At 70.6% G+C, this 55,397-nt stretch carries 55 protein-coding genes and 2 pseudogenes (1 of these 57 cut by a window edge); 32 read left to right on the top strand and 25 right to left on the bottom strand.

Annotated elements, in window-relative coordinates:
• From ACIOJD_RS19415 to msrB, 4 genes are all read left to right on the top strand, one after another.
• Positions 1–180, top strand: the final stretch of a protein-coding gene (locus tag ACIOJD_RS19415) for a pyrimidine reductase family protein (RefSeq protein WP_401914964.1). Its footprint begins 705 nt before the window's first position; only the last 180 of its 885 coding nucleotides appear in the window; its start codon lies off the left edge, out of view; it ends in the stop codon at positions 178–180.
• 129 nt (positions 181–309) lie between these two features.
• Positions 310–780 carry an indole-3-glycerol phosphate synthase gene (locus ACIOJD_RS19410; RefSeq protein ID WP_401914962.1) on the top strand — a complete coding sequence of 157 codons (471 nt, stop codon included), beginning with the start codon at positions 310–312 and terminating at the stop codon, positions 778–780.
• A gap of 117 nt (positions 781–897) precedes the next feature.
• On the top strand, positions 898–2,343 hold the full coding sequence (gene murC / locus ACIOJD_RS19405) for a UDP-N-acetylmuramate--L-alanine ligase (protein WP_401914960.1): 1,446 nt from the start codon (positions 898–900) through the stop codon (positions 2,341–2,343).
• A 50-nt stretch (positions 2,344–2,393) separates the two neighbouring features.
• Positions 2,394–2,801 (top strand): peptide-methionine (R)-S-oxide reductase MsrB, encoded by a 408-nt coding sequence (gene msrB, locus ACIOJD_RS19400; RefSeq protein WP_401883997.1) that lies wholly within the window; start codon positions 2,394–2,396, stop codon positions 2,799–2,801.
• Between the two features lie 94 nt (positions 2,802–2,895).
• On the opposite strand, the gene ACIOJD_RS19395 is transcribed toward msrB, so the two are convergent.
• Positions 2,896–5,556 carry a GTPase-associated protein 1-related protein gene (locus ACIOJD_RS19395; protein ID WP_401914957.1) on the bottom strand — a complete coding sequence of 887 codons (2,661 nt, stop codon included), beginning with the start codon at positions 5,554–5,556 and terminating at the stop codon, positions 2,896–2,898.
• Positions 5,557–6,241: 685 nt separating this feature from the next.
• On the opposite strand from ACIOJD_RS19395, the gene ACIOJD_RS19390 reads away from it, so the two are divergent.
• Positions 6,242–6,874, top strand: a complete 633-nt coding sequence (locus tag ACIOJD_RS19390; protein WP_401914954.1) for an N-acetylmuramoyl-L-alanine amidase — start codon at positions 6,242–6,244, stop codon at positions 6,872–6,874.
• A gap of 37 nt (positions 6,875–6,911) precedes the next feature.
• Here the strand turns inward: ACIOJD_RS19390 and ACIOJD_RS19385 are convergent, their stop codons facing one another.
• Entirely contained in the window at positions 6,912–7,355 is a 444-nt protein-coding gene (locus ACIOJD_RS19385) for a VOC family protein (RefSeq protein ID WP_401914951.1), read from the bottom strand.
• 204 nt (positions 7,356–7,559) lie between these two features.
• Here ACIOJD_RS19385 and ACIOJD_RS19380 point away from each other — a divergent pair, with 204 nt between their 5' ends.
• Positions 7,560–8,519 (top strand): hypothetical protein, encoded by a 960-nt coding sequence (locus ACIOJD_RS19380; protein ID WP_401914950.1) that lies wholly within the window; start codon positions 7,560–7,562, stop codon positions 8,517–8,519.
• A gap of 93 nt (positions 8,520–8,612) precedes the next feature.
• On the top strand, positions 8,613–9,779 hold the full coding sequence (locus tag ACIOJD_RS19375) for a M24 family metallopeptidase (protein ID WP_401914948.1): 1,167 nt from the start codon (positions 8,613–8,615) through the stop codon (positions 9,777–9,779).
• A gap of 41 nt (positions 9,780–9,820) precedes the next feature.
• On the opposite strand, the gene treZ is transcribed toward ACIOJD_RS19375, so the two are convergent.
• Together treZ and ACIOJD_RS19365 are read right to left on the bottom strand one after the other, a co-directional pair.
• Positions 9,821–11,668, bottom strand: coding sequence for a malto-oligosyltrehalose trehalohydrolase (gene treZ / locus ACIOJD_RS19370; RefSeq protein ID WP_401914947.1), 1,848 nt, complete (start codon positions 11,666–11,668; stop codon positions 9,821–9,823).
• Positions 11,669–11,951: 283 nt separating this feature from the next.
• Entirely contained in the window at positions 11,952–13,016 is a 1,065-nt protein-coding gene (locus tag ACIOJD_RS19365; RefSeq protein WP_401914944.1) for a lytic polysaccharide monooxygenase, read from the bottom strand.
• Between the two features lie 273 nt (positions 13,017–13,289).
• Here ACIOJD_RS19365 and ACIOJD_RS19360 point away from each other — a divergent pair, with 273 nt between their 5' ends.
• Complete coding sequence (locus tag ACIOJD_RS19360; protein WP_401914943.1) at positions 13,290–13,847, top strand: DUF1707 and FHA domain-containing protein; 558 nt, start codon at positions 13,290–13,292, stop codon at positions 13,845–13,847.
• A 44-nt stretch (positions 13,848–13,891) separates the two neighbouring features.
• On the opposite strand, the gene treY is transcribed toward ACIOJD_RS19360, so the two are convergent.
• From treY to glgX, 3 genes are all read right to left on the bottom strand, one after another.
• On the bottom strand, positions 13,892–16,264 hold the full coding sequence (treY, locus tag ACIOJD_RS19355; RefSeq protein ID WP_401914940.1) for a malto-oligosyltrehalose synthase: 2,373 nt from the start codon (positions 16,262–16,264) through the stop codon (positions 13,892–13,894).
• Positions 16,265–16,434: 170 nt separating this feature from the next.
• Positions 16,435–17,214 (bottom strand): GNAT family N-acetyltransferase, encoded by a 780-nt coding sequence (locus ACIOJD_RS19350; protein WP_401914938.1) that lies wholly within the window; start codon positions 17,212–17,214, stop codon positions 16,435–16,437.
• A gap of 101 nt (positions 17,215–17,315) precedes the next feature.
• Complete coding sequence (glgX, locus tag ACIOJD_RS19345; protein ID WP_401914935.1) at positions 17,316–19,436, bottom strand: glycogen debranching protein GlgX; 2,121 nt, start codon at positions 19,434–19,436, stop codon at positions 17,316–17,318.
• Positions 19,437–19,819: 383 nt separating this feature from the next.
• Here glgX and ACIOJD_RS19340 point away from each other — a divergent pair, with 383 nt between their 5' ends.
• The gene (locus ACIOJD_RS19340) at positions 19,820–21,052 is read left to right on the top strand and encodes an SAV2148 family HEPN domain-containing protein (protein ID WP_401914932.1); all 1,233 of its coding nucleotides are present in this window, start codon (positions 19,820–19,822) and stop codon (positions 21,050–21,052) included.
• Between the two features lie 146 nt (positions 21,053–21,198).
• Positions 21,199–21,906 carry a 3'-5' exonuclease gene (locus tag ACIOJD_RS19335; RefSeq protein WP_401915546.1) on the top strand — a complete coding sequence of 236 codons (708 nt, stop codon included), beginning with the start codon at positions 21,199–21,201 and terminating at the stop codon, positions 21,904–21,906.
• A gap of 73 nt (positions 21,907–21,979) precedes the next feature.
• On the opposite strand, the gene ACIOJD_RS19330 is transcribed toward ACIOJD_RS19335, so the two are convergent.
• Positions 21,980–22,843 (bottom strand): phosphotransferase enzyme family protein, encoded by an 864-nt coding sequence (locus ACIOJD_RS19330; protein WP_401914930.1) that lies wholly within the window; start codon positions 22,841–22,843, stop codon positions 21,980–21,982.
• Positions 22,844–22,996: 153 nt separating this feature from the next.
• Here ACIOJD_RS19330 and ACIOJD_RS19325 point away from each other — a divergent pair, with 153 nt between their 5' ends.
• From ACIOJD_RS19325 to ACIOJD_RS19305, 5 genes and pseudogenes are all read left to right on the top strand, one after another.
• The gene (locus ACIOJD_RS19325) at positions 22,997–24,004 is read left to right on the top strand and encodes a carbohydrate ABC transporter permease (RefSeq protein WP_401914927.1); all 1,008 of its coding nucleotides are present in this window, start codon (positions 22,997–22,999) and stop codon (positions 24,002–24,004) included.
• Positions 24,001–24,840: a carbohydrate ABC transporter permease gene (locus ACIOJD_RS19320; protein WP_401914924.1), complete on the top strand. Its 840-nt coding sequence runs from the start codon at positions 24,001–24,003 to the stop codon at positions 24,838–24,840. The genes ACIOJD_RS19325 and ACIOJD_RS19320 overlap by 4 nt, the downstream gene beginning before the upstream one ends.
• Positions 24,841–24,875: 35 nt before the next feature.
• Complete coding sequence (locus ACIOJD_RS19315; protein WP_401914922.1) at positions 24,876–26,165, top strand: ABC transporter substrate-binding protein; 1,290 nt, start codon at positions 24,876–24,878, stop codon at positions 26,163–26,165.
• 88 nt (positions 26,166–26,253) lie between these two features.
• Positions 26,254–27,498, top strand: a pseudogene (mgt, locus tag ACIOJD_RS19310) (macrolide-inactivating glycosyltransferase); the annotation flags it as partial.
• A 510-nt stretch (positions 27,499–28,008) separates the two neighbouring features.
• Positions 28,009–28,575: a DUF1697 domain-containing protein gene (locus ACIOJD_RS19305; protein ID WP_401914919.1), complete on the top strand. Its 567-nt coding sequence runs from the start codon at positions 28,009–28,011 to the stop codon at positions 28,573–28,575.
• A gap of 147 nt (positions 28,576–28,722) precedes the next feature.
• On the opposite strand, the gene ACIOJD_RS19300 is transcribed toward ACIOJD_RS19305, so the two are convergent.
• Positions 28,723–29,508 carry a GvpL/GvpF family gas vesicle protein gene (locus ACIOJD_RS19300; RefSeq protein WP_401914916.1) on the bottom strand — a complete coding sequence of 262 codons (786 nt, stop codon included), beginning with the start codon at positions 29,506–29,508 and terminating at the stop codon, positions 28,723–28,725.
• Between the two features lie 331 nt (positions 29,509–29,839).
• Between ACIOJD_RS19300 and ACIOJD_RS19295 the strand changes: the two genes are divergently transcribed.
• The 14 genes and pseudogenes from ACIOJD_RS19295 (at position 29,840) to ACIOJD_RS19230 (ending at position 37,754) form a co-directional block, all read left to right on the top strand.
• Entirely contained in the window at positions 29,840–30,241 is a 402-nt protein-coding gene (locus ACIOJD_RS19295) for a hypothetical protein (protein WP_401914913.1), read from the top strand.
• Between the two features lie 82 nt (positions 30,242–30,323).
• Complete coding sequence (locus ACIOJD_RS19290; protein ID WP_401883954.1) at positions 30,324–30,443, top strand: LPFR motif small protein; 120 nt, start codon at positions 30,324–30,326, stop codon at positions 30,441–30,443.
• Positions 30,444–30,490: 47 nt separating this feature from the next.
• Positions 30,491–30,964 (top strand): Asp23/Gls24 family envelope stress response protein, encoded by a 474-nt coding sequence (locus ACIOJD_RS19285; protein WP_401914910.1) that lies wholly within the window; start codon positions 30,491–30,493, stop codon positions 30,962–30,964.
• Positions 30,965–31,194: 230 nt separating this feature from the next.
• A complete protein-coding gene (locus ACIOJD_RS19280; protein WP_401914908.1) occupies positions 31,195–31,608 on the top strand; it encodes a gas vesicle protein in 414 nt (137 codons plus the stop codon).
• Between the two features lie 87 nt (positions 31,609–31,695).
• Positions 31,696–32,145, top strand: coding sequence for a gas vesicle structural protein GvpA (locus tag ACIOJD_RS19275; RefSeq protein ID WP_401914905.1), 450 nt, complete (start codon positions 31,696–31,698; stop codon positions 32,143–32,145).
• A 2-nt stretch (positions 32,146–32,147) separates the two neighbouring features.
• Positions 32,148–32,861 (top strand): GvpL/GvpF family gas vesicle protein, encoded by a 714-nt coding sequence (locus ACIOJD_RS19270; protein ID WP_401914902.1) that lies wholly within the window; start codon positions 32,148–32,150, stop codon positions 32,859–32,861.
• Between the two features lie 133 nt (positions 32,862–32,994).
• Positions 32,995–33,246, top strand: coding sequence for a gas vesicle protein GvpG (locus ACIOJD_RS19265; RefSeq protein ID WP_401914899.1), 252 nt, complete (start codon positions 32,995–32,997; stop codon positions 33,244–33,246).
• 66 nt (positions 33,247–33,312) lie between these two features.
• Entirely contained in the window at positions 33,313–33,843 is a 531-nt protein-coding gene (locus tag ACIOJD_RS19260; protein ID WP_401914896.1) for a hypothetical protein, read from the top strand.
• A complete protein-coding gene (locus tag ACIOJD_RS19255) occupies positions 33,836–34,999 on the top strand; it encodes an SRPBCC family protein (protein WP_401914895.1) in 1,164 nt (387 codons plus the stop codon). The genes ACIOJD_RS19260 and ACIOJD_RS19255 overlap by 8 nt, the downstream gene beginning before the upstream one ends.
• Positions 35,000–35,103: 104 nt before the next feature.
• Positions 35,104–35,487, top strand: a pseudogene (locus ACIOJD_RS19250) (gas vesicle protein); the annotation flags it as partial.
• A gap of 170 nt (positions 35,488–35,657) precedes the next feature.
• Positions 35,658–36,584, top strand: coding sequence for a GvpL/GvpF family gas vesicle protein (locus tag ACIOJD_RS19245; RefSeq protein ID WP_401914893.1), 927 nt, complete (start codon positions 35,658–35,660; stop codon positions 36,582–36,584).
• Complete coding sequence (locus ACIOJD_RS19240; RefSeq protein ID WP_401914890.1) at positions 36,574–36,792, top strand: gas vesicle protein; 219 nt, start codon at positions 36,574–36,576, stop codon at positions 36,790–36,792. Before ACIOJD_RS19245 ends, ACIOJD_RS19240 begins: the two co-directional genes overlap by 11 nt.
• Before the next feature lie 13 nt (positions 36,793–36,805).
• Positions 36,806–37,213 carry a gas vesicle protein K gene (locus ACIOJD_RS19235; RefSeq protein WP_401914887.1) on the top strand — a complete coding sequence of 136 codons (408 nt, stop codon included), beginning with the start codon at positions 36,806–36,808 and terminating at the stop codon, positions 37,211–37,213.
• Positions 37,214–37,265: 52 nt separating this feature from the next.
• Positions 37,266–37,754 carry a hypothetical protein gene (locus ACIOJD_RS19230; protein ID WP_401914884.1) on the top strand — a complete coding sequence of 163 codons (489 nt, stop codon included), beginning with the start codon at positions 37,266–37,268 and terminating at the stop codon, positions 37,752–37,754.
• Between the two features lie 136 nt (positions 37,755–37,890).
• Here the strand turns inward: ACIOJD_RS19230 and ACIOJD_RS19225 are convergent, their stop codons facing one another.
• The 12 genes from ACIOJD_RS19225 to ACIOJD_RS19170 form a co-directional block, all read right to left on the bottom strand.
• Positions 37,891–38,217, bottom strand: a complete 327-nt coding sequence (locus ACIOJD_RS19225) for a DUF3140 domain-containing protein (protein ID WP_401914881.1) — start codon at positions 38,215–38,217, stop codon at positions 37,891–37,893.
• Positions 38,218–38,444: 227 nt separating this feature from the next.
• The gene (locus tag ACIOJD_RS19220) at positions 38,445–39,263 is read right to left on the bottom strand and encodes a sirohydrochlorin chelatase (RefSeq protein ID WP_401915545.1); all 819 of its coding nucleotides are present in this window, start codon (positions 39,261–39,263) and stop codon (positions 38,445–38,447) included.
• A gap of 27 nt (positions 39,264–39,290) precedes the next feature.
• A complete protein-coding gene (locus tag ACIOJD_RS19215; RefSeq protein WP_401915543.1) occupies positions 39,291–40,139 on the bottom strand; it encodes an ABC transporter permease in 849 nt (282 codons plus the stop codon).
• 142 nt (positions 40,140–40,281) lie between these two features.
• Positions 40,282–41,070 (bottom strand): ABC transporter ATP-binding protein, encoded by a 789-nt coding sequence (locus ACIOJD_RS19210; protein WP_401914879.1) that lies wholly within the window; start codon positions 41,068–41,070, stop codon positions 40,282–40,284.
• Positions 41,071–41,179: 109 nt separating this feature from the next.
• Entirely contained in the window at positions 41,180–42,295 is a 1,116-nt protein-coding gene (locus ACIOJD_RS19205) for an aliphatic sulfonate ABC transporter substrate-binding protein (RefSeq protein ID WP_401914876.1), read from the bottom strand.
• Positions 42,296–42,546: 251 nt separating this feature from the next.
• Positions 42,547–43,911, bottom strand: coding sequence for a sulfate adenylyltransferase subunit 1 (locus tag ACIOJD_RS19200; RefSeq protein ID WP_401914873.1), 1,365 nt, complete (start codon positions 43,909–43,911; stop codon positions 42,547–42,549).
• A 2-nt stretch (positions 43,912–43,913) separates the two neighbouring features.
• Positions 43,914–44,852 (bottom strand): sulfate adenylyltransferase subunit CysD, encoded by a 939-nt coding sequence (gene cysD, locus ACIOJD_RS19195; RefSeq protein WP_401883921.1) that lies wholly within the window; start codon positions 44,850–44,852, stop codon positions 43,914–43,916.
• Positions 44,849–45,466 carry an adenylyl-sulfate kinase gene (gene cysC / locus ACIOJD_RS19190; protein WP_401914870.1) on the bottom strand — a complete coding sequence of 206 codons (618 nt, stop codon included), beginning with the start codon at positions 45,464–45,466 and terminating at the stop codon, positions 44,849–44,851. The genes cysD and cysC overlap by 4 nt, the downstream gene beginning before the upstream one ends.
• Positions 45,448–46,149 (bottom strand): phosphoadenylyl-sulfate reductase, encoded by a 702-nt coding sequence (locus ACIOJD_RS19185; RefSeq protein ID WP_401914867.1) that lies wholly within the window; start codon positions 46,147–46,149, stop codon positions 45,448–45,450. The genes cysC and ACIOJD_RS19185 overlap by 19 nt, the downstream gene beginning before the upstream one ends.
• Positions 46,146–46,322, bottom strand: a complete 177-nt coding sequence (locus ACIOJD_RS19180) for a hypothetical protein (RefSeq protein ID WP_401914864.1) — start codon at positions 46,320–46,322, stop codon at positions 46,146–46,148. The genes ACIOJD_RS19185 and ACIOJD_RS19180 overlap by 4 nt, the downstream gene beginning before the upstream one ends.
• Complete coding sequence (locus ACIOJD_RS19175) at positions 46,319–48,016, bottom strand: nitrite/sulfite reductase (RefSeq protein ID WP_401914861.1); 1,698 nt, start codon at positions 48,014–48,016, stop codon at positions 46,319–46,321. Before ACIOJD_RS19175 ends, ACIOJD_RS19180 begins: the two co-directional genes overlap by 4 nt.
• A gap of 118 nt (positions 48,017–48,134) precedes the next feature.
• Entirely contained in the window at positions 48,135–48,218 is an 84-nt protein-coding gene (locus ACIOJD_RS19170) for a putative leader peptide (RefSeq protein WP_309471194.1), read from the bottom strand.
• 306 nt (positions 48,219–48,524) lie between these two features.
• On the opposite strand from ACIOJD_RS19170, the gene ACIOJD_RS19165 reads away from it, so the two are divergent.
• A complete protein-coding gene (locus tag ACIOJD_RS19165; protein ID WP_401914859.1) occupies positions 48,525–49,133 on the top strand; it encodes a TetR/AcrR family transcriptional regulator in 609 nt (202 codons plus the stop codon).
• Positions 49,134–49,322: 189 nt separating this feature from the next.
• Here the strand turns inward: ACIOJD_RS19165 and ACIOJD_RS19160 are convergent, their stop codons facing one another.
• The 3 genes from ACIOJD_RS19160 to ACIOJD_RS19150 all read right to left on the bottom strand — a co-directional run bounded on the left by ACIOJD_RS19160 (position 49,323) and on the right by ACIOJD_RS19150 (position 52,719).
• A complete protein-coding gene (locus ACIOJD_RS19160) occupies positions 49,323–50,087 on the bottom strand; it encodes an SDR family NAD(P)-dependent oxidoreductase (protein ID WP_401914856.1) in 765 nt (254 codons plus the stop codon).
• A 269-nt stretch (positions 50,088–50,356) separates the two neighbouring features.
• Entirely contained in the window at positions 50,357–50,917 is a 561-nt protein-coding gene (locus tag ACIOJD_RS19155; RefSeq protein ID WP_401914854.1) for a GNAT family N-acetyltransferase, read from the bottom strand.
• Between the two features lie 149 nt (positions 50,918–51,066).
• Positions 51,067–52,719, bottom strand: a complete 1,653-nt coding sequence (locus ACIOJD_RS19150) for an acyl-CoA dehydrogenase family protein (RefSeq protein WP_401914852.1) — start codon at positions 52,717–52,719, stop codon at positions 51,067–51,069.
• Positions 52,720–52,736: 17 nt separating this feature from the next.
• Between ACIOJD_RS19150 and ACIOJD_RS19145 the strand changes: the two genes are divergently transcribed.
• Both ACIOJD_RS19145 and ACIOJD_RS19140 read left to right on the top strand, forming a co-directional pair.
• Positions 52,737–53,984 (top strand): YihY/virulence factor BrkB family protein, encoded by a 1,248-nt coding sequence (locus tag ACIOJD_RS19145; RefSeq protein ID WP_401914849.1) that lies wholly within the window; start codon positions 52,737–52,739, stop codon positions 53,982–53,984.
• An 88-nt stretch (positions 53,985–54,072) separates the two neighbouring features.
• The gene (locus tag ACIOJD_RS19140) at positions 54,073–54,828 is read left to right on the top strand and encodes a helix-turn-helix domain-containing protein (RefSeq protein ID WP_401914848.1); all 756 of its coding nucleotides are present in this window, start codon (positions 54,073–54,075) and stop codon (positions 54,826–54,828) included.
• Here ACIOJD_RS19140 and ACIOJD_RS19135 read toward each other — a convergent pair.
• Positions 54,768–55,190, bottom strand: a complete 423-nt coding sequence (locus ACIOJD_RS19135) for a VOC family protein (RefSeq protein ID WP_401914845.1) — start codon at positions 55,188–55,190, stop codon at positions 54,768–54,770. The genes ACIOJD_RS19140 and ACIOJD_RS19135 overlap by 61 nt on opposite strands.
• Between the last annotated feature and the right edge of the window lie 207 nt (positions 55,191–55,397).

The following is a 55,397-nucleotide window of genomic DNA, read 5'->3' as shown; positions in this document are numbered from 1 at the left end:
GGACAGTTCGTGGCGGCGGGCGTGCTCGACGAGCTGTGCCTGACCATGTCTCCCACACTCGCTTCCGGGTACGCGCAGCGCATCGTGGGCGGGCCGGCTCTCGCCGTACCCGAACGGTTTGCCCTGGCATCGATGCTGGAGGAGGACGGCTTTCTTTTCACCCGATACCGTCACATCTGACAATCGGTGGAATTTGTCGTTCCGGTTAGCTTCCGCTGGGCAGACTTATCTCGCAGACCCCGTGCGGGCACGGGGAAGGATGGTTTCCGCAGTGGGCCGAGCGGTCCATGAAGACGAAGGGCGCCCGTCGTGTTCACAAGCGTATTGATGATCGAAAAGCCGCTGACGCCCGAGGACGTGGAGTTCGTCACCACCCTTCACGGTGATGAGACGGTGTCCTTCGTCGTGCTCATGCAGCCCCGCGGCGACCAGGCGGACATCCTGCTGCGCGCCATCGACGACGTCGCGATCGGCGAGCTGAGGGACGCCACCAGGGAGGGCGACGAGCCGGAGGGCCTCCAGGCGAGACAGCCGGCCGAACTGGCGCTCGAACACTCGCTGGCCGCGTTGCGCGCCCACGGGTCCGAGGCCACGGGCCATGTCGTCGAGGAACACCCGCTGGACCATCTGAAGGCGGTCGTCGACGAGTGGGGGGCCGATGAGGTGATCGTGCTGACCGAGCCCCACTACGTGGAGGAGTTCTTCCACCGGGACTGGGCGTCCCGGGCGCGTCACAAGGTCGGCGTACCGGTGCTCAAACTCTTCGCGCACAACGAATAGTCTGGGGCGGCGCGTATACGACGCGTACGAGACACGACGCGTTCGAGACGCGTACAACTCGCGCAGTGCCCCCGCTCGTACCCGGGGCCGCGCCCGCCGCATCTTGGAGAGACACGTATGGCACCGGCACCCGGTATCCCCGCAGCCCTGGAACGGCCGCACTTCATCGGTATCGGCGGCGCCGGAATGTCGGGTATCGCCAAGATCCTCGCCCAGCGCGGGGCCAAGGTCGCGGGCAGTGACGCGAAGGAGTCGGAGACGGCGCAGGCGCTGAGGGCGCTGGGGGCCACCGTGCACATCGGTCACGCCGCGGGGCATCTCGCGGACGACGCGTCGTGCGTGGTCGTCTCCAGCGCCATCCGGGCCGACAACCCCGAGCTGGCGCGGGCCGCGGAACTGTCCGTGCCGGTGGTGCACCGCTCCGACGCGCTGGCCTCGCTGATGGGGGGCCTGCGGTCGATCGCCGTCGCGGGCACCCATGGCAAGACGACCACGACGTCCATGCTGGCCGTCGCCCTCACCGAGCTGGGCCTGGACCCCTCGTACGCGATCGGCGGGGACCTCGCCGGACCCGGCACGAACGCCCGGCACGGCGAGGGGGAGATCTTCGTCGCCGAGGCGGACGAGAGCGACCGCAGCTTCCAGAAGTACGACCCCGAGGTCGCGATCGTCCTCAACGTCGAGCTGGACCACCACGCCAACTACGCCTCGATGGACGAGATCTACGAGTCCTTCGAGACCTTCACCGGCAAGATCGTCCCCGGCGGCACGCTGGTGATCGCCGCCGACCAGCCGGGCGCCGTCGAGCTGGCCTCGCGGGTGCGCGAGCTGTCCAGGAGCGAGGGCACGCGCGAAGGCTCGTCTCCGCTCAAGATCGTCACGTACGGCGAGGCCGAGACCGCCGACGTCCGTGTCCACAAGGTCACCGCGCGCGGCCTGACCAGCGAGGTCACGGTCATCCTGAACGGGAAGTACCTCACCTTCACCGTCTCCGTCCCCGGCCGCCACTACGCCCACAACGCGGTGGCCGCACTCGCCGCGGGTGTCGCCCTCGGTATCCCGGCCCACAACCTGGCCTCTGCCCTCGGCAAGTACACCGGGGTCAAGCGCCGCCTCCAGCTCAAGGGCGAGGCCGCGGGTGTGCAGGTCATCGACTCGTACGCGCACCACCCCACCGAGATGACCGCCGACCTGGAGGCGATGCGCGCCGCGGCGGCGCCCGGCTCCCGGCTGCTGGTCGTCTTCCAGCCGCACCTCTTCTCCCGTACGCAGGAACTGGCCGTAGAGATGGGCCAGGCCCTCGCCCTCGCCGACGCGTCGCTCGTCCTCGACATCTATCCGGCCCGCGAGGACCCGATCCCCGGTGTCACCAGCGCCCTGATCACCGGCGCGGCCGAGAAGGCCGGGGCCACGGTCACGGCCGTACACGACAACGGCGCGGTCCCCGGGGCCGTCGCGGGAATGGCGGGACCCGGCGATCTTGTTCTCACCATGGGCGCGGGCGACGTCACGGACCTCGGTCCGGAGATCCTGGCCCGCCTGAACGACGGAGCCCGTGACTGAGCACCCGTGGCTCGCTGGGTGACCGCCTGTGACCGACTGAGGGAGAGCGCATGTCGTACGACATAGAGAAGCCGGACGAGCAGTGGCGCGCGGAGCTGTCCGAGGCGGAGTACCAGGTGCTCCGCAAGGCCGGCACCGAGCCCGCCTTCGTCGGCGAGTACACGGACACGAAGACGACCGGCGTCTACTCCTGCCGCGCGTGCGGCGCCGATCTCTTCCGGTCCGACACGAAATTCGAATCGCACTGCGGCTGGCCGTCCTTCTACGACCCGAAGGACACGGACGCGGTGGAGCTGATCGAGGACCGCTCCCACGGCATGGTCCGCGTCGAGGTGCGCTGCGCGCGCTGCGGCTCGCACCTGGGCCATGTCTTCGAGGGCGAGGGCTACCCGACCCCGACGGACCAGCGGTACTGCATCAACAGCATCTCGCTGCGGCTGGCGCCGGACGAGAGCTGAGCCGCCCGCGTCGGTGACCGGCGCCGATCACCGACGACGGGGTTCGGCGCCGAGGTCACGAGCGGTGGCCGGTGGCGACCGGCGGTGATCGCGCTCAGGCGCGGTGGCCGTCCGGTCGCGGCTGTTCCGTGGTGTCGGCGCCCGCCCCTCCCGAGGCGGGGAACCCTTCCGCGGCGGGGAATCCCTGCGTGGCATCCGCTCCTTCCGGGGCGGGCAGCGGCTGTTCCACGACGGCGGCGGCGCGGCCCCGGCCTCGGCCGCCGAAGCGCAGGCCGAGCCGGCTCAGGGCACCCGGCCGGTTCCAGGCACGGAATTCGTCGGCCTTGCGGCTCCCCGTACGCTCCAGGCACCGTTCGACGGCGGCGATGTCCTCGGCGGGCAGCGTGCGCACCACGGGACGCAGCACCTTGTCGAGCAGGGTCGTACGGGTCCGGTCCCAGGTCTCGTTCGCTCCGGGGAGCGCGGTCCAGGTGGTGAAGCAGTCGGCCAGGAACGCGGGCACGGTACGCAACCGGTCCCGTATTCCGTCCTCGTGGGCGACGGCGAGATAGGCCGCGGTGAGGTCCGGGTCGCCGCTGTGCACCAGGGCGTACAGCTCCCCCTCCGGCCGCTGCTCGGAGAGCAGATGGCGCGCGACCGTCCCGAACACCTGGGCCAGTACGCCCGGTTCCACCGGTTCCGCCCCGGCGCGCAGTGCCAGCGCGCGGTCCGTCCAGCCGGCCGCGGCCCGGCCGTCCCGCAGGTCCCCGGCGAATTCGAGGAGCAGCAGGGCTCCCCGTACACGCGGTTCCAGTTCGCCGGGAAAGCTGCGCAGCAGATCATGGGCGAGATCAGGGGAGTCGGGGCTGTCGCCCGGTCCTTCGAGCGCGGCGTGTACGAGAGCGGGCCAGGTGTCCGCCGTGCGGTGGGCGTCCGATCCGGTGTCCGCGAGCATCGTCCTGGCCTCGCCAGGAGTGGGAGTGGCGCCGTCCCACACGAGCCGGACCGCGGTACGCAGTACGAGCGGATCGGCGAACGGGGAGACGCCGCAGGCGCGCAGCAGGGAGCGCAGGGCGGCGACGCGATCGGCGTCGGGCGATGACGAATCGGCTGCCCGAGCGCACATCCGCAGATGCGGCAGGGACTGAACTCCCGTGACGGAAAGGGCCGTTCGGCCGAGCAGCCGGACAGCGGCGGGCGGGTCGCCGGCGGCGAGAGCGTCGAGCTCGCCGAGCAGCAGGGTGCGCAGATCGAAGTGTTCGTCCAGCGCGGCCCGTACAGCCGGGGTGCAGGCCGCCTCCGGATCGGAGATGAGGGCGCGGGACAGGCGGCGGGTGAGGCCGGGCAGCAGGTCCGTACAGTCCACGCCGAGCTGCTCGGCCAGGCGCAGCAGCTCCACGGGCCGGGAGGTGTCCGATTTGGTGTCCGGCTCGGGATCCGGCTCGGGGTCCGCCCCGTCCGTCCTGTCCGCCGCGTCGGCAGTGCCGGTGAATCCCTCGATGCCCACGCGGAGTTCGGGGGCCAGCTCGGCGGCGAGGCGCTGCCTGAGGTCGTCGGGGAGCGAGGAGAGGCGCAGATCGGACAGTCCGGGTCCGGAACCCGGAGCCCGGACGGCCTCGGTCAGTACGAGGACCCCGAGCGGAGCGGTCGTGGTCGCCGGAGCCCTCCCGTCGAGCGCCGTGAACAGGTGTGCCAGAGCTGCGGTTTCGGCCGGAGTCCGGTCCTCGGCGGCGCTGATCAGGGCGTCGACGACTCGGTGCAGTCGTTCCCCGTCCAGCGTGTTCGCGTGCTCCGACACCCAAATGGCCGCCGCCGTACGGCCGTTCGTACCCGGGGATATGCCCGAACACAGTGCGGCGACGGCGAGCGGGCCGGGGGCGAAACGGCCGCCCGGCAGTGTGGCCGCCTCCGCGAACAGTTCGGGAGCCCTGCCCAGCCAGACATGTACGGCGATCTCGGCCCAGGCGTCGGCGACCGGTGCTGTCGGTGGGGCAGGTGTGGCGGGCGCGAACGGCGGGGCGGGCAAACCGACGGTGCAGTCGAGTACGCGGTAGCGGTGCTCCTGGCCGGTCAGCCCCCGCGCGTCCGCCGGCGGCACCCCGATGATCTGCTGCCGGGCGAGCCGCGGGTGGCGCGTATAGGTGGTGAAGGTCAGCCGGTGGGCGTCCTCGGGCGGCAGTACGGTACTGGCCAGCGCGATCCACCGTGCCACGTCGGCGCTGTCCCGCTCGACCAGGACGAGCTGCGGCGCGGCCGGCTCCCCGGCCGACGGGCGCAGGGCGGCGAAGAACCCCGCGAGCCAGGGCGAACGGGAAGCGGCGAACGCGACCAGCTCACGCCGGTCGAAGCTCCGTGACTCCGGCGGCCGCCGAAGCGGCGTGGGCGCACCGCCGACCGGGGTGCCGACCGCCCACTGCGGTGAGTCCCAGGAGCTGATGGGAGGGGGCCCGGCGGACAGCGCCGCGTCCGCCGGCAGATGCACGGCGTGGGCGTGGAAGGTGGCCCGGTCCTGGCCGGGTTCGGTTCCCGTGCAGACCGTCCTGGCCAGCAGACGGCTGCCGTCGGCGAGGACGCTGTGGCTGAACGCCCCGGGGAACGCGGAGAGTTCGGCGGGTGTCGGATGCGGCGGCGCGTCGTGCGGTGGTTCGTAGGCGAGGAGCTGCTCGGCCTCCTGGAGCAGCGCGTCGGGCACGCCGGGACTGACCGCCGTGAACCGGGGTCCCGTTCCGTCGGATCCCGGCGGGGCGGAGGCGAAGTGCAGTTGTGCCAGGCTCACGCGCCGACTCCTTTCGCCATCGACGCTGTCGGCGTCGCGACCGCCGCTGATCCGTGTGCGCCGAAGCCGGGTCCGCGACCGCCGTGGTCGCTGCCGCGCGTCCCGGTGGCCGTCACCGGAGAACGGTGGCGCGCTCGCGCGGCCGGGGCGCGGCCGGGACCGCGGGGGCGGATGACGGTCGTCATGTCAGCGAACCACCAGGTGTAGCGGGGGAGGGCTCTTCGAGACGCGCGCAGGCTCCCCTGCCGCCGGGGAGGGGAACCGCGCACAGCGTACGGGGGTCGGCGGCCGGTCGCCTCGATCTCGCGCCCGACGGTACCGGCGCCATGTATCGCGGCACCACCCGCCCCCACGTCCCTTTGCCGGGGCTTGTCCCGGGGCTTGTCCCGGGGCCGAGTGGGGCCGGGCTCGGGGCAAACCGCGTGGCGTTCCACCGTGGTGGAGCGGGTGAGCGGTAGGACAGGGGCCTGTACGGGTTCAACGTGCCCTGACCGGGGCGTGTTTCACCTGTGAGAGGTCCGGACGGAGAGGCGTTTTCTTTCGTCCCTCCGCGATTGTTCGCCTGCACTTCTTGGCATGGCCCTGTCGGAAATTCAGTATGGGGCGGGACGCGCCACGCGCGTCCCGCCCCGTTCCGCCCGGCTCGGCCCCGTCCCGCCCCGGCTACGTATTTCGGGAGACTCCCATGGAGACCCACGGCCCCACCCCGCTCCGGCGCACATCCCGGCGCGCGTTGCTCCGATCCGGTGCGTCTCTCGGCGCCGCCGCCCTCGGACTCGCCGCCGTACCCCCCGCCCCCACCGCCGCCCACGCCACAGACCGCCGGAGTGCCGCCGTCAACTACCCGCCCACGCACTGGATCCCGGCCAGCACCGCCAACTACACGGTGGCCTCCCGCCCGACGCAGTACAAGGTCGATTTCGTGGTCATCCACGTGACGCAGGAGACCTTCCCGGACGCGCGGGACATCTTCCAGAACCCGGCCAAGAAGGTCTCCTCGCACTACATGGTGGCCTCGGCGGACGGGTACATCGGCCAGTTCGTACGGGAGAAGGACGTCGCCTGGCACGCGGGCAACTGGAACTACAACACCCGCAGCATCGGCATCGAGCACGAGGGCTGGGTGGACCGGCCGGAGTACTTCACGGACGCGATGTACGCGGCGTCCGCACGCCTCACCGCAGCCGTCTGCGACAGGTATGGCATCCCCAGGACGCGCGAGCGGATCATCGCGCACAGTGAGGTGCCCGGCGCCACGCACACCGACCCCGGCCCGCTCTGGGACTGGGACCGCTACATCGCTCTGGTCAACAGCTGAGCGCGGACCACGCCCCTTCCCCGCGCCCCGCGCTTTTCTACGCGCCCCGCGCGGGCTGGAGCAGGTCCCAGCGATTGCCGTAGAGGTCCTCGAAGACCGCGACCGAGCCGTACGGCTCATGACGGGGCTCCTCCAGGAAGCGGACGCCCGCGGCCCGCATGCGCGCGTGGTCGCGGGCGAAGTCCTCGGTGTGGAGGAAGAAGCCGACCCGGCCGCCGGTCTGCGCGCCGACGCTCGCGCGCTGTGCGTCGTCCGCGGCACGTGCCAGCAGGAGACCGGTGGACCCCGCCGGGGGCTCCGCCGCCGACCGGGCCGTCCCCTCCGCCGGTGCCCCGGCTCCGGGCGGACGGACGACGACCCAGCGGGAGCCGTCGCCACGGTCCGTGTCCTCGACCAGGTCGAAACCGAGGGCGTCCCGGTAGAAGGCGATGGCCTTGTCGTAGTCGTCGACAACAAGGGTGGCCAGGGCGATGTACGGCATGCGGGGCACGTTATACGTATGACTATCGTCCGGGCAAGGCGGGGTCTCGCTCTCATTTCCCGGGAACCGCGCTCACCTCGTTGTCACACTCGGCGACTAACATCGGAGATTGCACGGTTGAGGCGGCGGGTCCCACGGACTCGGCGGACGGACAGCGACGACACGGCGGCGAGCGCGCGCGAAGACACAGGCGGAGGCGATGGCGTGAGGTTGTTCCGGCGAGGCCCGAAGCGCGACGGACGCGACATGCCCCGGGACCCCGCGTTCTCCTTCTTCTCGGTCGACGAGGCCGCGCGTTTCCGTGCCCAGGTCCGCGAGGCCTTCGCCGAGCGCGGCCTGGAGGTCACTCTCTACGCGGACATGGCCACCGACAGCGCCGGCCGCCAGTTCGGTCTCGGCAATCTCGCCGCCGTCTGTCACAACGACGACCGCGGCCCGCGCGTCTGGGGCGAACTGGCCCGCAGGCACGCCGGGATGGTGCTGCGCACCATGGACGGCCCCTCCGCCCTCGACACCCTGTCGCCCGAGCAGATCCGCGCCCAGCTCTATCCCCGGGTGATCAGTCAGTACAGCCTCGACCCGCAGACCTTCGGCTATGCGCGGTCCGTCGCCCCCGGGCTGTACGAAGTGCTCGCCCTCGACCTCCCCGAGAGCGTCATGATGCTCACCGACGAGGCGCTGGAGCCGCTCGGCGAGGTCCAGCAACTGCGTGACCAGGCGCTGGGCAATCTCCGCGAGCTGCCGGTCGAAGTGCGGGAGACCGTCAAGAACACCGGAGGGATACGTTTCGAAGTGGTGCTGGGCGACTCGTTCTACACCGCCAGCCGGGTCCTCGCGCTGGACACCGTCGTGCGGCAGGTCACCGGGCAGCGGATACCGCCGGACGGAGCGCTCGTCGCCATGCCTTTCCGGCATCAGCTCGCCTTCCACGTCATCCGGGACACGACCGTGATCCCGTCGCTGAACGCCATGGCGTCCTTCGCCGCCTCCGGGTACGAGGACACCCCGGGGGCCATCAGTCCCTACGTCTACTGGTGGCGCGGCGGCACGCTCACCCAGCTCAGCGACGAGGACGAGGACGGCGAGGGGCTGCGGATCGTCGTCGGCGGCGAGTTCCAGGAACTGCTGGAGCGACTGGTCGAACAGGGCTCCCCGGGCAGCTGACGCCCGAGTACGCAATACGCTCCACACGAGTTGAGCGTTCCACGCGTTCGATTCGGTACGAGGCACGCCGCCGAAAGCCGACAGGGAGGCCCCATGCCCACCGCACCCCCGCCCTTCACCGCGGACGACTACCGTGCCCGGATGGCCCGTGCCGCCCGGTCGGCCGCCGATGCCGGGCTGGCGGGAGTGCTCGTCGCGCCGGGCCCCGATCTCGTATATCTCACCGGTTACCGGCCGACCGCCGACACCGAACGCCTCACGATGCTCGTCGTCCCCGCGAGCCGGGCTCCGGACCAGGACCGGGCCGAGGCCCCGGAGCAGGCCCCGGGCCCCGTGCTGGTGGTGCCGACGCTGGAGGCACCGGACGCCGCGCGGGCCGCCGGGGCCGCGGCGCTCACCCTGTGCGACTGGACCGACGGCAAGGATCCGTATGCCATGACGGCTCCGCTGCTCGATCCCGCCGGGCGCTTCGGCGTCAGCGACAACGCCTGGGCGATGCACCTGCTCGCCCTGCAACAGGCCCTGCCCGCCACCTCGTACGTGGCCCTGACCGAGGCCCTCCCCATGCTGCGCGCCGTCAAGGACGCGCGGGAGCTGGCCAGGGTCGAGGCGGCCGGCGCCGCCGCCGACGCCACGTACGAAGAGATCCTGAAGGTCCGCTTCGCCGGGCGCAGGGAGACGGACGTGGCCGCCGACCTCGCCGTGCTCCTCCTCCGACACGGCCACTCCCAGGTGGACTTCACCGTCGTCGGCTCGGGTCCCAACGGCGCCGATCCGCACCACGAGGCCGGCGAACGTGTCATCGAGCGGGGCGACATGGTCGTCCTCGACTTCGGCGGCCTCAAGGACGGCTACGGCTCCGACACCACCCGTACCGTCCATGTCGGCGAACCCGGCGCCGAGGAGCGGCGCGTCCACGAGGTCGTACGAGCGGCCCAGCAGGCCGGGTTCGAGGCCGTACGGCCGGGAGCCGCCTGCCAGGAGGTCGACCGGGCGGCCCGCGCGGTCGTCGAAGCGGCCGGATACGGCGAGTACTTCATCCACCGCACCGGCCACGGCATCGGTGTCACCACCCACGAGCCGCCCTACATGATCGAAGGCGAGGACCGGCCGATGGTGCCGGGCATGTGTTTCTCCGTCGAGCCCGGCATCTACCTCCCGGGGCGGTTCGGAGTCCGGATCGAGGACATCGTCACGGTCACGGAGACAGGCGGCCGTCGCCTCAACAACACGCCCCACGGACTGGCGATCGTCGAATAGTCCACCGCCGGTCCGCCCTCACCGCTGGGGCGGGCCGGCCGTCAGCCCTCGGCCAGTACGGCACAGGACTCCGGCGGCAAGCGCAGCACACCGTCCTCGCCCGGCGGATCGACCCGCTCCCAGGCGGCGAGCACCCGGCTCCCGGGGCTCAGCGGGATCTCCCCGGTCTCCTGGGAGAGATTCACCGCGATCAGCAACTCGCCCCTGCGGTAGGCCAGCCAACGCGCCCTCTCGTCGTACGCCACCGTCACCGCCGACAGATCCGGATCGGAGAGGTCCGCCTGGTCGTGGCGCAGGGCGATCAACTCGCGGTACCAGGCCAGCAGACGTGCCTGCGGCTCCCTCGCGATCTCCGAGCGGTCCAGACAGGAGCGCTCCCGGGTCGCGGGGTCCTGCGGATCGGGGATGTCCTCCTCGGCCCACCCGTGGGCCGCGAACTCCCGGCGCCTGCCCGCCCGTACGGCCTCGGCGAGGACCGGATCGGGGTGGTCGGTGAAGAACTGCCAGGGCGTGGAGGCGCCCCACTCCTCGCCCATGAAGAGCATCGGGGTGTGCGGTCCGGTCAGTACGAGCGCGGCGGCGCAGGCGAGCAGACCGGGGGAGAGGGTGGCCGACAGCCGGTCGCCCAGGGCGCGGTTGCCGATCTGGTCATGGGTCTGGGAGTAGCCGAGGAAACGGTGCGCGGGCGTTCTCGTACGGTCGACGGGGCGGCCGTGCGTCCGGCCCCGGAAGGTCGAATACGTCCCGTCGTGGAAGAAGACGCGGGTGAGGGTCTTGGCGAGCGCGGCGAGCGGTGCGCGGGCGAAGTCGGCGTAGTAGCCCTGGGATTCGCCGGTGAGGGCGGTGTGCAGGGCGTGGTGGAAGTCGTCGTTCCACTGGGCGTGGATCCCGAGGCCGCCCTGCGCGCGGGGTGTGGTGGTGCGCGGGTCACCGAGGTCGGATTCGGCGATCAGGAAGAGCGGCCGGCCCAGATCGGCGGAGAGGGAGTCGACGGCCGTCGACAGTTCTTCGAGGAAGGTCAGCGCGCGGTGGTCGGCGAGGGCGTGTACGGCGTCGAGCCGCAGCCCGTCCAGCCGGAAGTCCCGCAGCCAGGCGAGCGCGCTGCCGAGGAGATACGCGCGCACCTCGTCGGAGCCGGGGGCGTCGAGGTTGACCGCGGCGCCCCAGGGGGTGTGGTGGGTGTCCGTGAAGTACGGGCCGAAGCGTGGCAGGTAGTTGCCGGCCGGGCCGAGATGGTTGTGGACCACGTCGAGGACGACGCCGAGGCCCAGACCGTGCGCGATGTCGACAAAGCGCTTGAGCGCCTCGGGCCCGCCGTAGGGCTCGTGGACCGCCCACAGCGACACCCCCTCGTACCCCCACCCGTGGGTGCCGGGGAACGGGCACACCGGCATCAGTTCGACATGGGTGATCCCCAGCTCGGCCAGCGGGGCGAGCCGCGCCGCCGCCGCGTCGAGGGTGCCCTCGTGGGTGAAGGTGCCGATGTGCAGCTCGTAGAGGACCGCGCCGGGCAGGTCCCGGCCCGGCCACGGGACGCGCCACTCGTACGCGGTCCGGTCGACGACGGCGCTCGTGCCGTCCGGCCCGTCCGGCTGGCGGCGGGAGCGCGGATCGGGGAGTACGGGGCCGCCGTCGAGCGCGAAGCCGTACCGCGTCCCGTCACCGGCGGGCGCCTCGGCGGTCCACCAGCCCGGCCGCTCGGGATCGGGCTCCATGGGCCGGGTGGCGTGCTCGCCGGGGGCCGGCGGCCCGCTGTCGGCCGGGGCGGGCGCCTGCGAGCCGTCCTCCGGGGGGCCGCCTCGCGACGGGTCGCTTTCCGGGGGGCCGCTTTGCGGCAGATGGAGTACGACCTGCTCCCGCGCCTGCGGTGCCCACACCTCGAACTGCACGGGTGGTTCCCCCTTGTCGTCGGCCCTGTCATCCGCACTGTCCCTCCCATGGTGACAAGAGAGGCGGTCGGGGGCCCGGTGATCACGGTGAATCAGCGGATACATCCGCGTGCCGCCGCGCGGCCGGAGGCATGGACCGGCCGGATACGTGGACCTGCCGGACGCAGGGGCCGAGGAGGAGACCCGGCCCGCCGCTCCGGGTGGGGGTGGGAGCGGTGGGCCGGGCCCGGCCCGGCACCCGATGGGGGTGCCGGGATCGGTGGACGGGACGGGTGGACGAGGGTCAGTGGACCGTGCAGGGCGGTGCGGTGGCGGTGTCCGGTGGGCCGCCGGACGCGACATAGCCGAAGGTGGTGGAGGCACCGGCCGCCAGTGAGCCGTTCCAGTCGGTGTTGTGCACCATCACCTGCAGGCCGCTGTACGTGGCGCTGCCGTTCCAGACGCTGTCGACCTTCTGGCCGGCGGGCAGGGCGAAGTCGACCATCCAGCCGAGGATCGGGTTGGCGCCGGTGTTCTTCACCGTGATCTCGGCCTGATAGCCGCCCGACCAGGAGCCGGTGGTCCGACGGGTGGCGGTGCAGGTGGCCGTGGGGTCCGTGGGCGGTTCGGTCGAGTCGCCGGGCTCACCCACACCGGTCACTTCGCCCTTGCCGCCGTCGAAGACCACGTCGGAGCAGCTGTAGAAGGTCTCGTTGCTGTCCGAGCGCTGCCACACCATGTAGATCATGTGGCGGCCGGTCTTGCCGCTGGGCAGCGTGCCCTTCCATTTGTACGCGCCCTCCACAGTGCCGACCTGGCCGGTGACCGAGGGATGGTCGACGGTCAGGAAGGGCTGGTCCTCCAGGTCGTCCCAGCCGAAGGTCGCGGTCGGGTCGAAGCCGTTCTTCGTGACGTACACGTAGAACCAACCAGGGTGCGCGGCCCAGGCGTTGTACGAGAAGTCGAGCGACGCGCCCGAGGTCAGGTGGGTCAGCGGCCAGTCGTTCCTGGCCTTGTTGAAGCCGGAGAACGTGGTGTTGCCGCCGCTGCACAGCTGGCCGTCGGGGATGAAGCCCTCGGTGCGGCCGGCGCCGTCGGAGCGCAGCACGGAGAACCAGTTGTAGAGGGGGGTGGTGCCGCTCTCCGCGACGGCTGCCTTGCAGGCGGGGTTGATGGGTTTGATCTCGCCGGTGCTGCTGAGACCGTCGCGCCAGCACATGAAGGTGCGACTGGCGGGTTGCATGGGCGTTCCGTGGGCGGAGGAGGGTTCACCGCTGGTGAAGACCAGCAGGAGGGCGGGGAGAACGGCCAGCAGGGCGAGGAGTACGGCTCTGTGGGGGTGTAACCACCGCAGTGGGGGGCGTGTCATCGCGCGAGTCCCTTCGGCGTGATCATGACAACCGGGAGATGGGAGCGCTCCCATTTCGGAACGTAGCGCCGCCCGGCGACTCTGTAAACGGCTGCGCCCGGAATTTCCGGCGGGCGCTGCGGAGGCGACCGGAGGGACGGTCGAAAGAGCGGCCGGAGGGTCCCGGCCGGCCGGGCGGGCGGCGACGGCGAGGTGATCCGGGTAGTGCGGTGAACGGGCGGCGACCACGAACCGTCTGGACACCTCAGGGCCGTCCGACGGACAATCAGCTCCGTGACGTCCTTCTTCGAGTTCTCCACGTATCCCGCGCGGCCTTCCGACGCCGAGCGCGACCGTGTCCTCGCGGTACTCAGGGAAGGCGCGGCGCAGGGCAAGCTGTCGCACGACACCTTCTTGCGCCGGATGGATCTGGCGCTGGTCGCCCGCCAGAGCGACGAACTGCAGATGCTCACCGCGGACCTGGAGACCGAAAGCCCTTGGTCGCGGCGGGTGTTCGGGACGGTGGGCCGGATATCGGCGTTCTCGTCACGGCTGCGCAGGGCCTGGCAGTCCGAGCGGCTGCCGAAACTGCTGCTGCCCGAGCCCGGTCCGTACGCGCTGAGGATCGGCCGCGACCCGATGAACGGGCTGCGGCTCAGCCATGACACCGTCTCGCGGGTGCACGCCGAACTGACCACGAAGGGCGGGCAGTGGATCCTGCGCGACCTCGGCTCGACCAACGGCACGACCGTCAACGGGCGGCGGGTGATCGCGACGGTCGTGGTGCGGGACGGCGACATGGTCAGCTTCGGGGAGATGAGCTTCCGGCTCTCCGCACACTCGGCCAAGTAGGACCACCGCCGGTGGCGGATCCAGTCGTACGGGCCGTGCGACCATCAGCCCTGACGGCTGAGCAGCGCCACCGGACGCTCCGCGAACAGCAGGGCCAGGTCCACCGGACCGCCGCCCGCACCGCCCTCGAACTCCCGACCCGGTGACGCCAGCAGATCCGCCCACCGCCCCTCCGGCAGCGTCAGCTCCGTACCCGCCCAGCCGCCCGCCTCCGCCAGCCGCAGCGGCAGCCGGGTGACGGCCGTGATCACCTCGCCCGTGCGGCAGAAGGCCAGGCAGTGTGCGGCGGCCGGTCCCGTCGGGTACAGCGGGGTGTACGTTCCCGACTCGCTGAACACCTTCGGCCGCTCAGCGCGCAGCCGCAGCGCCGCCGTCGTCACCACCGTCTTCTCGTCGGGCGGTCCTGTCCTGAACGGCCGCCGGTTGTCCGGGTCCACCAGCGCGAAATACTCCCGCTCCGTGCCCTGGTAGAGGTCGGGCACCCCCGGCATCGTCAGCTGCACCAGCGCCGCGCCCAGGGCACTGGCCCGTGCGTACGGACCCAGTCCGCGGTTGAACGCCGCGACCGTCCGCCGGCCCGGCCCGGCCGGGCCGGCTGCGACGAAGTCGGCCACCGCCTGCTCGTACAGCGGATCGGCCTCCGTCCAGCTGGTGTGCAGGCCCGCCTCCCGTACGGACTTCAGCAGCGCGGGCACCATCCGCTCTCCGTCGGGAGCACCGCTCTGCCCGCTCTCGCCGTACGGCGTGAAGCCCACCGCCGTCTGCCACGCCTGCCAGGCCAGCTGGGGATCCGGCGCCACCACCCCGGCCACCCGTTCCAGCAACTGGTCCCAGCGCTCCGGGCATTCGGACAGGACGGCGATCGCGGCCCGTACGTCCGCGCTGCGCTTGGTGTCGTGCGTGGTCAGTACGGTGCCGGTGGACGGCCAGTCGCGCGCCAGCCGGGCGCAGTACGTGTGGAACCGCTCCGGACTCACCGCGGGACTTCCCGGATCGCCGCCCACCTCGTTCGCGCTGATCAGCGGCACATAACGGTAGAACGCCGTGTCCTCGACGGACTTGGCGCGCAGCGCGGACGCGGTCTGGGCGAAGCGCGCGCAGAACGCGGTCTGGTCCGGGCCCGTACCGAGCCTGCCGAGCGCCAGCTCCCGCACCACGTCGACGGCCCTGGCCTCCTGCTCCACCGTGAACGCGGCCTTCGCCTGCCGGACCGCCTCCTCGGAGACCGCCGCCTCCGCGGCCTTGGGGCAGGGGCCGCCCGCCGTCGTGTACGGACGGTAGACGGGGACGCGCACCAGCAGTTCCTGGATCGCCGTGCGCAGTGCCCAGGGGGCGTGGTCGCGCAGCGCGGGGTCGGCGGCACAGACGCGCCCCGCCGTACGGACGAGGAAGGCGGTCTCGGCGGCCAGTTCGTGGATGACCACCTTGTACGCGGCCCGGCGAACCGTTCCCTCCCAGTAGCCGCCCCGGTCGCCGACAGGGCCCGTGACATCGCGGTAGCGCGCCTCCAGCGCCGCGGCGCCCGCCGGGTCCGTGAACACCCCGTCGATATGGCGCAGCGCGTCATATCCGGTGGTGCCGGCGACCGGCCAGCCGGCGGGCAGGGGCTCGTCGTCGGCGAGGATCTTCTCCACGACCGTCCAGCAGTCGCCGCCCGTCGCCTCGTTGAGCCGGCGCAGATACTCCTGCGGGTCGGCGAGCCCGTCGGGATGGTCGACGCGCAGCCCCTCGACGACGCCGTCCCGTACCAGCTCGAGGATCTTGGCATGGGTGGCGGCGAAGACCTCCGGGTCCTCGACGCGTACGCCGATCAGCTCGGGGATGGTGAAGAAGCGCCGGTAGTTTAGCTCGGTACGGGCCAGCCGCCACCAGGCGAGCCGGTAGTGCTGGGCGTCGAGCAGCGCCGGAAGCGGAAGGTGCGCAGTACCGGCCGCGAGCGGGAACCGCTGGTCGCCGTGGTGCAGCATGCCGTCCGCGACGCGCAGCGCGCCCAGTTCGTCCCCGAGGGGGGCCGGGAGCACGGGCAGCAGCATCTGGCCGCCGCCCGCCTCCCAGTCGATGTCGAACCAGCGGGCGTACGGCGAGTCGCGACCCTCGCGCAGCACGTCCCACAGCGCCTTGTTGTGCGGGGGCGCCGCGGCCATGTGGTTGGGCACGATGTCGAGGACGAGTCCGAGACCGTACTCACGGGCGGTGCCGGCCAGCCGCCGCAGCGCCTGTTCACCGCCCAGCTCGGCCCGGACGGACGCGTGGTCGACGACGTCGTAGCCGTGCGCCGAACCCGGCACGGCCTCCAGGACCGGCGACAGATGCAGATGCGAGACCCCGAGCGCCGCGAGATACGGCACCACTTTCGCGGCGGCCGAGAAGGTGAAGTCAGGCTGGAGCTGGAGCCGGTACGTCGCGGTGGGCGTCATACGATCGTACGTACCCAGCTCAGTGGCTTCTGCCTCATCGACTCACGCGTACGGGCACGGCGGGCGGGAGGCTCCGGCGCGCTTGTCCGTTTCGCCCCCCCCGCGCTCGCCTCTTCCGGTTCTGAGGGAGCTGTCCCTTCCCGCCTCGGGGACCCTGTTCGCCATCGTCGTCACCGGCACTCGTACACGTACGGCGTTGTCGTGCTCAGCACCGTGAAGCCCAGCCGCTCCAGGATCGGGCGGCTCTCGTCCGACGCGTCCACCTGGAGGTAGCGGTAGCCGCGGGCGGCGGCGATCCGGGCCCGTTGGGCGATCAGGGCGCGGTAGATGCCCCGGCCGCGCCACTGCGCCACCGTGCCTCCGCCCCACAGCCCGGCGAACCGCGCGCCCGGCGGCAGCTCCATCCGGGCCGCGCTCACCGGTCTGCCGTCCGCCATGGCGACGACCGCGCAGACCGTGTCGGGAGCCTGGGACAGCTGGGCCGACAGCCGGTCCCTCAGCCGGGTGCTGTCCGAGCCGAACGCCCGCTCATGAACGTCCGCGACGAGAGCCACGCCCGCCGCGTCGGTCACGGGAAGCAGCCGTACGCCCTCGGGCAGCTCGATGCCGGTCGGCAGACCGGTGGTCTCCGCGACCATCAGCGCCTCGGAGGGCTCGGGCGCGAACCCGGCCGCCGAGAGCCGCGCCGCCAGGTCGTCGGGGCGGTCGTGCGCGTACAGCTTCCACTCGAAGCCATGTCCGAGCGAGGCGAAATACTCGACCTGCGCGGCGATTTCCGACGCCGCCGTGCCGTCGTCCAGGTCCGACCAGAGCACGCCGTTCCAGTCGTGGGCTGCGCCGACCTGGCGTACGACGGCACCGGCCCGTTCGACCCGGGCACCGGAGCCGTCGTCCCGCGCGTCCCGTCGCATCTCCCGGTCGAACAGCGCCAGTACCGCGTCATGATCCATCCGGTCACTGGACCACCGGCGAGGCGGCGTGGCAACCGGATTTCCCGGCCCCTGCCCCCGCGCCGCATTCCAGGGTTCGCCACCCCGCCGTACCAAATCGTCTACGCCGGACGCATCAGCACCGTCATACTGCGACCGATCATCTTGAGCCGCTCACCCGCGTCGACCTTCTCCCCCTGTCCCCGTACCACTCCCTCCGGGCGGGCCGTGTCCACCATGACCTGCCATTCCCGGCCGTGATTCACCGGCACCACGAACTCCAGCTCCTCGGCGCTCGCGTTGAACATCAGCAGGAACGAGTCGTCCGAGATCCGCTCACCGCGCGGCCCCGGTTCCGAGATGGCACCACCGTTCAGGAAGACCGTCATGGCCTTGGCGTGCGCCGCCTGCCAGTCCTGCTGGGTCATCTCGTCGCCCTCCGGCGTGAACCACGAGATGTCCGACAGGTCGTCGTGTGTGCCCTCCACCGGACGGCCGTGGAAGAAGCGCCTGCGCCGGAACACCGGATGGTCGCGCCGCAGCCACACCATCGACTGGGTGAAGGCCAGCATGCCCTTGTCGGTCTCCGCGCCCGGCTCGGGCCAGTGGACCCAGGAGACCTCGCTGTCCTGGCAGTACCCGTTGTTGTTGCCGCCCTGCGTACGGGAGAACTCGTCGCCGTGGCTGAGCATCGGCACCCCCTGCGACAGCATCAGCGTCGCGATGAAGTTCCGCATCTGGCGGTTGCGCAACTCGATGATCTCGGGATCGTCGCTCTCGCCCTCCACTCCGCAGTTCCAGGACCGGTTGTGGCTCTCGCCGTCCCGGTTGCCCTCGGCGTTGGCCTCGTTGTGCTTCTCGTTGTACGAGACCAGGTCGTGCAGGGTGAAGCCGTCGTGGCAGGTGGTGAAGTTGATGGAGGCCAGCGGCCGGCGCCCGTCGTCCTGGTACAGGTCGGACGAGCCCGTGAGCCGGGACGCGAACTCCGCCAGCGTCCTCGGTTCGCCCCGCCACAGGTCCCGTACGGTGTCGCGGTATTTGCCGTTCCACTCGGTCCACAGCGGCGGGAAGTTCCCCACCTGATAGCCGCCCTCGCCCACGTCCCAGGGCTCGGCGATCAGCTTCACCTGGCTGACCACCGGGTCCTGCTGCACCAGGTCGAAGAACGACGACAGCCGGTCCACCTCGTGGAACTGGCGGGCCAGCGTCGCCGCGAGGTCGAAGCGGAAGCCGTCGACATGCATCTCGGTCACCCAGTAGCGCAGCGAGTCCATGATCAGCTGGAGCACGTGCGGGCTGCGCATGAGCAGCGAGTTCCCGGTCCCCGTGGTGTCCGTGTAGTACCGCGGGTTCTCGCCGAGCCGGTAGTACTGCGTGTTGTCGAGGCCCCGGAAGGAGAGGGTCGGGCCGAGATGGTTGCCCTCGGCCGTGTGGTTGTAGACGACGTCGAGGATGACCTCGATCCCGGCCTGGTGCAGCGCCCGTACGGCCTGTTTGAACTCCAGGACCTGCTCGCCCCGGTCGCCCCAGGACGCGTAGGTGTTGTGCGGGGCGAAGAAGCCGATCGTGTTGTAGCCCCAGTAATTACTGAGGCCGGCGTCCACCAGCCGGTGGTCGTTGACGAACTGGTGCACCGGCATCAGCTCCAGCGCGGTGACGCCCAGCTCCGTCAGATGCTCGATCACGGCGGGATGCGCGAGCCCGGCGTACGTGCCGCGCAGCTCCTCGGGGAGGGCCGGATGGAGCATCGTCAGGCCCTTCACATGGGCTTCGTAGAGCACCGTACGGTGATAGTCCGTACGCGGTAGACGATCGTCCCCCCAGTCGAAGTACGGATTGACGACGACCGAGGTCATCGTGTGCGGTGCGGAGTCCATGTCATTGCGGGAGTCCGGCCTGCCGAAGTGGTAGCCGTAGACCGACTCACCCCATTCGATTCTGCCGCTGATCGCACGTGCGTACGGATCGAGTAGCAGTTTGGCGGAGTTGCAGCGCTGCCCCCGCTCCGGTTCGTACGGTCCATGGGCGCGGAAGCCATAGCGCTGACCAGGCATGATGCCCGGCAGATAGGCATGTCGTACGAAGGCGTCCGTCTCGCGCAGCTCCACCGCCGTTTCTGAACCGTCGTCGTGCAGCAGGCACAACTCGATTCGGTGGGCGGCCTCTGAGTAGACCGCGAAGTTGGTCCCGGCGCCGTCGTACGTGGCACCGAGGGGATACGTCTGTCCCGGCCAGACCTGCATAGATATGACTCTTCCACTTCTGATCCGGGTGCTGCGGGGCTCTTGGGCCAGATCTTCCCCGAAAGAAGGGCAACCACCTAGGAACCCGATGGGTTCTTGCCGCTTCTTGTCCGGGGCGGCTCGCCGGCACCGGGGTCAACTTCGCGTTCCGGGCCGTCGCCCGGGTGGTGGGCTCGGGGCGGAGGTCCCGAAAGAGCGCGGAGACCCGGCGCGTACCAGGCGTAATCACTATGAATCAACTCACTCCGGTTGAACTCGGCGCCGAGAACAAGCCCCCTCGGCAAGGGAGTTGAGAAAGAAGCCGGTGCATCAGGCTGCACCGCCTCCGCTCGGCGGAGTACCCTTCCTTGATCGTTGAAGGGGTGGGAGAAGGCGGTGCGCGAGTGAGCTCGGGAGGGCTGGAGTTGCCCCCTGGTGACGCAGGTCATGCGGGGGACTCCGGCGATATTCCGCCCGGAGCGGTCTCGCTCGCGCGACCGATGGAGATCGGGGCGGAGCTGGACTGGGGCGCCGACGCCTGGAGCGAAGTCCGTACGCGCGCGCAGCGGGCCGGACGGGCCTATATCTGGCTGAATCTGGTGGAGCAGCGGCTGCGCGCGGTCGTCGCCGCGGTGCTCCAGCCCATCTACGAACCCGTGCACGGCGAGGAATGGGTGGTCGCCGCCGCCGGGCCCGCCGGGCAGGAATGGGTGCAGCGCGCCGTCGCCGTACGGGAGGTGTCGCGCCGCAAGGGCTATCTCCTCGACCCGGCCGACGACAACGTCCTGAGCTTCCTCACCCTCCCGCAGCTGCGGGAGCTGATGGTCCAGCACTGGCCCTGCTTCGAACCCTATTTCGACGACCGTCGCGATGTGGAACTGGCGCTGGACGAGCTGGAGGTCGCGCGCAATGTCGTCTCCCGCAACCGCGCGCTCTCCGAGACGGTCCTCGCCCAGGCGGAACGGGCCTCGGCCCGGCTGCTGGAGATCCTGGGCGGCGGCAGCGGGGTGCCGTCCGGGTCGCGGCTGCGAGTGGACGCGGTGGAGGACCTGGTCGGCGACCGGTACGCGGATGTGGTCTCCGTCCACCCCGACCGGGTCCGGCTGCAACGGCAGATCCCGGCCGAGGACCTCTTCGGCGGGGCCCGGCGCGTCGACGCGATCGGCATCGGACTGAATCTGCTCGTCCAGAACTTCTCGGGACGGCGGCTGATCCGGCTGGCCGAATCGGGCTGCCGGATACGCCTGATCTTCCTCAACCCGGCGAGCAGCGCGGTCAAACGCCGTGAACGCGAGCTGGGACTCAAGAAGGGCGAGCTGAGCCGCTCGGTGGAGATGAACATCCTCCACATGCGCCGGGTGCGCTCGCGACTGCGCGATCCGGGCGCCTTCGAGATCCATGTGTTCGACGAGACTCCGCGCTTCACCGCGTACCTCGTGGACGGGGACGGCTCCGACGGCCTGGCCGTCGTCCAGTCGTATCTGCGCCGGGCCCGGGGCATGGAGGCGCCGGTGCTGGTGCTGCGGGGCGGCGGGCGCGGGGTGGTGCGCTCCGGGCAGGAACCGGAGCACGGGCTCTTCCAGACCTACCGTGAGGAGTTCGAGTCGGTCTGGACGGACTCCCGGCCGGTCTCCTGACCCGTAATCGGCGGCCGGCCCCGGGACGTGGCGTCGCGGGCGCGAGCGGCGTTGTCAGTGGCGCGTGGCAGGGTGAATGTCCAACGGGGGAAGCACCGCCGTACCACGACGGGGGAAGCGCCACCGAACCATGAGGGAGGGGCATGATGACTTGGCACGGTGAACCGCTGGCCGGATTCGACCTGGAGACGACCGGCACGGAGCCGCTGGAGGCGCGGATCGTGACCGCCGCGGTGGTCGAGGTCCGGGGCGGCGAGGTGATACGGCAGCAGACCTGGCTCGCCGACCCGGGCATCCGGATCCCCGCCCAGGCGTCCGCGGTCCACGGCATCAGCAGCGAGCGGGCGGCGGCGGAGGGGCGCCCGGCCCGTGACGTGGTCGCCGAGATCGCGCAAGTCCTCTCCGGATACTGGGCGCGTGGGGTGCCCGTCGTGGTGTACAACGCGCCGTTCGATCTGACGCTGCTCTCCGCGGAGCTGCGCAGGCACGGCTTGCCGCCGCTCGAATCGGTCGGGCCGGTGATCGACCCCTACACCATCGACCGCGCCGTCGACCGCTACCGCCGCGGCAAGCGCACGCTGGAAGCGGTCTGCGCGGAGTACGGCGTGGTGCTCGACACGGCGCACGACGCGGGGGCGGACGCCCTGGCGGCCGTCCGGGTGGGGGCCGCGATAGCCGAGCGCCATGCCTCGGTGGCGGCGCTGGCCCCGGCCGAGCTGCATGAGCGTCAGGTCGACTGGTACGCGGACTGGGCGGCGGACTTCCAGGAGTTCCTGCGGAAGAAGGGCAACGCGGACGCGGTGATCGACGCGGGGTGGCCGCTGCGCGAGCCGGTGCCGTCCAGCGTGCGGTAGGACGCCCGAGAGCCATTCAGCCGTAGAGCCGCGCCCGCGCCGCCGGGCGGGACGGTCCTCCGGTCAGGTCCGGTCAGAAGGGGTACCAGCGGACCTCGGCGTCGTCGTTCCGCAGCGAGGCGACCCTGCGGCGGAACTCGTCGAGGGCCTTGGGGTTGGCCGGGGCGTGCTGGGCCACCCAGGCGCAGCTCGCCGTTTCGCGGGCGCCCCGCAGGACCGGGCAGCCGGGCCACTCGCGTACGTCCCAGCCGTAGGTCGCGGTGAAGGTGTCGTACGCCTCGGCGGGCAGGCCGTACCGGTCGCGGGAGAGGGCCATCACCACCAGGTCGTGTTCGCGGAAGTCCGAGGAGAAGGTCTCCAGGTCGACCAGGACGGGGCCGTCCGGGCCGACATGGACGTTGCGCGGCAGCGCGTCGCCATGGATCGGGCCCGGGGGCAGGTGCGGGACGAGCGTGGCCGAGGCCTCGGCGAAGCTGTCCCTGCGACCGCGCAGGTAGTCGGCGTCGGCCGGGTCGATCGCGTCGCCCGCGATCCGCAGCCAGCGCTCGACCCCGCCGAGCAACTCGCGACGCGGGAGGGGGAACGAGGGGGTGGGCAGTGCGTGTACGAGACGGAGCAGGGACGCCAGATCGCCGGCCGCGGCCGGCCGGGTGGCCTTCGGCAGCCGGTGCCAGAGCGACACGGGGTGGCCGTCCACCGACCGTGCCTCGGGCTCCGCGGCCCGTACGGCCGGAATGCCGCACTCCGCGAGCCAGGAGGCGAGGGCGACCTCGTGCCGCGCGCGGGCCAGCAGTTCGGGATGGGCGGTCGCGTCCCGGCCGATCTTGACGACCAGTTCGCCCGCCTCGAAGACCGCGTTCTCCCCCAGGGCCAGCAGCTCCGCGTCGTACGGCAGGCCCGCCCCGGCCAGAATCTCCCGCGCCCGCGCCTCGTCCATCGATGGCTCTCACTTACGTCCGGTGGTTGCACTCAACCGCCAAAGTCTCGCACCCCCGCACGCCCGCTTGACGAACCGAGGGGGCGTCAGCACGATGACGAAGGCCGCCGGGGCGGCCTTCACCAGGACAAGCCGCCCGAAGGAGTCGAATCCGTGACATCGGCGACCGAGACGGAGCGGCCCGGCGAAGAACCGCCCGACGGCGAGCGGTCCGGGCCGGGACGGTCCGGTGCCCGGCGTCCGGGCACGGGGCGCTCGGGGAAAGCCTCCGGGAGAGCGCGGCCCGGACGGGCCATGGACCACGGCGCGTGGTTCCTGGTGCTGCCCGCGCTGATCCCGATCCTGGTGCTCAGTGTCGGCCCGCTGCTCTACGGCATCCTGCTGGCCTTCACCGACGCGCAGTCGGGCCGTACCGACCCGACCCGGTGGATCGGGACGCTGAACTTCCAGGATCTGGCCCACGACACGCTCTTCTGGGACTCGTTCGGGATCGGCCTGCTGTGGGCGGTCGGGGTGACCGTGCCGCAGTTCGTGCTCGCGCTCGGTCTCGCCCTGCTGCTCAACGAGAACCTCCGGTTCCGCTGGGTGGCCCGCGCCCTCGCGATCATCCCCTGGGCCATGCCCGAGGTGGTCGTCGGCATCATGTGGCGGCTCGTCTACAACGCCGACGCCGGAATCCTCAACGAGACGATCCGCGATCTGGGCCTCGGGGAAGGACGGGACTGGCTCACCGGACTGGCCACCGCCCTGCCCGCGGTGATCGTCGTCGGTGTCTGGGCCGGGATGCCGCAGACCACCGTCGCCCTGCTGGCCGGACTCCAGAACACCCCGCAGGAACTGCACGAGGCCGCCGCGCTCGACGGCGCAGGCGCCTGGCGCCGGTTCCGTACGGTCACCTGGCCCGCGCTCAGACCGGTCGCGCTGGCCATCACGGCGCTCAACTTCATCTGGAGCTTCAACTCCTTCGCCCTGGTCTATGTGCTGACCAACGGCGGGCCCGGCGGCCGTACCCGCCTGCCCATGCTCTTCGCATACGAAGAGGCCTTCCGCTACGGCCAGTTCGGCTACGCCGCCGCCATGGGCTGCGTCATGGTGGCGGTGGTCTCGGTGCTCCTCGCGCTCCATCTCGTCGGGCGGCTCGGGGAAGGGGCCGAGCGATGAGCCTTCGCACCGGGCGGCCTGCGCGCGCCGGACAGTATGCCGCGCTCCTGTGCTACCTCGTCTTTCTCGCCGTCCCGTTCCTCTGGCTGATCTCCACGGCCTTCAAACCGGCCCAGGAGCTGGGCAGCCTCCACCCCACCTGGATCCCGGACCACCCGACGCTCGGCAATTTCCGGCAGGCTTTCGACGAACAGCCGCTGCTGCACGCCGCGGGCAACAGCCTGCTGGTCGCCCTCTCCACCGCCCTGATCGCCGTCGTCATCGCGACCCCCATGGCCTATGTGATGGCCCGCCGGCGCGGCAGACTCGCGGCGGCGGCCACCGGCTGGGTGGTGGTCAGCCAGGCGTTCCCGTTCGTGCTGGTGATCATTCCGCTCTTCCTGGTCCTCAAGAACCTCCATCTGATCAACACCCTCGCCGGGCTGGTCATGGTGTACGTCGTGTGGGCGCTGCCGTTCGCGCTCTGGATGCTGACCGGGTATGTACGGGCCCTGCCGGCCGAGTTGGAGGAGGCCGCGGCGGTGGACGGCGCGGGCCGCCTCCGTACGCTCGTCTCGGTCACCGCCCCGCTGCTGGCCCCCGGCATCGTGGCCACGGCGCTCTTCGCGTTCATCACCGCGTGGAACGAGTTCTTCTTCGCGCTCGTCCTGCTCAAGACTCCGGAGAAACAGACCTTGCCGGTCGTCCTCACTCACTTCCTGGGGGCGGAGGGCGTCGCCGATCTCGGGCCGCTCGCCGCCGCCGCGTTCCTCGCGACGCTGCCCTCGCTCGTCGTCTTCGCGCTCATCCAGCGCCGGATCACGGGCGGAATGCTGGCCGGGGCGGTGAAGAGCTGATGCGGACACCGCCGACACGCTCCCGTCTCGCGGCCATGGCCGCCACTGTTGTCGCCCTCGTCCTCGCCCTGCTCCTCGGTGGCTGCTCCGTCGGTGGCGGCGAATCCCCGCCCGGCCGGATCACGCTGCGCTTCCAGTCCCTGGCCTGGCAGGACGAGTCGGTGCGGATCAACAAGGAACTGGTGGAGGAGTGGAACGCGTCGCATCCGGACGTCCGGGTCGAGTACGTCCAGGGCAGCTGGGACAGCGTCCACGACCAGCTGCTCACCTCGTTCGAGGGCGGTGAGGCGCCGGACATCATCCACGACGCCTCCGACGACCTCGCGGACTTCGCGTACGGCGGCCGTCTCGCCGACCTGAGCGGCTTGCTGCCGGACCGGCTCAAGCGGGACATCCCACAGAGCAGTTGGGAGACGGCGACCTTCGGGGACGGTGTCTACGGTGTGCCGTTCCTCCAGGAACCGCGCGTCCTGATCGCCAACAAGAAGATCCTGGAGGCCGCGGAGGTGCGGATCCCGACCGCCCGGAATCCCTGGAGCTGGCCCGAGTTCCGGCTGATCGCCAAGCGGCTGACCGAGCGGATGGGCAGCGGGAGGTACAGCGTCGCCTGGCCGCTCAAGGACCCGGTCTCGGCCACGCTCAATCTGGGCCTGTCGACCGGCGGGCAGCTCTTCCACCGGGGCGCGGACGGGAAGGTGACGATCCGCTTCACCGACGACGACGCGGTCGTCCCCGGCACCATCCATGATCAGGTCGCCACCGACCGGAGCGCGTCGGGCGCCACCCTCGGCATGGGCGGTTCCGACACACTGCCCGGCCTGTTCGGCGGCAAGTACGCGATGGTCCCGCTGGGCTTCTCGTACCGGCAGCAGATCATCCAGCAGGCACCGAAGGGCTTCGAGTGGACCGTACTGCCGGCTCCGGCGGGTGGTACGGACGGCCTGGCGCAGGGGGTGAGTCCGCAGACCCTCTCCATCGCCCAGGACAGCCCGCACAAGAGGGAGGCGGTGAGGTTCATCGACTTCCTGCTCCAGCCGGACAACATGGTGCGACTGGCGAAGGGCGACTGGATGCTGCCGACGGGTACGGAGGCGATCGAGGACCCGTCCCTGCGCGTCGCGAAGGACGGCTGGGCGACGGGCGCCGCGCTCGCCCGTGAGCTGCGTCCGGCCCCCGCCCAGTCGGTGCGCGGCTATCCGGAATGGAAGGACAAGGTGGCGACGCCGGCGCTCCAGGAGTACTACAGCGGGGCGATCGACCGTGCCGAGCTGGAGAAACGCCTGGTCGAGGACGGGAACAGGGTGCTGGCCCGCTACCAGCGCTGACGGGCCCGGGGCGTACGCGAGAAGGGTCCGGGAGAGGACCGGCAGAGGAAACGGAGGGGGAGACGGAAGGGGAGGAGCCGACGGCCCAATTGCTTTGCACACGGCGTTTCGTCTCGCCTACGGTCTGGGCGTGACCGTATCGAAGCGTGCCCATATCGCCATGTTCTCCATCGCCGCCCACGGCCATGTGAATCCGAGTCTGGAAGTGATCCGGGAACTGGTCGCCCGGGGGCACCGCGTCAGTTACGCGATCCCCGCCCTCTTCGCGGAGAAGATCGCGGCCACCGGTGCCGAGCCGGTGATCTACACCTCGGTCCTGCCGACCCCCGAGGACGGCGCCGAGGCCTGGGGCACGGAGCTGATCGACAATCTGCGTCCGTTCCTCGACGACGCGATCCAGGCGCTGCCCCAACTGGCCGACACGTTCGAGGACGACCGCCCCGACCTGGTCCTCGGTGACACGACGTCCTATCCGGCGCCTGTCCTCGCGCACCGCTGGGGAGTCCCGTTCATCCAGTTCTCGACGCACATGGTCGCCTGGAAGGGGTACATGGAGGAGGTCGCCGAGCCCATGCTCGCCGAGCTCAGGGCATCCGAGCGCGGCAGGGCGTACCGCGCGCGCTTCGCGAGCTGGCTCGAAGAACACGACATGGGCCATACCGACCTGGACATGCTGGCCGCCGAGCCCGGCCGCTCCATCGTGCTGATCCCCAAGGCGCTCCAGTACAAGGCCGATTGCGTGGACGAGTCCGTGTTCACCTTCGTCGGCGCCTGCCAGGGCGACCGTACGGAGCAGGGGGAGTGGCGGCGGCCCGCGGGGGCGGAGAAGGTGCTGCTGGTCTCGCTCGGTTCGGCGTTCACCAAGCAGCCCGGCTTCTACCGTGAGTGCGTCAAGGCGTTCCGGGACCTGCCCGACTGGCATGTGGTGCTCCAGATCGGCAAGCACGTCGAGGAGTCGGAGCTGGGTGAGATCCCGGCGAACTTCGAGGTGCGGAACTGGGTGCCGCAGCTCGCCGTCCTCAAGCAGGCCGACGTCTTCGTCACGCACGCGGGCGCCGGCGGCAGCCAGGAGGGCCTCGCGACGGCGACCCCGATGGTCGCCGTACCGCAGGCGGTCGACCAGTTCGGCAACGCCGACGTGCTCGTCTCCCTGGGGGTGGCCCGTCGGCTCGACACGGCGCAGGCGACCGCAGAGGCGTTGCGTGAGGCCGTCCTGGCGCTGGACTCGGATCCCGAAGTGGCCGGCAAACTCGCCGAGATCCAGCGCGCGATGGCGACGGAGGGCGGCACGCGGCGGGCGGCGGACCTGATCGAGGCGGAGCTGCCCCGGGCGGACCCGGCCACGACGGACGAGGCGGACCCGGCCGGGACGGGCCTGGGCGGGACGGAGCAGCCCGGAAGCGCGGTCTGACGCCCCGGGATCGGGGTCGTGTTCAAGCCGTATCGTCCTGCCCGCCGACGGCCGGGCAGGACGGTCCCCTTCTCCGTGCCGAGCGGGTGACTCCCTGCCAGGGAGGGCCGAAGTCCCGTTCCCCGGAAAGGGGTTGGCGGACGAGTCCGACGTGTCCCGCACTGGCCTGTTTCTTGTTACGGAGGTTTGTTCGCTAAGTCACAGCTGCATGAAGCACTTGAACTGAGCGCGTCAATCGGTCAGGGTTCTCGAACCAGTGCGTCGGAGATCCACGAATCCGACGACGAGAAGATCCCGGATCCGGCGGCCGCCGTGCTCTCCCCCACGGAGCACGGCGGCCGCCCTCCGTTCGGAACGGCCCCCGGGGCCGCGCGGCCCGCGTGCGCACGGAGGCGGCCCCAGGCCGAAAACCAGCCGTCCTATCGTGTGCTCATGACCACGACGTACGCGGCGCTGCTGCGCGGCATCAATGTGAGCGGCCATCGGCGTGTCCCGATGGGGGACCTTCGCGAGCTGCTCTCCGGGCTGGGCCACGGTGATGTCCGTACCTACCTCCAGAGCGGCAACGCCGTCTTCACCAGCGCGTCCGACGACGAGAGTGCCCTCGCCGCGGCCCTGGAGCGCGCCATCGAGCAGCGCTTCGGGTTCGGCGTCGACTGCCTGGTGCGCGACGGCGCGTATCTGCGGGCCGTGACCGACGCCTGCCCGTTCCCCGCCGACACGCTGGAGGGCAGGCAACTCCATCTCACCTTCTTCTCCGAGCCGGTGGACCCCGAGCGGTTCGCCTCGCTCGACCGGGACAGGTACCTCCCCGAGGAGTTCCGGCTGGGCGACCGGGCGCTGTATCTGTACGCCCCGAACGGCCTCGGCCGCTCCAAGCTCGGCGACGCACTGGCCAGGCCGTCCCTGTTCAAGGGGATCACCGCCACGAGCCGCAACTGGAACACCGTTCTCAAGCTGGTGGAGCTGACCCGTGATCCGGAAAACGCAGGGGGCTGAGTGTCTCCAGGCCGTTCATGTCGGCCACGGACCGATCCCCGCCCGGCGGGAAGTGTCCTGGACCATGCCCGGGACGGTACTGCGGCTTACGGCGTCCGGGCGGGCCGGGCCCCGTAAGCCAACGGCGGCACGGCTTCGGCGCGCCTGTCACACCTCCGCTTCCCCTCCCGCTCCCGGATCGGGGCCCGCGGGTGCTCCCGCGCCCGCGAGAGGGGCTTCGCGTACGAAGCTGTAGCAGGGCAGCGGGCCCGCGACGCGCAGAACCACATGCTCATGACGGAGCGTGGCGAAATCCGCGGCGGCTGTACGGAACCGGTCCACGGCCGTCCGGTCGACGAGGAACGACATACTGAGGAGACAGCCGGAGACCCGCGGTCCGGCCGCGACGGCGTGGGCCAGCGGTGTCAGTTCGAGGACGGCATGCCGTCCTGCCTCGACCGCCCTGCGCGACAGCGCGGCAAGCACCGCTTCGCCCAGCCGCATGTTCGCCTCGCGTCCCGGACGGCGGTGGGCGGCCTCACGAAGCCGCTGGATGGTGCGGTCCTCGCGTACGAGGCCCGCCAGGGCGTCCGGGGCGGCGAGTGCTCTGACGTTCACCTCGACCCGGCCGGCCAGCCGCTCCAGGGCCGCCAGCCGGCGGTTCCCGGTGAGGGCCAGCCGCTCGCGGACCGCCGCCTCGTCGGGCGCGACCGTACCGAACCGCATCGGCAGCACCGGCCCGGTCTCGGCGAGCCGTAACAGCAGCCGCTGGTGCGTGAGCGGATCGCGGCGACGCGCGCGCAGCCTCGACGGGGCAGCGCTGACGACGGCGCCGACCGGCCCCTCCGTAATGACGCGAAGGGGCAGGGGCGGGATTCCCAGGCCGCCGATGCCCGGCGGGACCGTCCGCTCCGCCTGGACGATGCCGTAGACGTACACACCCGGGGGAGCCACCGGTCAGCCCGCCGAGGAACGACGTGGGCGCCCGCCCGCGCGGAGGCCGCTGTCCTGATCGAGTCGTGGATCCTGCGCGGAGGAAACGTGCCGACGGGGCCCGGACGACGTGGGGCCGCCCCGTGCAGGTCCTTGGTCTGCCATAGGGCAAGTCTCATGGTTATTCCGCCCGCCGCATCATGAGCAGGCCCCGCTGATGGCCCGCCGGACGGGGCGGCGGACAACGGTCACCGCCCTCCGGTCGTTTTCCCACATCACTCCATAGAGTGATTTGCGTATTATGAGGAGTACGCACCGATATGCGCCTATGGCGCGGATGGGCAGGCCTTTGATGTCGAAGAAGCGCAGCCATCCCCCGCACGGCGAGGGCGCGAGCCGTTTCGAGGGACGTGAGCAGCACGGGTGGTCGCCGGATGTGGACGAGACCGCTCAGCGGTCCAATCCCAGCGCGCATCGTTCCTTCCACCCTGACCGGTACGCCCCGGAACCGGACGCGAGGAGCAAGGCCTCCGACGAGGACAAGAAGAAGTCGATGGAGGGCACACCGGTCGAGAGTCACTCCCGGCGCGGTGAGGACCAGGCCAGGAAATCGCGAGGGGAGGGCACGCACGACACCGGCCCCAAGGGGCGGACGCGGCGCCCCAGTGGCACCAGGGATGCCTCGGCTGTCACGGGAGTGGACCCACAGGATCCGAAGAATCGGCAGGACCCGCCCTCGAAGGGCTCAGGCTGAGCCCGCACCGGCGTCACCAGCGGCGGTCCGGCGGAGTTCGCACCGCCACCAGCAGCAGATCCGCAGCCTTCAGGAGGCCCAGATGCTCAGTGCCATCGCGGACGTGCTCCGCGCGATCGGCGGCACGATCGCCACGGTCGTCACGCTCCCGTTCCGGGCGCTGGCCCGACTCTTCGGTGGTGCCTCCGGCGCGGGCCACTGAGGCCCGTCCATGCCAACAGCCCGCTTACTCCGGGAAGGGAACTCCTCATGACAGCCAATCAATTCGCGACGGCCTCCACGTCCACCGGCACCGACAGGAACACCGGCACCGGCAGGAACAGGGGCGCTGTGGCGGGCAAGACGGTCATCGCCGACTCGGTCGTCTCTGCCATCGCCGGCATCGCGACCCGCGAGTCGCCCGGTGTGTACGCGATGGGCGGAGGCGTCTCCCGCACCCTGGGCGCCATGCGCGGAAAGGTGTCCGGTTCCGACGACCCCTCGCGGGGCGTGAAGGTGGAGGTGGGCGAGAAGCAGGCGGCCATCGATCTTGAAATCGTTGTCGAATACGGGACACGGATCGCCGACGCCGCCAAGGGCATCAGGTCCGACGTCGCCGACGCGGTGCAGACGATGACAGGGCTGGAAGTCGTCGAGGTCAATGTGAGCGTCCTCGATGTACACGTGCCAGGTGCCGACGACGAGGACGACGGCGGTTCGCGGGACCGGTCCCGCGTGGAGTGAGGCCGTCCCCGCCGCTGTAGCGGCCACCATCCCGTAGCGGCGCCCTACGTCCCGGCCTGACCCGGACGAAGGGCGCCGCTATCACATGTTCACGGCCCGGCGACGGGTTCCGGCCCGCGTCGAAAGCTTGGGCATACGTTCGGATCGCAGGGGCACTCGGTCCTCAACTGACCGCAAAAAAGGCGCAGTTGCTTCACGGAAACCCCTCATCATGGACGGCGGACGGGATCATGGCGACAGCGGAGAGCAAGAGCGATACGAGCGGCCGGGACCGCCAGGAAACCCAGGAAACCCAGGAAACCCAGGACGCCCGGGACGCCCGGGACGCCCGGGACGCCCGGGACGCCCGGGACGCCCGGGACACCCAGGACCAGGACCGCCCGAAGCGGCTCGCGGCTCCCGCGGCGATGCGGCTCGCTGTGGAGCAACTCGCGGAGATGCTCCGGTGTGAACCCGGCTCCGTGTCCGCACTCAAGGCCACCGAGGACGGGTGGACCGCGGACGTCGAAGTGGTGGAGGTCGAAAGAGTCCCGGACACGTCGAGCGTGATGGCGTCGTACCGCGTCCACCTCGACGGACAGGGCCAACTGATGGGTTACGAGCGGACTCGTCGTTACGCGAGGGGCCAGATCGACCGCCGCTGAACCGATGGCGGAACCGGCGGCACGCGATCAGGAACACGACCATGCCGCTCGCCCAGGTCATCCAAGTCAACGAAAGGAAGCTCGACCATGAGCGTTGTCCAGCAGTCCAGCTCATCCGGCGGTGGGGGTGGCACCGGAAATCTCTACGACATCCTCGAACTCATCCTGGACCGCGGGCTGGTGATCGATGCCTTCGTACGGGTCTCCCTCGTCGGTATCGAGATACTCAAGATCGATGTCCGTGTTGTCGTCGCCAGTGTCGACACCTACCTCCGGTTCGCCGAGGCGTGCAACCGGCTGGACCTGGAGTCCGGACGCAAGGCGCCGAGTCAACTCACCGACCTGGTGGGCGACATGACCGAGGACGGTGCCAAAGGAAAGTCGAAGGGTGTGCTGACGGGAGCCGTGGAGGCGTTAGGCGACTCCCTCCAGCGGGGCCGTGACGACGCCGAGGAGGAGGACGCGGAACGCGAGGAGCGCCCGGCACGCAAGTCGGCCTCCGCGAGCCGCCGTACATCCCGCCGGGGAGGGGAGTGACGGTGCCCACGTACATCTACGCGGTCACCGCGGGGGATCATCCGCTGCGCCTGGACGGCGTGAACGGGATCGGTGATCCCGCCGCGGAGTTACGTACGGTCAGCTCGGGTCCGCTCAACGCGGTGGTCAGCGACGCACCGGCGCAACTGCGCGCCAAGCGCCGGGATTTGGCAGCGCACCAAGGCGTACTGGAACGTCTCATGGCGGACGGTGCCGCGCTGCCGATGCGCTTCGGTCTGGTCGGTCCGGACGACGAGCAGGTACGCGCGGCCCTGGAGGAGCACCGGGAGACGTACACCGACCGGCTCAAGGAACTGGACGGCTGCCTGGAGTACCACCTCAAGATGTCGCGCGACGAGGACGACCTGCTGCGCGAGGTCGTCGGCGAGTCCGGCGAGGTACGGCGACTGAACGCCATCACGCGGCAGAACCCCGCCGCCCACGAGGAGAAGATGGCGCTCGGCGAGCTGATCTCGCGCGAGATCCAGGCCCGCCAGGCGAACGAGGGAAAGGACGTGGTGGCCCGCCTCACGCCGGCCGCCGTCCGTACCGCCGTCGGGGAGCCGACCCAGAGCCACTTCCTGAGTGTGTCGTTCCTCGTCAAGCGGGAAAAGGCGGCGGCGTTCTCGCAGGCGGTACATGAAGAGGCCGAACGGCGGGGCGACGCCTACACGGTGAACCTGCACGGGCCGCTGCCGCCCTACAGCTTTGTCTGACACCGGGAGCTCCGAATCGGGACGCTCCGAATCAGGACACTCCGACATCGGGATGCTCCGACATCGGGACGCTCCGACATCAGGATTCGCTGACACAAGGATTCCCTGACACAAGGACGCGGAGGATTCCGCCATGGGCCTCATCACTCAGATTCTGACCTTTCCGCTCGCGCCGATGCGCGGCACGGCCTGGGTCCTCGACCAGGTATTGCTCACCGCGGAGCGCGAGTACTACGACCCGGAACCCGTGCGCAGGGAACTGGTCGCACTGGAAAGGGAATTGCTGGCCGGCCGGGTGGGGGAAGAGGAATTCGACCGCCGCGAGGACGAACTGCTGGACCGGCTGCAATGGCTGGAGTCATATCAGCGAAGTCTGAGGAGCTGACTCCTTGTCGTGAGAGGGAACACTCATCAGGAACATTTATCAGGGGGAGAACGAGGTGCACGAGAGATGATGAACAACGCCAAGATAGGAGTGGCCCTCGTCGGGGGCTACTTCTTAGGACGTACGAAGAAAGCGAAGCTGGCCATCGGGCTGGGTATGTTCCTGGCCGGCCGGAAACTGAGCCTGGACCCGCGGCAACTGAGCAAGCTTGTGGCCAATTCTCCGGTTCTCGGTGGCCTCAACGACCAGGTGCGCAGGGAATTGGTGGATGCCACGAAATCGGCGGCCACCACGGCCCTCACTCAGCGGGTCTCCGGTCTCGCCGACTCTCTCCACGACCGGACGCGCGAACTCGACGATCCGACGGGCAGGGCCCGTGTCCAGGACGACGAGGTCAACGGGGCGGACGAGAAGCCGAAGCCCGCGTCCGGCGCGCGAAAGGCCACGTCCGCGACGCGTAAGACCGCCCCGGCGGCTACCCGTAAGGCCGCGTCCGGGACCCGTAAGGCCGCGTCCGGGGTCCGTAAGAGCGCCTCGGGGGCCGGCAGGGCCGCCGCCTCGTCGGCGCGGCGGGCGAGTGGAGGCCGCAATGGCTGACTCGGCTCTCGGCAGGATCAAGGATGAGGTGGCGAAGAACCCGGCCACCGACCGGCTCAAGGAAGAACTGCGGAACTACCTCCAGGCCCGTGCCCAGCACGCCGTGACCGGCCTCGGGCACAAGCTCGGGGAGAGCGTCGGCAAGCTCGGCGAACCCGGCCGGGGGCCGGGCGGACTCGTGAGCGGCCTCGCCGCGGGAGGCAAGGCGCTCGGCGAGGGCAGGACGCCGGGTCAGGCCGCGCTCGCGGTGGGGGCTTCCCGGCTGAAGGACACGGTCAAGGACAAGATCAAGGGGCTGTTCGGCAAGGGCCGCAAGGGCGGCGGTGGCAAGGCCAGGAGCGTGACGATCGTCGAGGACATCGACGTCGGCGTGCCTGTTCGCGAGGCCTACGACCAGTGGACGCAGTTCCAGGAGTTCAGCACCTTCGCCAAGGGCGTCGTCAGTGTCGAGAAGGCCGATGACACCAGCAGCAACTGGAAGGTGAAGGTCGCCAAGTCCACGCGCAGTTGGAAGGCGAACGTCACCGAGCAGGTACCGGACGAGCGGATCACCTGGACCACGGAAGGCGCGAAGGGCACCGTCAAGGGTGTGGTGACCTTCCATCCGATCACCGACACACTGACCCGCGTCCTGCTGGTGCTCGAATACTTCCCGAAGGGCCTGTTCGAGAAGACCGGCAACATCTGGCGCGCCCAGGGCCGTCGGGCCCGGCTGGACCTGAAGCTCTACCGCAAGTTCATCATGCTGCGGGGCGAGGCCACGGACGGCTGGCGAGGTGAGATCCAGGACGGTGAGGTGGTGCTCGGCCACGAGGAAGCCGTCGAGCGGGAGCGCGCGGAAGAGGGCGTCGACCGCGACCCCGAGGAGTTCGACGGGAACGAAGAGCTCCACGACGCGGACGCCGACGATGACACGGGCTCCGATGTGGACGGGGAAGCGGACTCCGACGACGAATTCGTGGACCGGCACGACGACGTCGATGACGAGTACGACGTCGAGGACGAGTACGACGTCGAGGACGAGACGGAACCGGAGAGCGAGGCCGACGGCGACACCCGGTTCGACGAGAACGCGGAAGCCGCGGAGGACGAGGAGCCCGTGCGTGAGCGCCCGGCTCGCCGCCCCCGGCGCCGTACCGCCTCGGCGCGTCGCTGACCCGTCGATCCTCCTGACTCGTCGATCCTCCTGATCCGTCGATCCGCTGTCATCAGCGCGGAGAGATCTTTCACCAGCACAGAGAAAGATGAGGCTGACCTCACGTGTCCGATTCCCTGGCCGGCCGTATGGGACCTTCCTCCGGGAGCCCGTACGGCCGGCAAGAGTCTTCCGCCAACCTCGCCGACATCCTCGAACGCGTCCTGGACAAAGGCGTCGTCATCGCGGGTGACATCCAGATCAACCTGCTCGACATCGAACTGCTGACGATCAAGCTTCGCCTCCTCGTCGCCTCCGTGGACAAGGCGAAGGAGATGGGCATCGACTGGTGGGAGCACGACCCCTCCCTGTCCTCCCGGGCGCGCGTCCCGCAGGAGGTCTCCGACGGGGCCGCCCCCGGGCCGGCCGTGGACGGTCGGGGAGCCGCCGAGGAGATCGCACTGCTGCGGGCCGAGATCGCCGAACTGCGGGCGGCGGCAGGCCTGCCCGGTCGGACGGCGACACGGTCGCGGGACGCGCTCGCGGATGGCGCGGCCAGTGGAGAAAAAGCCCGTGGGAAAACGGCCGGCGCGGACACGGCTGACGAGGAAACGGCCGGCGCGGACACGGGCAGCGCGGACACGGCCGGCGAGGAAACGGCCAGTGGGGAGACAGCCCGGTGAACGACAACGCACAGCCGGAAGCCGGTCACATACCAGGGCCTCGGACGACCGCGCCGTCGCGGGCGTGGGTCTCCTACGTCTATGCCATCGGCCGGAGCGACACCCTCCTCCGTACGGAGGCTCCGCGGCTGACGGGACTGGGGGGAGGTGACCTGCGGACCGTGTGCGACGGCGGGCTCGCGGCTCTCGTCTCCTCCGTCCCGGCCGACGAGTTCGGTACGGAGGGCATGAAGGCCCAGATGGAGGATCTGGAGCGGCTGGAGATGATCGCCCGCTCGCACCACGCGGTCGTCGAAGCGGCCTGCGGGGCGACCACGGCCCTGCCCATGCGGCTGGCCACGGTGTATCTGGACGACACGCGCGTGGCGGCCATGCTCCAGGAGGGAGGCCAGAGGTTCGGCGAGTTGCTCGCGCGGCTGGAGGGCCACGTCGAGATGGGCGTCAAGGTGTACGCCGACCCACGCGCGACGGCCGTCACGACGAGGCCCGCCCCGGCTGCCACCGACCGCCAGGAAAGCCCCGGCCGGGCCTACTTACGCCGGCGCCGGGAGCAGCGACGCGGCCATCAGGACGCATACCGGGCGGCCGGCTCCGTCGCCGCGCAGGTGCCCGGACGGGTGGGCGCTCTCGTACGGGCCAGGGTCGCGCACCGCCCCCAGCAGGGCGAACTCGCCTCGGGAGCCGGCGAGAACATCGCCAACGAGGCGTATCTCGTCCCGGTCGGGCACGTTGACGCGTTCCGCGCGGCCCTGAACGGCCTGACGGCCGACGGTGCCTCCGGCGTGCGCGTGGAGGTGACGGGCCCCTGGGCGCCGTACTCCTTCGCGACTCCGGAGTCGATTCCGGAGTCGATTCCGGAATCGACTCCGAGCCTGCCCCCGCACCCCACCCCGACCGGGACCGGAGACGCTGATGAGCGATGAACTCCCCGTGAGCGCCAATGGCTTCGCCGACGAGGACTCCCTCGCCGGCCGTCAGGTCGCTCTGATCGATCTCCTGGACCGCCTCCTGACCGGCGGCGCCGTGCTCACCGGGGATCTCGTCCTGTCCGTCGCCGACGTGGATCTGGTCCGCATCAATCTGCGTGCCGTCATCCACTCGGTCACCCCCGACAATCCGTCCCCCTGGTGATGAGTGTCCTGACATGACGCATGAATCCGAAGAGACGCAAGCCGATTCCGGTTCCGGATTCGAGGACGTGGCGCGGGCGGCGGCACGGGCATTCGATCTGGTACCGGCGTCGTCCGACGACGCGAAGTCCGGTGGCGACATCGCCCAACGGCTGAAAACCGATCCGGAAACGGTGGAACGCGACCTCATCAAATTGGTGCTGACGATTGTCGAGCTGCTGCGCCAGCTCATGGAGCGCACCGCATTGCACCGTGTCGATCAGGGAGATCTGAGTGAGGACCAGGAGGAACGGATCGGGATGACGCTGATGATTCTCCAGGACCGTATGTCCGAACTCTGTGACCGGTACGGCCTCACGATGGACGATCTCAACCTGGATCTGGGCCCGTTGGGATCGCTGCTGCCGCGCAACGATTCCTGACGTACGCGTGATCCCCATGTTTTACTCGCAGTTGAGGGGTTACACGGTGGTCATGGCCGAAGACAACAAGAACGCGAATGCCAGCAATAACGGAAAGCCGACGCGCAGCGCCAAGACCGCGATTTCCAGCAGCGGGGAGACCGTTTCCCGCACCGGAACCGCGGCACGGCGCAAGGCCGAGGCTGACGGCGACCGGGCCAGGCGGGAGGCTTCCCGGTCCGTGTCGAAGGCACAGTCCTCGGCCCACGCCGCCGAGGAATCCGCGAAGTCCGGTACCCGGGCGGTCGGTGCGGTGACCACACGTGTGGGGCGGGTGGCGGCCGGTGGAGTCCACAGCGGCAAGCAGGCCGCGATCTCCGTCGGCGGGAAGGTCGCCTCCACCGCTGTCACCGCGTGGACGATGGTGAAGAGCAGAAAGGTCGTCGCCGCTGGTGCGGGCGCGGGGCTGGCCGGTGCCATGGGTGCCGCGTTCGCCGCGGGGCGTCACTCCGCCAGGACGGGGAGCGGCCCTCTGACCCGGCTGACCGGCGGCCGGATCTGAACGATCAGGCGCTGCTCTCGCAACACGCGCCAGGGAGCCGACCGCTCCCGAACCGGCCGAGGGCCGGCCGACACAACGGTGTCGGCCGGCCCTTTCGCCGTCCACTGGGGCCGTGCCCCTGGGGGCCTTGCGGGAGTCAGGCGGCTTTCCGCGGATCGTGCCCCAACTTCATCAGCCGGTGGCGTCGTCGCGTGGCGTCGGCGTCGGTCCCGGAGGCGGCGTCCGCCTGAGCCTCGACGATGTCGACCACCAGGTACATCACGCGGATGTCCTCGTCGGTCAGGTCCGTGCGCCGCTTCTGAAGGATCGAGAGCACCTGAGGCCCGGTCTCCTCGGCCTCGTCCGCCCCGTCGGCGTCGTCGTCCTCGCCGAGCTGGGCGGCGATCTCCTGGGAGGTCATGTTGATGACGTCGTGGAACTCCGTCCACAACGCGTCGAGTTCGAGTCCGGAAAAGTCTGCCATGGCGGTTCTCCGCGGGTTGTCGGTGGCGGGACGGGGGGCCGGATCGGTTCAGTACCGTCGGGCGCCGGGTCCCATCGCCTCGCTCGGCGGCTGACACGTGATCGGGTGCCCGTATCCGCTTCGGTGACACCGAGGTGACACCGACGACGTGCCGGCGGCAGAGGTACGGCGTACGGCCTGACCGGGGCTCGCCCCCGGTCAGGATCCGCGGGTGGGGCACCGCCCGCTCAGGCAGCCCGGACGCCCGTGCCCGCCCTCGTGGGAAGCGATGCGTCGAAGCGCTCCAGCAGCAGCCGGGCCAGTTCCGGGGCCGGGCCCAGTACCCCGGCCAGGATGTCCGCGCCGGCCTCCCGCGCGCCCGCCGCGATACGGTCCGGAAGCCGGCCGGGGGCGATCACATAGGGGGCCACGGCGACCCGTCGTACACCGTCGGCGCGCAGCGCCCGCACCGCGTCCTCGGTACGGGGGAGGGACGCGGAGGCGAACGCGGGCCGCACGGCGCACCAACCGGTGTGCCGCCACTCCCGCGCGATGTGCGCGATCGCCGCGATCGCCTCCGGGTCCGAGGAGCCCGCCGAGGCCAGGACGACGCCGGTCGAGCTCTTGTCGGCCGGAGTGAGACCGGCCTCGTACAGCCGCCGCTCCAGCGCGTCCGTCAGCAGCGGAGAGGGCCCCAGCACCCCGGCCTGCCGGATCCGCAGCGCCGGATGGCGCACCGACGCCTCGCTCAGGACGGACGGAATATCCGACTTGGCGTGGAACGCGCGCGTCAGCAGCAGCGGCAGGGCGATCACGTCCCGTACGCCCTTCAGCGCCAGCCGGTCCAGCACCTGGGACACCGACGGGGCGTTGAAGTCCAGGAAACCGCACTCCACGCGTGTCCCCGGACGCAGCGAGCGCAGCCGCCGGGTAAGGGCGTGCATGGTCGCGGCGTGCCGGGGATCGCGGCTGCCGTGTGCCACGAGCAGCAGAACCGGCTCGTGGGCGGGGTGGCCCTGCACCAACGTGGGGCGGTGCACGGCGTGGCGGTGTCCTGGACGGCGCATGCGCATGGGAATCAGCTCTTCACCAGATCAGCTCTTGACCAGCAGACCACGGCTGCGCAGTACCCGCCGCTCCAGCGGGCTGAAGATCAGCAGGTCGATGGCGATTCCGACGATCAGGATCAGGAAGATCGCGAGGAACACCATCGGCATGCTGCTGGCCGTACGGCCGTTCTCCAGCAGCTGGCCGAGTCCCACGCCGAGATCGGGCGAGGACGCGATGATCTCCGCGGCCATCAGCGACCGCCACGAGAACGCCCAGCCCTGCTTCAGCCCGGCCAGATAGCCGGGCAGCGCGGCCGGCAGCACGATGTGCCAGGTGCCGCGCAGTCCGGTCGCGCCCAGCGTGCGCCCGGCGCGCAGGAAGAGCGGCGGGACCTGGTCGACTCCGGACACCAGGCCGTTGGCGATCGAGGGAACCGCGCCGAGCAGGATGACCGCGTACATCATCGAGTCGTTCAGCCCCAGCCAGATCACCGCGGGCGGCACCCAGGCGACCGAAGGAAGCGACTGGAGTCCGGACAGGATCGGCCCGATGGCCGCGCGGATGAACTTCACGCGGGCGACCAGCAGCCCCAGCGGGGTGCCGATCACCAGCGCCAGCAGGAAGCCCAGCAGGCCGCGCGAGACGCTGGTCCAGATGTAGTCGAGCAGTGTGCCCTGGAGCCAGGCGTCGGTGACCTCGCCCCACACCGCGCCCGGCGAGGGCAGCTTGTAGCTGTCCGTGACCTGGGCCCAGACCAGGATCTGCCAGACCGCCAGCACCAGCACGACGGCGACGGCCGGTGGCAGGACCTTCTGGACGAGGGTCTCGCGCAGCGGCGTACGTCCGGTCTGTACGGTGTCCAGAGCGTCGAGCCCGGCCTCCAGCCCGGCCATGTCGCGCTGCCGCTTGGCGTGGTCCGGAACCGCGTGGTCCGGAGCAGCGCCGTCCGGAGCCGCGCTGTCCGGAGCCGCGCTGTCCGGCGCAGTCCCCTCCGGCACGGTCCCGTCCGGCGTCGCGCCCTTGGGCGTCGTCGTCTCAGTGCTGGCCATGGCGGCGGATCTCCCCACGCAGTTCTTCGGTGATCTCGACGGACAGTTCCGCGACAGCGGTGTCCTCGATACGGCGCGGCTGCGGGATGTCCACACGCCACTCACGGGCCACCCGCCCCGGGCGCGAGGACAGCAGCACGACGCGCTCCGCGAGCCGCACGGCCTCGCGCACGTTGTGCGTGACGAACAGGACCGACAGGTTCGTCTCGCGCCAGATCCGGGTCAGCTCGTCGTGCAGCACATCCCGGGTGATGGCGTCGAGCGCCGCGAACGGCTCGTCCATCAGCAGCAGTTGACTGTCCTGCGCCAGCGCGCGCGCCAGCGCGACCCGCTGGCGCATACCGCCGGACAGCTCGTGCACCCGCTTGCCGTACGCGCCTTCCAGCCGTACGAGTCCCAGCAGCCGCTCGGCCTCTTCGCGCCGCGCCTGCTTGGGCACGCCGCGCAGCCGCAGCGCCAGTTCGATGTTCTTGCCCGCGGTCAGCCACGGGAACAGCGCGTGCTCCTGGAACATCAGCGCGGGGCGGCCCGACGTCTCGATGGACCCGGCCGACGGGCGGTCGAGCCCGGCGACCAGATTGAGCAGCGTGGACTTGCCGCACCCGGAGGCTCCCAGGAGGGTGACGAACTCGCCCGGCGCGACATCGAGGGTGATGTCGTCCAGTACGAGCTGCTGCCCCGCGGGCGTCGCGAAGGACTTCGAGACATGCGCGATACGGGCGGCGTGGTCCACCGCCGGGGTGCTGTCGGCGGCCTTGGCGAGGGTGGTGGCCATGGTCGTCACCTCCTGGGAACGGTGCGATCGGTACGAACGGTGCGATCACGGTGATCAGTGCGATCACCGTGGTCCGCGCGGGTCGGCCGGAAGGGGTCGGGTGCGGTGATCACTTGACGCCGAGTCCGGCGTCGCCGACCGTGGACTCCCCGTTCGCCTTGAGCACCTTGTTGAGGGGCTTCAGGTCGTAGATGCCGTTCAGGTCGGGGCTCTCCAGCAGACCGGCCTTGACCGCGTGACCGGCTTCCGTCTGGAGCGTCGACGCCAGCGGGTCATTGGTGAACTGGATCGACTTCCACGCCGGGTCGAGAACCTCGGGCGGCAGCGCCTTGCCGGAGAGCGACTTGAGCGCCTTGTTCGCGGACGCCTTGGCCTGCTCCGGGTTCGCGTTGATCCAGTCGTTCGTCTTCACCGAACCGCGCAGGACGGCCTCGACCACGTCCGGGTGCTCCTTGAGGAACGTCTGCGACACGATGATGTTGGTGATCACGAACTTCTTGTCCGGCCACAGGCTGGACTCGTCGAGGATCTCCTTCGCGCCCTCGGCCACCAGCTTGGACGCGGTCGGCTCCGGCACCCAGGCCCCGTCGATGGAGCCGGACTTGTAGGCGTCCGGGGTGGTCTTGTTGTCCGTACGGACGACGGAGACATCGCCCTTGCCGGACTGTCCGTCGACCTTCCAGCCCTTCTCGGCGATCCAGTTGAGGAACGCCACGTCCTGGGTGTTGCCCAGCTGCGGGGTGGCGATCCTCTTGCCCTTGACATCGTCCAGGGTCTTGATCTTCTTCGGGTTGACGACGAGCTTCACACCGCCCGAGGCCGAGCCGCCGATGATGCGCAGGCCCTTGCCCTTGGTCTGGGTGTAGCCATTGATCGCGGGGGAGGGGCCGATGAAGCCGATGTCGATGCTGCGCGCGTTGAGGGCCTCGATCTCGGAGGGGCCCGCGTTGAAGGTCCTGGGCGACACCTGCGTGCCGCCCAGCTCCTTCTGGAGGATCCCGTTCTGCACGCCCACCAGCGCGGTCGCGTGGGTCAGGTTCGGGAAGTAGCCGATCTTCACCGTGTCGGCCGAGAGCGCCTTGCCCGAGGCGGCGGGCCCCGGCTGGTCGTCCGTCTTGTCCGCCTTGGAGCCGTAGCCGCAGGAGGTCAGCACAACGGCGAGCAGGGGCAGTACGGCTGCGGCGGCGACACGACGGCGCGCTCTGATACGGGACGAGGCAGGCACGGGAGGGTTTCCTCTCGGTGGCCCGGTGCTCGCGCCTTCACGCAATGCGGGGCGCGGCCGGGACGTCGGCTGGTCTTCGAAACGGTGAGTACGACGGGTGGGGCAGGTGGAGAACATGGGCGCGCGAGCGGTGCGCGTACGTCATCGCGCACATCGCGGCACCCCGCCCGTCCCCGCGCCGATGGCACCGCTGCCGACCCGGCCGCCCTCCTTCGCGAAGGTCGCGAAGACGTCGTACACGTCCGTGGTCATCAGAAGTCCCAGCCCTCGTCGTCGGCTTCGGCGACCGGCGCGGGGGTCGCGGTACCGGCGGCGAAGGCCTCGCCCGCCATGCCCGCGGTCAGCGTCGTACCGTCCGAGGGATCGATGAGCAGAAACGATCCGGTACGGCGCGAGTCGGCGTACGCGTCGAGCGCCAGCGGCTCGGCCGTGCGGACGACGATCCGGCCGATGTCATTGGCGACCAGCTGCCCGGGGGCCGGGTGCTGGGACAGGTCGGCCAGCGTCAGCCGGGACGGGATGTCCTTCACGATCGCCTTGACCGTACGAGTGGTGTGCTTCAGCAGCACCCGCTGGCCCACCGCGAGCGGCTGGTCGGCGACATGACAGACCGTCGCCTCGACGTCCTGCGTCGTGACGGGCGCGTCCGCGCTCGGGGCGATCAGGTCGCCGCGCGAGATGTCGATGTCGTCGCTGAGCCGTACGGTCACGGACTGCGGCGCCCAGGCGACGTCCACGCTCTCCCCGAGCGCGTCGATGGCCTCGACGGTGCTTGTACGCCCCGACGGCAGCACGGTCACCGGCTCACCGACGCGCAGCACCCCGGAGGCGATCTGTCCCGCGTAGCCGCGGTAGTCCGGGTGCTCGGCGGTCTGCGGGCGGATCACGTACTGCACCGGGAAGCGCGCCGGGCAGTCGGTCAGATCATGGCTGGCCGGAACGGTCTCCAGGTGCTCCAGCACCGTCGGGCCGCCGTACCAGTCCATGTGCGCCGATGGCTCCACGACGTTGTCACCGGCCAGCGCCGAGATCGGGATCGCGGTGATCTCCGGGACGCCCAGGGAGGCCGCGTACGCCGTGAACTCCTTGGCGATCTCGGCGAACACGGGCTCCGCGTAGTCGACCAGGTCCATCTTGTTGACGGCCAGGACGACATGCGGGACGCGCAGCAGCGCGGCGACCGCGGCGTGCCGGCGGGTCTGCTCGACCACACCGTTGCGGGCGTCCACCAGGACCACGGCCAGCTCGGCGGTGGACGCGCCGGTCACCATGTTCCGGGTGTACTGCACATGCCCGGGGGTGTCCGCGAGGATGAACCGCCGCCGGGGCGTGGCGAAGTAGCGGTAGGCGACATCGATCGTGATGCCCTGCTCGCGCTCGGCCCGCAGCCCGTCGGTGAGCAGCGCCAGGTCGGGTGCCTCCTGGCCGCGGCTGCGCGAGGCCAGCTCGACGGCCTCCAGCTGGTCGGTCAGTACCGACTTCGAGTCGTGCAGCAGCCGCCCCACCAGCGTGGACTTGCCGTCGTCGACGGAACCCGCGGTGGCGAAGCGCAGCAGCGTGGTCGCCGACAGCTGCTCGGCGAACTGCTCCGCGGTGCTCGTGTTCGTACTCGTCATGGCTAGAAGTACCCTTCGCGCTTGCGGTCTTCCATCGCGGCCTCGGACATCTTGTCGTCCGCGCGGGTCGCGCCGCGCTCGGTCAGCCGGGAGGCGGCGATCTCGGTGATCACCGCGTCGAGCGTGGTGGCGTCCGAGTCCACCGCGCCCGTGCAGGACATGTCACCGACCGTGCGGTAGCGCACCAGGCGCTTCTCCACGGTCTCGGAGTCCTTCGGGCCGCCCCAGTCGCCGGCGGTCAGCCACATGCCGCTGCGCCGGAAGACCTCGCGCTCGTGCGCGAAGTAGATCTGCGGGAGTTCGATCTCCTCGCGGGCGATGTACTGCCACACGTCCAGCTCGGTCCAGTTGGAGAGCGGGAAGACCCGGACATGCTCACCGGGCGCGTGCTTGCCGTTGTAGAGCTGCCACAGCTCGGGCCGCTGGCGGCGCGGGTCCCACTGGGAGAACTCGTCGCGCAGGGAGAACACCCGCTCCTTGGCGCGCGCCTTCTCCTCGTCGCGCCGCCCGCCGCCGAACACCGCGTCGAAACGTTCTTCCTGGATCTTCTCGGTGAGCGGGACGGTCTGGAGCGGGTTACGGGTGCCATCGGGCCGCTCGCGCAGCTTGCCCGCGTCGATGTACTCCTGCACGGAGGCGACATGCAGCCGCAGCCCGTGCTCGGCGACCGTGCGGTCGCGGTACTCCAGCACCTCCGGGAAGTTGTGCCCGGTGTCCACATGCAGCAGCGAGAACGGCACCGGCGCCGGCGCGAACGCCTTCAGCGCCAGATGCAGCATGACGATCGAGTCCTTGCCGCCGGAGAAGAGGATCACCGGCCGCTCGAACTCGCCCGCCACCTCGCGGAAGATATGGACGGCCTCGGACTCCAGCGCGTCCAGGTGGCTCAGCGCCCATGGGGCGTCCGTGCCCTCGGTGACAGCTGCGACGGTCGTGGTCACGCGAGACCCCTCTCGGTGAGCAGCGCGTAGAGCGCGGCGGCGGACTCCTGAACGGACTGGGTGTGCGACTCGATCCGCAGGTCCGGTGACTGAGGCGCCTCGTAGGGGTCGTCCACCCCGGTGAGACCGGACAGCTCGCCGGCCGCCTGCTTGGCGTACAGCCCCTTCACATCGCGTACGGAGCACACGTCGACCGGCGTGGCCACATGCACCTCCAGATACCCGGTGCCCTCGGCCCGATGACGCTTACGGACCGCCTCACGGCTGTCCGCGTACGGGGCGATCACCGGCACCAGCGCCTTGACGCCGTTGGCCGCGAGCAGCTCGGCGACAAAGCCGATGCGCTGCACATTGGTGTGCCGGTCCTCGCGGCTGAACCCGAGGCCCGCGGAGAGGAACTCCCGGATCTCGTCGCCGTCGAGCACCTCGACGCGGTGACCCTCGGTACGGAGCCGGTCCGCCAGCTCGTTCGCGATGGTGGTCTTGCCCGCGCTCGGCAGCCCGGTGAGCCAGACCGTGGCGCCCTGCCCGGTCGCGTCCGTCCCGCTCAACCGTTCCTCCTGATCATGACGTTGATGGTGATGCCGAGTCGCCGTCATCCGTGCAGCCCGCATTCGGTCTTGGACCGGCCGGCCCAGCGGCCGGCGCGCGCGTCCTCGCCCTCCAGGACCCTGCGGGTGCAGGGAGCGCAGCCGACGGACGCGTAACCGTCCATCAGCAGCGGGTTGGTCAGGACGCCGTGCTCGGCGACGTACGCGTCCACGTCGTCCCGCGTCCAGCGGGCGATCGGGGAGACCTTGACCTTCTGCTGCTTGGCGTCCCAGCCGACGACCGGGGTGTTCGCCCGGGTCGGGGAATCGTCGCGGCGCAGGCCCGTGGCGTACGCCTCGTATCCGGTCAGGCCCTCCTTGAGAGGCGCGACCTTGCGCAGGGCGCAGCACAGGTCGGGGTCGCGGTCGTGCAGCTTCGGACCGTACTGGGCGTCCTGCTCGGCGACGCTCTGGCGCGGGGTGAGCGTGATGACATTGACGTCCATCACGGCGTCCACCGCGTCGCGGGTGCCGATGGTCTCGGGAAAGTGGTAGCCGGTGTCGAGAAAGACCACATCGACACCGGGCATCGCCCGGGAGGCGAGGTGGGCGACCACCGCGTCCTCCATCGAGGACGTCACACAGAACTTCGCGCCGAAGGTGTCCGCGGCCCAGGTCAGGATCTCCAGGGCCGAGGAGTCTTCGAGTTCGATACCGGCCCGCTCGGCGAGGGCCCGGGGATCGTCGGTCTCCGTCAGTGCCGTCATATCTCTTCCCCTCCGTCACTCCTCTGAAGTCCACGGGCGAGCAGCCCGAGGAACTTCAGTTGGAAGGCTCGATTGCATGCCGCGCATTCCCACGCGCCGTGGCCCTGCCCGTTCGGACGCAGATCCTCGTCGCCGCAGTAGGGGCAGTAGAACGGTGCGGCGCGCTCGCTCATGACAGCGCCTCCTCGGACGCGCGCGCCGCCCACGTGGCGAAACGCTCGTCCTGGGCGCGCTCCTTCTGGAAGCGGCCGAGCACCCGCTCGATGTAGTCGGGCAGCTCGTCGGCGGTGACCTTCAGCCCGCGGACCTTACGGCCGAAACCGGCCTCCAGACCCAGGGCGCCGCCCAGGTGCACCTGGTAGCCCTCGACCTGATCGCCGTCCGGGCCCAGCATCAACTGGCCCTTGAGACCGATGTCCGCGACCTGGATACGGGCGCAGGCGTTGGGGCAGCCGTTGATGTTGATGGTGATCGGCTGGTCGAACTCCGGGATACGGCGCTCCAGTTCGTCGATCAGCGTGGAGCCGCGCTGCTTGGTCTCGACGATCGCCAGCTTGCAGAACTCGATGCCGGTGCACGCCATGGTGCCGCGCCGGAACGGCGACGGCTTGACCCGCAGGTCCAGCGCCTCGAGGCCCGCCACGAGCGAGTCGACCCGGTCCTCGGCCACATCGAGGACGATCATCTTCTGCTCGGCGGTTGTACGCAGCCGTCCCGAACCGTTCGTCGCGGCCACCTCGGCGATCTTCGTCAGCGTGGCGCCGTCCACCCGTCCCACGCGTGGCGCGAAACCGACGAAGAAACGCCCGTCCTTCTGACGGTGCACGCCGACATGGTCGCGCCACTGCCGTACGGGCTGCGCCGGGGCCGGGCCGTCGACCAGCTTGCGCTTGAGGTACTCGTCCTCCAGGACCTGGCGGAACTTCTCCGGGCCCCAGTCGGCGACCAGGAACTTCAGGCGGGCGCGGGTGCGCAGCCGCCGGTAGCCGTAGTCGCGGAAGATCGAGATGACACCGGTGTAGACGTCGGGGACCTCGTCGAGCGGCACCCAGGCGCCGAGGCGCTGGCCGATCTTGGGGTTGGTGGAGAGCCCGCCACCCACCCAGAGATCGAATCCGGGGCCGTGCTCGGGGTGGTCCACACCGACGAACGCGATGTCGTTGATCTCGTGTGCCACGTCCAGCTGCGGCGATCCGGAGATCGCCGACTTGAACTTGCGCGGCAGGTTCGAGAAGTCGGGGTTGCCGACGATCCGGCGCTGGATCTCGTCGATCGCCGGGGTGCCGTCGATGATCTCGTCCTCGGCGATGCCGGCGACCGGCGACCCGAGGATGACCCGGGGGGTGTCACCGCAGGCCTCGGTCGTGGAGAGCCCGACCTCCTCCAGGCGCCGCCAGATCTCCGGCACGTCCTCGATCCGGATCCAGTGGTACTGGATGTTCTGCCGGTCGGTGATGTCGGCCGTCCCGCGCGCGAACTCCTGCGAGATCTCACCGACGACCCGCAGCTGCTCGGTGGTCAGCCGCCCGCCGTCGATCCGCACGCGCAGCATGAAGTACTTGTCGTCCAGCTCCTCCGGCTCCAGGACAGCGGTCTTACCGCCGTCGATCCCGGGCTTGCGCTGGGTGTACAGCCCCCACCAGCGCATCCGGCCCCGCAGATCGTTGGGGTCGATGGAGTCGAAGCCCGCCTTGGAGTAGATCGTCTCGATGCGTGTCCGCACATTGAGACCGTCGTCGTCCTTCTTGAACTGCTCATTGCCGTTGAGCGGAGTGAAGTGGCCCACGGCCCACTGGCCCTCACCGCGGTGACGGCTCACCTTGCGGCGTGGCGTGGCTGGGGACGGCTTTTCCGGGGTGGCGGCCATGGCGGGTACGTCCTTCGAGACATGACAGGAGGGCGGCTCTGAACGGCACACACGCGCGAGACGCGGCGGTGCGCAGCCAGGTGACAGAGATCAGGGAATCGCGGCGGTGCTGGGACTCTCAGCCCGCTGGACAGATGGCGCTGGACATGCGGCCGAGATCGACGTGCCGTCGACTCACCAAGGCAATTCCAGCTCGAGACATGACGGAAGCGTGTCACGCGTATCTCGGGGCAGTCCACTGTTATCCACCATGTGGACCACATCGTCCTGATAGGTGAGACGATGTGTTGTCCGTCACGGGGGGCCGGGGTTTAGTCCCCGCTCACCGTGGTCGGCACGTCCGGCCGAGGTGCGCCTGGGTGTGCCGCGCCGCGAATGCGGATCGTCGGATCCGGCTCCCGCGTCCATGGCGTGAATGGCCCGCCGGGCGCCTCTTGCCGCACGGCTCTCGCCGCAGGGTCGCAACGATACAGTGGACTGGTCAGTCCATTTCAAGGAGGCGTGTGGCATGCGTGGCGACCTGACGGCGAAGGGGAAGGCGACGCGGAGCCGGATCGTCGAGGGGGCCGCGGCGGTGCTGCGGGACAAGGGCGTCGCCTCGGCGAGGCTGGACGACATCATGGCGCGGACCAGTACCAGCAAGAGCCAGCTGTTCCACTACTTCCCGGCGGGCAAGGACGAACTCCTCGTGGCGGTGGCCCAGTTCGAGGCGGACCAGGTCCTGGAGGACCAGCAGCCCTATCTGGGCTGCCTCGACTCGTGGGAGGCCTGGGAGCAGTGGCGGGACGTGGTCATCAAGCGCTACGAGGCGCAGGGGGACCAGTGCCCCCTCGGGTCGCTGTTCCTTCAGATCGGGCGTTCGACTCCCGGGGCGCGGGCGATCGTGATCGAGCTGATGTACCGCTGGCAGGAGAGTCTGGCGGCGGGTATCCGCGCACTACAGGCGGCCGGCAGGCTTCCCGCCGAGCTCGATGTCGACACGAGGGCTGCGGCGCTGCTGGCCGCGATCCAAGGGGGCGTGTCGATCCTGCTGTCGACGGGTCGGTCCGGCCACTTGCGTGCCGCTCTCGATCAAGGGATCGCCGACCTGCGGGGCGCGGGTGGTCCCGTGGCGTGACCGGGCGTCGGCTGGAGCATGCGCCCGGCCCCGGCCCGGGTGCCGTTCACGCCCGGCCACGGCACTCAATTCCCGCGCACGGCGCATTCGCGTCCGGACGTGAGGCCCCGGTTTTGACGTCCGCTCCGGATGTGAGGCCCCGGTTCTCACGACGGTGTCCCCACGCGAGACCGGGGCGGGCAACGTGCGTCAAGCGGCGATGACTGCTGTCGTGGTGCGGCCGCCGTCGACGTCGAGCACGATGCCGTGCACGAACGAGGTCTCCTCACTGGCCAGGTACACGGCGGCGTTCGCGATGGCGTCGGGTGTGCCCATCCGTCCCGCGGGGGTGCCCTTCATCATGATCTCGGCGGGGTGGACCTCTCCGGTCGCGGGTGTCTGCACCACCCCCGGCGAGATCGCGTTCACCCGTACCCCCCGCGGCCCGAACTCCGCCGCCCAAGCCCGGGTCAGCGTCTCCACGGCCCCCTTGGTGGAGCTGTAGAGGGAGCCGACCGGAATGCCCAGGCGCGCGATCCAGGAGCCCAGGTTGATGATCGCCCCGCCGCCGGCCGCCACCATGGCGGGCGCGACGGCCGCGGTCAGGAAGAACGGGGCCTTCACATTCACCGCGTAGACCTGGTCGAAGGTCTTCTCGTCGGTGGTCGCCGTGGTGCTGTTCGGGTAGATGCCGGCGTTGTTGACCAGGATGTCGATACGGCCGCCGAGGATCTGCGTCGTCTCCTGTGCCAGCGCCCGCGAGGCAGCGGCGCTGCCGTCCAGGTCGGCCCGCACGAAGTCGGCACGACCGCCCCGTGCCCGGATCCCGTCGACCACGGCCTTGCCTCGCTCGGCGCTGCGGCCCGAGACGACGACGTGCGCCCCCTCGGTGGCGAAGGCCTCCGCGATCGCCCGTCCGATGTTGCTGGTCGCTCCGGTGACCAGGGCGGTCTTGCCCTCAAGTCGCATCGACATGATCCACTCCATTGCTCGGTTCTCCACCGTGAACCCGACGGCCGGACCGCGATCCGCCGTCGGCCGGGCGGGACCCTGGACAGCCAGGGCGCAGGTCCCACTCTGTGACGGAGAAAATGGACTCGCAAGTCCAGAGTTTTGCGAGCTCGCCCTGCCCACCGACGCTCTCGATGCGGTGAACCCGAGACCCGAGGAGATCGCCGCCGCCCTGCGTGACGGCATCGAACGAGAAGATCTCCGCTCCTCGACGCGTCTGGCGGCGTACGTTCTCAACCGTGGGGCCAGGAGCCGGAGGGTTCCGGCTCCGGCTCCTCCTCGGCCTTCGTGTCGAAGAGCCTGAAGCCGCGCCGCAGGTAGTTGTCCATGGCGTACGGGCCGTCCTTGGAGCAGGTGTGCACCCAGACCCGCTTCGTCGGCGCCGTCCCGGGCCGGCGTTCGGCCAGGTCCCAGGCCCGTGCCACGCCGTACGACAGCAGATGGCCGCCGATGCGGCGACCGCGGAAGGCCGGGATCAGGCCGAAGTAGGCGACCTCCACCGTGCCCTCGTCCTGGGCCGCCAGCTCGATGTAGCCGGCCGGGGTGCCCTTCTCGTACGCGACCCAGGTCTCGACGCCGGGACGCGAGACGGTCTCGCGCCACTGTTCGTACGACATCGGGAGCCGGTCGCGCCAGCCGACGTCGTCGCCGACGGCCGTGTAGAGGAACCGGCTGAACTCCGGCGAGGGCACCTCGGCGCGTACGACCCGGACACCGGCCGGGGGCTCGGCGGCGGGGCGCTGATCGGCGGGCGAGGTCTGCTCCAGGAACCATGTGGTCACGGTGATGCTCATAGGTGTCAGAGAACCACAGCAGTTCGGCATGGCGCGGTGAGAGATCCGCGTCCAGCCGCCGGTCGCCCCGGGCACGGCGACCGACCAGCGCCGAGGCCTGCTCAGGTCCTGCACCACCCGGCCCGCTGCCCGCCCGCCGCCCGGCCCGGTCAGCCGACGGGCCGCGCCCGGTCCACGACCGACGCCAGATCCAGGGTGTGCGGCAGGGTGCCGAAGGCCGTACCCCAGTCCCCGCCCAGCCGCGAGGCGCAGAACGCGTCCGCCACCTCGGACGGCGCCCACCGCACCAGCAGCGAGCCCTGGAGCACCAGCGCCATCCGCTCCACCAGCCGCCGGGCGCGGGCCTCGATCCCGGTCAGGTCGGCCAGCTCGGTCAGCAGCGCCTTGATCGCGCCGTCGAGCCGGTGATCGGCGCCGCGCGCCTTGCCGATCTCCCGGAGGAAGGCGTTCATCGCCTCCGGCTCCCGTTGCAGGGCTCGCAGCACGTCCAGCGCCTGTACGTTCCCCGAGCCCTCCCAGATCGAGTTGAGCGGCGACTCCCGCAGCAGCCGCGGCATGCCGGACTCCTCCACATAGCCGTTTCCGCCCAGGCACTCCAGGGCCTCGGCGGCGACCGGCGTGCACCGCTTGGTCACCCAGTACTTGGCGGCGGGCACCGCGAGCCGCAGAAAGGCCCGCTCCTGGTCGGCCCCGGCATCGTCGTTCTGGACGGAGTCGTACGCCGCCGCCAGCCGCAGCGCGAGCGTGGTCGCCGCCTCCGACTCCAGGGCCAGATCGGCCAGTACGTTCCGCATCAGCGGCTTGTCGATCAGCTCGCCGCCGAACGCGCTTCGGTACGTGGTGTGATGCACCGCCTGAGCCACCGACTGCCGCATCAGCGCGGCCGACCCCACCACACAGTCCAGCCGGGTCGCCGCCACCATCTCGATGATGGTGCGCACCCCGCGGCCCTCCTCGCCGACCCGGCGGGCCCACGTACCGTCGAACTCGACCTCGCTCGACGCGTTGGAGCGGTTCCCCAGCTTGTCCTTGAGCCGCTGGACCAGGAACACGTTGCGCGTCCCGTCGGCCAGCACGCGTGGTACGAGGAAGCAGGTCAGCCCGCCGGGCGCCTGCGCCAGGACGAGAAAGCCGTCGCACATCGGCGCCGAACAGAACCACTTGTGACCGGTGAGCAGATACTCCCCGTCGGCGTCCAGCGGGCGCGCGCTCGTCGTGTTGGCCCGTACGTCGCTGCCGCCCTGCTTCTCCGTCATGCCCATCCCGAAGAGCGCACCGGCCTTCTCGGCGGCGGGCCGCAGCCCCGGCTCGTACCGGTGGGAGGTCAGCCGGGGCTCCCACTCGGCCGCGAGCTCCGGATCCGTACGCAACGCCGGAACCGCGGCGTGGGTCATCGACACCGGACAGCCGTTCCCGGCCTCCGCCTGGGTCCATACCAGGAACCCGGCCGCACGGCGCAGATGGCCCCCGGGCCTGCCCCAGGCGTCGGTCAGCCCGGCGGAGACCGCCCGCCCCAGCAACTGATGCCAGGCCGGATGGAAGTCGACCTCGTCGATCCTGTTCCCGTACCGGTCATGGGTGCGCAGCCTCGGCGGATTCTCGTTGGCCAGCGCACCCCACTCCTGTGCCTCGGCCGACCCGGCGATGCGGCCGAGCGCCGTCAGTTCCGCACGGGTCTCGTCCACGAGAGCGGGCGCGCTGTGCCGTTCCACGCCCTCCGTGAGAGCCCGGTCGGAGCTGAAGACGTCGTACCCCACCAGGGGCGGAACCTGGTTGGTCACTGTGTGGGTGCTCGCTGCCATGCCGATACGGTAAGGAGGTGCAGGCAGCAAAAGAAACACCCGAGGGGCCGTCGGGTCGACTCCACCGGGCCCGAGTCCTCTACCGCAACGTCTCCAAGAGGAAGATGGCCTGGCTGCTGCTCAAAGACACGGTCAATTCGTGCATCGAATACCGCATCCTGGGCCTCGCCGCCGAAGCCGCCTTCTTCACCCTCCTGTCGCTGCCGCCCCTGCTGCTCGGCCTGATCGGCCTGCTCGGGTACGTGGACGACTGGACCAACACCACGACGGTCGCCTCCATCGAACGGAACATCCTGGCGGCGGCGGGCACGGTGCTCTCGCCGCGGGGCGTCGACGAGATCGCCAAACCCCTGCTGAAGGACATCACCCACGGCGGACGGCCCGATGTCATCTCCCTCGGCTTCGCGATCGCGCTGTGGTCGGGGTCGCGGGCGGTCAATGTCTTCGTCGACACCATCACCGTGATGTACGGACTCGACGGCCGGCGCGGCATCGTCGCGACCCGGCTGCTCGCTTTCCTGCTCTACATCGTGGCGATCCTGATCGGCGCGGTGGTGCTGCCGCTGGCGGTGGTCGGCCCGGACCGGGTGGTCGAGTTCGTCCCGTGGGGCACGGAGGTGGTCACCGTCTTCTACTGGCCGGTGGTGATCGTGCTCTCCATCATCTTCCTCACCACGCTGTACCACGTGTCCGTGCCGGCCAGGTCCCGCTGGATAGAGGACATGCCGGGCGCGCTGGTCGCCCTCGGGATGTGGGTGATCGGCAGCTTCCTGCTCCGGATCTATCTGACCAGCACGGTCGAAGGCCCCACCATCTACGGCTCGTTGGCCGCGCCCATCGCGGTACTCCTGTGGATCGGCGTCTCCGCGTTCGCGGTGCTGGTGGGCGCCGCCGTCAACGCCGCCATCGACCGGGTCTGGCCGTCGGTCGCCACCGCCGCGGCCCGCGCGGCCAACGACCGGCTGCGCGCGGCACACGCGGCGGAACTGGTGGCGCGCGCGGTGGCCTGCGCGGAGACACAGGACGACGACGTGACCGATCCGGACATGCCCTCGGAGTTCCCGGAGCGCTGGTCCAAGTTTCTGCCGCCGGACGATGTGAAGTCCCGGGTGAAGGCCCGGCTGCACACGGGGTGGGAGAGCCGAAAAGGCAAGGAGACTCCCGAGAGCCGGGAGAGCCGGGAGAGCCGGGAAAGCCCGGAAGACCGGGAGGACCGGGACAGCCGGGAGGACCGGGAGGGCCGGGACAAGGGCGAGGGGCCCTGACGGACCGGCCGGGCGGGCCGTCCCCGCAACGGGCAGCCAACAAGCGGCTGCGGACGCCGCTCTCGCCACCGGGCATAGCCTTGTCCCCATGTACCAGGAACGCGCGTCGAGGCTCGACGGCGCGGTCGTCTGGACCCGGGCGGTGACAGCGGAGGCGACGGGGCCGGGTCCCGCCACCGACCCGTATCCCGTACTGCCCGACGGCTGCATGGACCTGCTCTGGATCGGGGACAGGATGCTGGTCGCGGGGCCCGACACCCGCGCGTACGTGCCCGAGGGGATCGCCGGGCTGCACTGCGCCGGTGTGCGTTTCGCGCCGGGCACCGCGCCCGCGCTCCTCGGCGTACCGGCGCACGAACTGCGTGACCGGCGCGTCGAGTTGGCGGACCTGTGGTCCCCTGCCGACGTACGCGGGATCAGCGCCCGGCTCGCCGCCGCCGAGGACCCGGCCGTCGCTCTTGAGGATGTCGCGCTGCGGCGGGCCGCCGGGACTCCGCCGCCCGACCCGCTGCTGCGGGCCGTCGTCACCGGGCTGAACGCGGGCCGCACGGTCGCGGCTACCGCCGACGCGGTCGGTCTCGGCGCCCGCCAGTTGCACCGCCGCTCCCTGGACGCCTTCGGCTACGGGCCCAAGACGCTGGCCCGGGTGCTGCGGCTGCAACGGGCCCTGGCGTTCGTACGGTCGGGGGAGCCGTTCGCGGCGGCGGCGCTCGCCGCGGGCTGCGCCGACCAGGCGCACCTCGCCCGCGAGACGCGCGACCTGGCCGGACTCACCCTCGGCGCCTACGCGGCGCTGGCGAAGAGCGAGACGCCGCAGCCGTCCGGGTCGAGGACGATCGCGTAACGCTGGCCCCAGACCGCGTCCCAGGGCTCCAGGTGCCCCGTGTATCCGGCCGTGACCAGCGTCTCGTACGTGGTGTCCACCTCGGCGGGGCTGCCGCAGAGGAAGGCGAGGCCGGTCCGCTCGCCACCCCGGGGGCGGGTCCAGCCGGGATCGAAGGAGCGGACGGTCTCCTCCGTGTCCCAGAGGATCCGCAATCCGCCGGGCAGGGCCGCCTCCGCATGGGGTGCGGTGTCCGCGTCGGCGGGCACGTCGATGCCCAGCCGGCGGTAGAAGGCGAGAGAGGCGGCCATGTCGGAGACGACCAGGCCGATCGCGTCGAGTCGTGGAGCGGCCGGTCGTGGAGCAGTCGGTTGAGTGGACATGTGTTCACCGTAGGCGCGGCGGCTGCGGCGGGTCTTGAACGAATCGGACGTTCCGGTGCTGGTCCCGGCCACGAGTACGGCGGGGGGCCCCCCAAGCGCCGGGGGCCCCCCCCACAAAACCCCGGCGTTTGGGGGAACTGGTGAGCCCGCGGGGGACCGGTCAAAAAAAACACCGCCCCCAACGCGGGGGTGGGGGCCCCCCCCCGC

This window comes from Streptomyces sp. NPDC088116, assembly GCF_044741745.1.
GTDB lineage: Bacteria > Actinomycetota > Actinomycetes > Streptomycetales > Streptomycetaceae > Streptomyces.
Note: the sequence above shows the minus strand (reverse complement) of the source record. Positions and strands in the feature narration are given on the sequence as shown.

Bases quoted from the DNA above. Each gene is read 5' to 3' on its own strand.
- murC (WP_401914960.1), top strand. From the start codon at position 898: ATGGCACCGGCACCCGGTATCCCCGCAGCCCTGGAACGGCCGCACTTC.
- msrB (WP_401883997.1), top strand. From the start codon at position 2,394: ATGTCGTACGACATAGAGAAGCCGGACGAGCAGTGGCGCGCGGAGCTG.
- ACIOJD_RS19390 (WP_401914954.1), top strand. From the start codon at position 6,242: ATGGAGACCCACGGCCCCACCCCGCTCCGGCGCACATCCCGGCGCGCG.
- ACIOJD_RS19385 (WP_401914951.1), bottom strand. From the start codon at position 7,355: ATGCCGTACATCGCCCTGGCCACCCTTGTTGTCGACGACTACGACAAG.
- ACIOJD_RS19375 (WP_401914948.1), top strand. From the start codon at position 8,613: ATGCCCACCGCACCCCCGCCCTTCACCGCGGACGACTACCGTGCCCGG.
- ACIOJD_RS19365 (WP_401914944.1), bottom strand. From the start codon at position 13,016: ATGACACGCCCCCCACTGCGGTGGTTACACCCCCACAGAGCCGTACTC.
- treY (WP_401914940.1), bottom strand. From the start codon at position 16,264: ATGACGCCCACCGCGACGTACCGGCTCCAGCTCCAGCCTGACTTCACC.
- ACIOJD_RS19350 (WP_401914938.1), bottom strand. From the start codon at position 17,214: ATGGATCATGACGCGGTACTGGCGCTGTTCGACCGGGAGATGCGACGG.
- glgX (WP_401914935.1), bottom strand. From the start codon at position 19,436: ATGCAGGTCTGGCCGGGACAGACGTATCCCCTCGGTGCCACGTACGAC.
- ACIOJD_RS19335 (WP_401915546.1), top strand. From the start codon at position 21,199: ATGACTTGGCACGGTGAACCGCTGGCCGGATTCGACCTGGAGACGACC.
- ACIOJD_RS19330 (WP_401914930.1), bottom strand. From the start codon at position 22,843: ATGGACGAGGCGCGGGCGCGGGAGATTCTGGCCGGGGCGGGCCTGCCG.
- ACIOJD_RS19320 (WP_401914924.1), top strand. From the start codon at position 24,001: ATGAGCCTTCGCACCGGGCGGCCTGCGCGCGCCGGACAGTATGCCGCG.
- ACIOJD_RS19315 (WP_401914922.1), top strand. From the start codon at position 24,876: ATGGCCGCCACTGTTGTCGCCCTCGTCCTCGCCCTGCTCCTCGGTGGC.
- ACIOJD_RS19305 (WP_401914919.1), top strand. From the start codon at position 28,009: ATGACCACGACGTACGCGGCGCTGCTGCGCGGCATCAATGTGAGCGGC.
- ACIOJD_RS19295 (WP_401914913.1), top strand. From the start codon at position 29,840: ATGTCGAAGAAGCGCAGCCATCCCCCGCACGGCGAGGGCGCGAGCCGT.
- ACIOJD_RS19290 (WP_401883954.1), top strand. From the start codon at position 30,324: ATGCTCAGTGCCATCGCGGACGTGCTCCGCGCGATCGGCGGCACGATC.
- ACIOJD_RS19285 (WP_401914910.1), top strand. From the start codon at position 30,491: ATGACAGCCAATCAATTCGCGACGGCCTCCACGTCCACCGGCACCGAC.
- ACIOJD_RS19280 (WP_401914908.1), top strand. From the start codon at position 31,195: ATGGCGACAGCGGAGAGCAAGAGCGATACGAGCGGCCGGGACCGCCAG.
- ACIOJD_RS19275 (WP_401914905.1), top strand. From the start codon at position 31,696: ATGAGCGTTGTCCAGCAGTCCAGCTCATCCGGCGGTGGGGGTGGCACC.
- ACIOJD_RS19265 (WP_401914899.1), top strand. From the start codon at position 32,995: ATGGGCCTCATCACTCAGATTCTGACCTTTCCGCTCGCGCCGATGCGC.
- ACIOJD_RS19260 (WP_401914896.1), top strand. From the start codon at position 33,313: ATGATGAACAACGCCAAGATAGGAGTGGCCCTCGTCGGGGGCTACTTC.
- ACIOJD_RS19255 (WP_401914895.1), top strand. From the start codon at position 33,836: ATGGCTGACTCGGCTCTCGGCAGGATCAAGGATGAGGTGGCGAAGAAC.
- ACIOJD_RS19240 (WP_401914890.1), top strand. From the start codon at position 36,574: ATGAGCGATGAACTCCCCGTGAGCGCCAATGGCTTCGCCGACGAGGAC.
- ACIOJD_RS19235 (WP_401914887.1), top strand. From the start codon at position 36,806: ATGACGCATGAATCCGAAGAGACGCAAGCCGATTCCGGTTCCGGATTC.
- ACIOJD_RS19230 (WP_401914884.1), top strand. From the start codon at position 37,266: ATGGCCGAAGACAACAAGAACGCGAATGCCAGCAATAACGGAAAGCCG.
- ACIOJD_RS19225 (WP_401914881.1), bottom strand. From the start codon at position 38,217: ATGGCAGACTTTTCCGGACTCGAACTCGACGCGTTGTGGACGGAGTTC.
- ACIOJD_RS19220 (WP_401915545.1), bottom strand. From the start codon at position 39,263: ATGCGCCGTCCAGGACACCGCCACGCCGTGCACCGCCCCACGTTGGTG.
- ACIOJD_RS19215 (WP_401915543.1), bottom strand. From the start codon at position 40,139: ATGGCCGGGCTGGAGGCCGGGCTCGACGCTCTGGACACCGTACAGACC.
- ACIOJD_RS19210 (WP_401914879.1), bottom strand. From the start codon at position 41,070: ATGGCCACCACCCTCGCCAAGGCCGCCGACAGCACCCCGGCGGTGGAC.
- ACIOJD_RS19200 (WP_401914873.1), bottom strand. From the start codon at position 43,911: ATGACGAGTACGAACACGAGCACCGCGGAGCAGTTCGCCGAGCAGCTG.
- cysC (WP_401914870.1), bottom strand. From the start codon at position 45,466: ATGCGGGCTGCACGGATGACGGCGACTCGGCATCACCATCAACGTCAT.
- ACIOJD_RS19185 (WP_401914867.1), bottom strand. From the start codon at position 46,149: ATGACGGCACTGACGGAGACCGACGATCCCCGGGCCCTCGCCGAGCGG.
- ACIOJD_RS19180 (WP_401914864.1), bottom strand. From the start codon at position 46,322: ATGAGCGAGCGCGCCGCACCGTTCTACTGCCCCTACTGCGGCGACGAG.
- ACIOJD_RS19175 (WP_401914861.1), bottom strand. From the start codon at position 48,016: ATGGCCGCCACCCCGGAAAAGCCGTCCCCAGCCACGCCACGCCGCAAG.
- ACIOJD_RS19170 (WP_309471194.1), bottom strand. From the start codon at position 48,218: ATGTCTCGAGCTGGAATTGCCTTGGTGAGTCGACGGCACGTCGATCTC.
- ACIOJD_RS19165 (WP_401914859.1), top strand. From the start codon at position 48,525: ATGCGTGGCGACCTGACGGCGAAGGGGAAGGCGACGCGGAGCCGGATC.
- ACIOJD_RS19160 (WP_401914856.1), bottom strand. From the start codon at position 50,087: ATGTCGATGCGACTTGAGGGCAAGACCGCCCTGGTCACCGGAGCGACC.
- ACIOJD_RS19155 (WP_401914854.1), bottom strand. From the start codon at position 50,917: ATGAGCATCACCGTGACCACATGGTTCCTGGAGCAGACCTCGCCCGCC.
- ACIOJD_RS19150 (WP_401914852.1), bottom strand. From the start codon at position 52,719: ATGGCAGCGAGCACCCACACAGTGACCAACCAGGTTCCGCCCCTGGTG.
- ACIOJD_RS19140 (WP_401914848.1), top strand. From the start codon at position 54,073: ATGTACCAGGAACGCGCGTCGAGGCTCGACGGCGCGGTCGTCTGGACC.
- ACIOJD_RS19135 (WP_401914845.1), bottom strand. From the start codon at position 55,190: ATGTCCACTCAACCGACTGCTCCACGACCGGCCGCTCCACGACTCGAC.